This window comes from Microbacterium sp. NPDC060117 (genome assembly GCF_042729315.1).
Classification (GTDB): domain Bacteria; phylum Actinomycetota; class Actinomycetes; order Actinomycetales; family Microbacteriaceae; genus Microbacterium.
The window spans coordinates 228,070-284,463 of the sequence record NZ_JBHWXR010000001.1; the positions used below are offsets into that span (position 1 = coordinate 228,070).

The window sequence follows — 56,394 nt, forward strand, 5'->3', positions numbered from 1 at the left end:
GGCCAGGTAGGAGCCGGGACGCCACTCCGGGTTCAGCTTGATGAGCTTGCCCTCGTCGACGAGCTCGTGCAGCAGGGCGTCGTTCTCCGCGGCGGATCCGTCGATCCAGTGCACGCGGTCGGGCTGGGTCAGGGCACGGATCTCCTCGACCCACGCCGACAGCTCGGCGAAGGCCGGTGTGTCGTACTCGGGAGCAGCACCGTACTCGCGCACGGGGGCGAGGGGGGAGATCCGCGGGGTGGACGTCTCGGCGATAGCCATGGTCTGCTCCTTAGAAGAGTGGGGCGTTGGATCCAGTTTGACGACCAATCGACGGTGTTTTGCGTCATTTGCGATCGCAAGAACACAAATTCTTTCGCTATGCTCAAGGAATGGCCTCCGGACTCGAGCTCACCACCCTCGGACATCGCATCCGACACCACCGCACGCGCAGCGGCATGACCCTGGACGAGCTGGGCGCCGCCGTCGGCGTCGCCGGATCGCAACTGAGTCTCATCGAGAACGGCAAACGGGAGCCGAAGCTCTCCCTGCTGCAGGCGATCGCCGATGCGACCGGCACCGAGGTGAGCGACCTCATCTCGGGCGAGCCGCCGAACCGGCGCGCCGCATTGGAGATCGAGCTCGATCGCGCGCAGTCCAGCTCCGTGTTCCGCCAGCTCGGCATCGCCCCGGTGCGGGTGAGCAAGGGCATGCCGGACGAGACGATCGAGTCGATCCTGGGCCTGCACCGCGAACTGCATCGCCGCGAGCGCGAGGCGATCGCCACGCCGGAGGAGGCACGGCGGGCCAACACCGAGCTGCGCCTGAAGATGCGCGCGCTCGACAACCATCTGCCCGAGATCGAGGCACTCGCGGAGAAGCAGCTGAAGGCGGCGGGGCACTCCTCGGGCGCCCTCACCCACCGCACCGTGAGCATCATGGCCGAGCAGCTCGGCTTCGAGTTGCTGTACGTCGACGACCTGCCGCACTCGACGCGCTCGGTCACCGATCTGGAGCACGGGCGGATCTACCTCCCGCCGGCGTCGATCCCCGGCGGCCACGGCCTGCGCTCGATGGCCCTGCAGGCGATGGCGCATCGGATGCTCGGACACACTCCTCCCACCGACTACGCCGACTTCCTGCAGCAGCGACTCGAGATCAACTACTTCGCCGCATGCTGCCTGATCCCGGAGACGGCGGGGGTCGCCTTCCTGCAGCAGGCGAAGAAGGACCGCAACCTGGCCGTCGAGGACTTCCGCGACGCGTTCGGCGTGACCCACGAGGCCGCCGGCATGCGGATGACCAACCTCATGACGAAGCACCTGGACATGCGGCTGCACTTCCTGCGCGTCGACGAGTCGGGCGCGCTCACCCGCGTGTACGAGAACGACGACCTGCCGCTGCCGATGGATGTGACCGGATCCGTCGAGGGTCTCACCGTGTGTCGCAAGTTCTCGGCGCGGGCGGCCTTCAGCCAGCGCAACCGCACCACCGAGCACTACCAGTACACGGACACTCCGTCGGGAACGTTCTGGTGCTCCACCCAGACCGGATCCACCGACGGCGGCGGCTTCTCGATCACGGTCGGCGTGCCGTTCGACGACGCCCGGTGGTGGCGCGGTCGGGAGACCACGGATCGCGCACAGTCCACCTGCCCCGACGAGGCGTGCTGCCGCCGCCCGCCGGCGGGGATCGCGGAGCGCTGGAACGACAAGGCCTGGCCGAGCGCCCGTGTGCACACGCACATGTTCTCGCCGCTCCCCCGCGGCGCGTTCCCGGGCGTCGACGACAACGAGGTGTACTCCTTCCTGGATCGGCACGCGGCCCAGTAGGGCGGTCCGGCCAGGGGGCTCGTGCGGACGGCCGGGGGCGCGTGCGGACGTGCGGCGTGCGGACGGGCGGCGGGTGTGGCGTGCCGGCGCGCGACACCTGCAGGATCGTGCCACGGCTGCAGGACGGATCCGCCGTTTCCGTCCTGCAGCCGTCGTGCGATCCTGCATCCGTGTCGGGAGCACCGGTGCGGGATCCTCGGCTAGCTTCGGAGCATGCCCCTTGCCCTCGTCACCGGCGCCGCGCGCGCCGACAGCATCGCGGCGGGGATCGTGCCGCGCCTGGAACGCAGCGGGTGGACCGTCGTCACCAGCGACCTCGACGACGCCCGCTTCCCGGCCGACCTGTCGACCGCGGACGGCCCTGACGCCCTCATCGCCGCGGTGATGCGCGAGCACGGGACGATTTCGGCCCTGGTGCTGAGCCATGCCCACGACGTGGAGTCGGGGATCCTCGACACGACCGCGGACAGCTTCGATCGACACGTCGCGGTCAACGCGCGTGCGACGCTCCTGCTGATCGCGGCGTTCGCGCGGCAGGCCGCGCCTGAGGGCGGGGCCATCGTCGCGCTCACGAGCGACCACGTGACCGGGAACCTGCCCTACGGCGCGTCCAAGGGCGCGCTCGACCGCATCGTCATCTCCGCGGCGCGCGAGCTCGGACCTCGCGGGATCTCCGCGAACGTGCTGAATCCGGGTCCGATCGACACCGGATGGATGGATGACGCGACCCGCGCGCACCTGACCGGCCTGACCCCGCAGGGGCGCCTCGGCCGACCGGCCGATGTCGCGGCCCTCGTCGACTTCCTCGTCTCGCCCGAAGGGCGCTGGGTATCCGGCCAACTGCTCAAGTCCGACGGCGCCTTCTCCGCCGAGTTCTGAGTCGGCCCCCGGCGCAGGGCCGGGGCAGGAACCGGGCGGCGGCAGGTGCAGGATGGTGGCCGGGGCGGCGGCAGGTGCAGGGGATGGCGGCTGGCGTGTGAGGGACGGGCGGCGTTCTGGGCGGCCGGCGCGCGACACCTGCCCGATCCTGCGACGGATGCACGACGGATCCGCCGTTCTCGTCGTGCATCCGTCGCGTGATCGTGCATTCGTCGCACGACCCGACCGACCCCGGCCGACGCCCGACGACGCGGATCGGTCGGTACTCGTCCGCCGATCCGTGGGCTCAGTGCACCGAGACGAAGTCGGCGTAGCGGCGCAAGGCTGCGGTGACGGCGGCCGGCTCCGGCGCCGACTCCCCCTCGAAGAGCTCTGGGATCGGATGGTCGCGGTGCCGGCCGACGGCGGCGGAATGCGACCAGGCGCCGGCGATGCGTCCGCCGGCGAGCAGGCTCGCGCGCACCATGCCGTTCTTGCCGGGGCCGATCGACGCCATGCTCCGCGCCGATGCCACGGGCGAGCGATCGGCGTACGAGATGTAGTACTCGTCGAACATCGGCAGGGCGAGGGCCCCGGCATCGTCCGCCCCCGCGGCGCGCCGCGGGCGGGCCGCACCGAGGAACACGCCCTCCGCCTGCTCCGTCACGCGGGGGCGCCCCCGCTCCGCCGCCTCGCGCGCCACGGTGATCGGCAGTCCCGACCACCATGCGAAGTCATCGACCGTCGCGGGACCGTGTCCTTCGACGTAGCGCACGAAGAGCTCCGCGAGCGGATCGGCGGGCGGCGTCGTCTCGGGGATCCATTCCTCCGCCAGCATGAACAGCTGCTCACGGGAGACCGCGTCGTCGCGGTGAACCACGGGCCCCTGCACCAGGATGCCGCGCACGTTGAGCGCGTAGATGAGGTGCACGCCGCGCTGACCCGCCGGATCGATGCCGATCTCCGCGAGGTCGTCGAACAGCTGCGCCCTGGTGCGCCCGCCGTCGGCCAGGCGCTCGCGGAACGCCGCCTCGACGCGGGCGATGAGGGCGTCGTCGATGCCGAGCTGGCGCTGGCGGGTCGCGTCCTGGCGGAGCTGGCGATCGCCGGTCACCGACAGCACCCAGCGCAGGTCTTCGGCGGGGATCACGTGCAGTGTGCCCCGCATGGTGTGGGTGCGCACGAGCTCGCCACGGTCGAACGCGGCGTCGACGGCGGCGAGTGTCGGCGCACCGGACGATCGGATGCCGAGCGCCCAGCGGCCGGCGATGAATTCCTGGCCCTGCACGGCGAGCATGTGCCGGGCGGCGGCGACCGGGGTGCGCGCAGGGGCGGTGAGCCGGTGCGAACGGAGCCGTTCGCTCAGAAGAGCCGTCATGGACCCATCATGCCGTGCGGTCCCGACATCGGCCGGGTGCCGCGGACAGCGCCGCGCACGCGGTGCGGACACCGCGGCGCGGGCGCGGATCCGTTCGGATCCGATGAGTTCCCTATGACGATGCTCAAGACGACCGATTCTTGGGCTTCTCTGTCAAACCCGCGCCGACGATGGTGCCATGGCAACGCTCACCACCCTCAGCCCGGTCCCGCGACGTGTCGCCGCGCCGGCCCGCCGGCTGCGCCCGGCGCTCTGGCGGATGGCCGCGGTGACGCTGATCTGGGCGACGAGCCTGTTCGTGCTCGCGCTCTGGGTGAGTGGCGCCGGGGTCCAGTCCCTGCTGGCTGTCGACGGCGACACGCTCACGACGCTGGGCCGCCTGACCGGCCTCGTGTCGGCGAACCTGCTGCTGTACCAGGTGCTGCTGATGGCCCGCGTACCCGTGTTCGAGCGCGGCTTCGGCCGAGACGGCATCACTCGGCTGCACCGCCTCGTCGGGTTCTGGTCGTTCTGGCTGCTGCTGGCGCACCTGGTGCTCATCACCGCCGGGTACGCGATCACGTCGCACACCAACGTGTTCGTGCAGGCCTGGGACTTCGTCTGGGACTACCCCGGCATGCTGCTCGCGACAGCCGGCACGGGACTGCTGATCCTCGTCGTTGTCACATCGATCCGCCGGGCGCGCCGTCGGCTGCGCTACGAGTCCTGGCATCTGCTGCACCTGTACGGCTACCTCGGCGTGGGCCTCGCGATCCCGCACATGCTCTGGACCGGCGCCGACTTCACCGCCTCCGCCGGTGCGACGTTCTACTGGTGGGCCCTCTGGGCGTGCACGGCGGCGTGCGTGCTGTGGTTCCGGGTCGCGGTGCCGCTGATCCGCAGCGCCCGGCACGGCCTCCGTGTGGCCTCCGTGTCCCCCGACGGTCAGGACGGGGTGTCGGTCCGCGTGGCCGGTCGCGACGTGCGTCGTCTCGGCGCCCGCGCCGGGCAGTTCTTCATCTGGCGTTTCGTGGACGGACCCGGCTGGACCCGCGGCCACCCGTTCTCCCTCGCGGCGGATCCCGCCGGTGACGAGCTGGTCATCTCGGCCCGTCGCGTCGGCGACGGGACCGATCGGCTGGCCGAGCTGCGTCCGGGCACGCGGGTCATGGTGGAAGGCCCCTACGGCCACATGACCGGCGAGCGCCGGAGCGGCTCGCGCCTGCTCATGCTCGGCGCCGGGGCGGGCGTCGCACCTCTCGTCGCGCTGCTCGAGTCGGAGCCGTACGCTCCAGGAGAGGCGATCCTCGTCACCCGCGACCACTCCGCCTCTCACGGACTGCGCCGCGCGGAGATCGACCGGCTCGCGGTCTCCCGAGGGCTCGTGCACTACACGCTGCACGGGCGCCGTGCCGAGACGGGCACGAGCTGGGTGCCCGCCACGCACGCCGAGTGGGACGGTGCGCAGCTGCTGCAGCGCATCGCCGGAGACCTGTCCCTGTACGACGTGTACCTGTGCGGGCCCGTCCCGTGGATGCAGAGCATCCGCCGCGACCTGCGCGCCGCCGGCGTCCCCGCCGAACGCATCCACAGTGAGGCCTTCGCCGTCTGAGCGGCGGATGACGGATCCGAGAGCGAGAGAACCATGAAGAAGATCGTCTACGCCGTCCTCGCCACGCTGACCGGGCTGGTCCTGCTGTTCAGCTACCGCACCTCCCTGGAGGCGGTCGCCCCGGCCGCGAGCGGCACCGCCGGCACGGCGAAGAGCACGACCGGATCCGCCACCGGGACGACCTCGGGCAGCACGTCCTCCGGGGCGTCGTCCGGCTCGTCGACGTCGGCGTCCGGCAGCTCCTCCGGATCGTCCTCCACGACCTCGGGATCCGGATCCGCCACGACCCCGACCGGTCTCAAGGACGGCACGTTCACCGGCCAGGCCGCCGATACCCGTTACGGCGCCGTGCAGGTCGCGATCACGGTGTCCGGAGGGCAGATCACCGACGTGTCGGTGCCGCAGTACCCGAACACCGAGCGCCGTGACGAGGAGATCAACGCGCAGGCGATCCCGATCCTCGTCTCGGAGACCAAGAGCGCCCAGTCGGCGCAGGTCGACATGGTCTCGGGCGCCACGTTCACCTCGGACGGCTACACCCAGTCGCTGCAGAGCGCGATCGACCAGGCGAAGGCATGAGCACCGTGGCACAGCCCGTGCAGCCGCCGTCTTCCGAGCACGCGCGCGCGGCCGGACCTCGGCGCCACGTCGTCACCGCGGAGCTCATGGGTACCGTCGCGAGCGCGCATGTGCTCACCGCCTCCTCTTCCCCCGCCCCGGACGTCGTCGCACGGATCGCCGCCGCGCAGTCGGCGGCGATGGACGAGCTGCACGAGATCGACGCGCTGTTCTCCCCGTTCCGCGCGGACTCGCAGATCTCGCTGCTGCGCGCGGGGTCGTTGCGTCCCGAGGATGCGGATCCGCGGATCCTCGAGGTGTCGGAGGCCTGCGTCCGCCTCACGTCGGCCAGCGGAGGGCGGTTCGACGCGAACCGGCACGGCTGGTTCGACCCGACCGGGTACGTCAAGGGCTGGGCCGTCGAGCGAGCGGCCTTCCGGCACCTCGCCCCGCTGCTGGCCGAGGACGGCGTCCTCGCGGCGGGGCTCTCCGCGGGCGGCGACATGCAGCTGGTCACGGCGCCCGGTGCGGACTGGGTCTGGACCGTCGGCATCGCGGATCCGCTCCGCGCCGGCGCCGTGCGGGCACAGGTGCCGTTGCGGGAGGGCGCCGTCGCGACCTCCGGGCCGGCCGAGCGCGGGGCGCACATCGTCGATCCCCGCACGGGACACGCCGTGCGCGATGCCCCCACGGCGACCGTGATCGCCGCGCACCTGAGCGACGCCGACGCCTGGGCGACGGTCGCCGTGGTCGCGGGCTTCGACGACCTCACCTGGCTGCGCGCCGCCCCCGACTGCTCCGGGATGCTGATCGCGGCGGACGGTCGCATCCGCCGCTGGGCGCACGGGTTGGAGGTCGCCGCGGTCGCCACGGAGCCCGCCCTCCTCCGCTGAGCACGGGGCGACCGTTTCCTCGCTCAGCGACCGGTGGCGAGGGGAAGTCGCAGCAGGAACGTGGTGCCGGCGTCCGACGTCTCCTCGATCGCGACCGACCCGCCGTAGCGCGTCGCCACGTCGCGCACCAGTGCGAGACCGAGCCCGAATCCGCGGCGCCTTCCGGTCTCGGGGCCGCGGGCGAACCGCGTGAAGATCCGCTCCCGATCCTCGACCCCGACGCCGGGGCCGCGGTCGGCGACCCGGAATTCCGCGAAGCCGCGCCCCGGGCCGCTGCCGGGTCGCGCCGAGATCACCACCGACGAAGCCCGCGGCGCGTGCTGCACGGCGTTGTCGAGCAGGGCCGTGCACAGACGGGTCAGGGTGACGTCGGGCACGGCGACGGTCAGGCCGGACGCGACCTCCGTCTGCAGCACCACGTCCGCGCTCTCGGCGATCGGCAGAATCAGGTCGACCGCGCCGTTCACCGCGGCCGAGGCGTCCGACACCGCCGTCGGGACAGGCCCCTGGTCCGCCTGCGCGGCGAGCAGGAGCTCGGTGAGGATGTCGTCCATGGCTGCGGTGTCGCCGCGCAGACGAGCGAGGGCATCGCCGATGTCGTCGCCGCGCGCGACCCTCCGCTGCAGGATCTGCACCCGGCTGGACAGGGCCGTGAGCGGGGTGCGCAGTTCATGGCTCGCGTCGGCCACGAAGTCGCGCTGCGCCTGCAGCGCGACCTCCAGCGGGGCGACCGCGCGCCGAGCGGCGAACCAGGCGATCAGCCCGAGCAGCGCCACCCCCACGATTCCCAGCACGATCACCCACGGCAGCACCCGGTCCACGTCCACGACCACGTGATCGGGATTGTCGACGGGCAGGCCGCCGGGCCGGGGTCCCGCCGTGACGCGGTCGTCGCCCTGGGGACGTGAGGTCGCGAGGATCACCGCGACGAGTATCCCGACCCCGGCCGCGATCACGATGGCCGAGGCGACCCCCGTCCACACTCCGATCTGCCGGGCCGAGCGACGCACCCGGTCCCGGTCGGCGGATCCGCTCACGACGTCGTCCCCCGTCGGCGGGTGCCGCGGATCATCCCGGATCCCCCGCCCGATAGCCGCGCCCGCGCACGGTGTCGATCATCTCGGGCGTGGTCTTGCGCCGGATGTAGTGCACATAGGTGTCGACGGTTCCGACGCCGTCCGCCGAGGAGAAGACTCCCCGCAGGATCTCCTCGCGGCTGAACACGCGCTCGGGGCTCGCGGACAGGAACTCCAGGAATGCGGCCTCCGTGGCCGTCAGCGACACCCGAGCGCCGGTGGGCGAATGCAGCACCCAGGAGTCGGGGATGAACGTCCACTCGCCGATGGCCCGACGACGGCCCTCCGCCTGGAAGCCGCGGCGCAGCGCGCGGAGTCGTGCCAGCAGCTCGTCGAAGTCGAAGGGCTTGGTGAGGTAGTCGTTGGCGCCCGCGTCCAGCCCCTCGACGCGATCCGGAACGGCGCCCAGCGCCGTCAGCATGAGCACGGGCGTGGTGATCCGCGCGGTGCGGACCGCCTCGACGAGGCGCGCCCCGTCCATTCCCGGCAGGCGGCGATCGACCAGCATCACGTCGTAGCGCTCGTCGAGCGCGCGGCGCAGAGCGACATCGCCATCGGACACGTGATCGACGGCGTACGTGTCGCCGAGCACCTCGAGGGTCATCTCGGCGATGTCCGCGTCGTCCTCCACGTAGAGGAGTCTCGGCCGGGCGTCGATCATGCAGGCCTCCTGTCCTCAGGATTGCACCACACGCGTTCCAAGACGAGGCTCAGGAAACGCCCGGTTCGGGGCGCCCTCCACGCAATCGGGGCGCGTCCCACCGGGAAGATCCGGCGGGACGCGCCCCAGAGTGTGAGGACGGGCCCCACACAGCGGGGAGCCGCCCGATGCGAGCGCTCAGCCCTGCAGCGTGACCTCGCGGCGCACCGGGAGCACGACCGGGTGGGATCCGGCCATGACCTCGAGCACGCGGATGACCTGGCTGGAGTAGCCGAACTCGTTGTCGTACCAGACGTAGAGGATCACGTCGGTGCCGTTCGCGATGGTCGCGAGACCGTCGACGATGCCGGCGCGATGCGAGCCGACGAAGTCGGTGGAGACGACCTCGGGCGATTCCACGTAGTCGATCTGCTGGCGCAGCTTCGAGTGCAGCGACACGCGACGCAGGTAGTCGTTGATCTCGGCCTTCTCGGCGGGGCGCTCCAGCGTCAGGTGCAGCACGGCGAGCGACACGTCCGGGGTGGGCACACGGATCGCGGACCCGGTGAGCTTGCCGGCGAGCTCGGGAAGCGCGCGGGCGACGGCCTTCGCGGCGCCGGTCTCGGTGATGACCATGTTCAGCACGGCGGAGCGGCCACGGCGGTCGCCGGAGTGGAAGTTGTCGATGAGGTTCTGGTCGTTCGTGAACGAGTGCACCGTCTCGACGTGACCGCGCACGATCCCGTACGCCTCATCGACCGCCTTCAGCACCGGCGTGATCGCGTTCGTCGTGCAGGATGCGGCGGAGAGGATCCGGTCGGCGTCCTCGATGGTGTCGTGGTTGATGCCGTGCACGATGTTCTTCAGCTCGCCCTTGCCCGGCGCGGTGAGCAGCACGCGTGCCACGCCGGTCGACTCCAGGTGACGGCTGAGGCCGGCCTCGTCGCGCCAGCGGCCGGTGTTGTCGACGACGATCGCGTCGTGGATGCCGTAGGCGGTGTAGTCGATCGTCGCCGGGTCGTTGGAGTAGATGACCTGGATCCGGGTGCCGTTCGCGATGAGCTGCGAGTTCTCCTCGTCGACGTCGACGGAGCCCTCGAAGCGGCCGTGCACGGAGTCGCGCAGCAGCAGCGACGCGCGCTTGACGAGGTCGTTCTCGGCGCCCTTGCGCACGACGATCGCACGCAGGCGCAGCCCGCTGCCGCCGCCCGTGTGCGCGATGAGGATGCGGGCGAGCAGACGCCCGATGCGGCCGAAGCCGTAGAGCACGACGTCGGTGGGCTCGGCGGCGCCGGAGGACTCCCCGAGCGCCGGGGCGAGCTCGGCGCGCAGCCGCTCGAGAAGGGCCGCGTCATCGCCCTCCACCTTCTCGACCAGCCGGCCGACGTCGAGCGATGCGGCCGAAGGCGCCAGCTCGCGCAGCGCCTCGAGCACGGCGAGGGTGTCCTCCAGGGCGAGCTCGCCGTGGCCGAGGGCGGCGACGCGCTCGTGCACCTCGAGGATCTCCGTGGTGGACAGGCCCAGCAGACGGTGCCCGTGCAGCGACGTCACCACGTCACGATCGCGGTTCAGCCCGCCGATCAGCGGGATCATCCGCTCTGCGAGTTCTTCTCTGGCCTTCCAGTCGTCGCGGCGCGCGGCGAAGTCGTTCATCAGCGTCCTTGCAAGCAGATGCGCCAGGGGTCGGTGGCGCGGAATCGGGAGGGGCGGATCCGCCCTCTTCCAGGGTAGGCGTCGGCGAAGCCGCGACTCGGCCGATCCGGAGCGCAAGAACAGCCGTTCTTTGCTCTGGACGCAAGCGCTCGATGCGCTTCACGCGTTTCGGGGAGCAATGTTCGCCGTCCTGACGCCCGGGACGCGACGAACATCGCTCCTCGAAACCCGAGGGTCCTTTCGTCTACACTGGTGGAATAATGACTGGAACTCCCCTCGGCGACGACGCCGACCTTCTCCTGCACGGCGGACGGATCCGCACCTTCGATGCGCGCGGATCCGTCGTCGATGCGCTCGCGATCCGCGACGGACGCGTCATCGCCGTCGGGGCGGACGCCCGTGCACTCCGCGCGGCCCAGACCCTGGACCTCGACGGTCGCACCGCCATCCCCGGCGTGAACGACGCGCACCTGCATGCCGCCTGGCTCGGCGCGCGCTGGCCGCACCTGTTCTTCTCCGACGGCCCGGCGCACGAGCAGCCGTCCGGCCGGCTGGTGCGCACCGACGCCGACCGTCGGGACGCCCTGCGCAACGCGTGGCGCCTGCTCGCCGAGCTCGGCATCACGAGCTACACCGAGCCCGGGATCGGGCCGGGCGAGGACGCGGGCGAGACGGGATGCTTCGGCACCGCGATGATGGACGCCTATCTCGACCTGCACCGCGCAGGCGCCCAGACCACGCGTGTCACGCTGCTGCGCCTGTTCGGAGAGCTCGACGGCACGGCCGACCTCGCCGCTTTCGAACACGGGATCCGCGCACCGAAGCCGGACACCGACCCGCGCTGGCTCGCCGTCACCGGCGTGAAGATCTTCGCCGACGGGATCCCCCCGATGAGCACCGCCTGGGTCAGCGAGCCGTATCCCGACGGCACGTCGGGCGAGCTGCTGCCCCAGGGCGCCGCGGGGGCGCTGCACGCCTACCGACGCATGATCACCCTCGCCATCGAGCAGGGCGAGCAGGTCGCGGTGCACGCCACGGGCGACCGGTCGATCGAGGAGTTCCTTCGGGTGCTCGAGGCGCACCCCCGGTCCGCCATCGCGCCGCACTACGTCGTGCACGCCGACCTCGCGACGCCCGCGCAGATCGAGCGCATGCGTGTCGTCGGCGCCGGGTTCGCCGTGCAGCCGCTGATCGCCGAGCACACCCGCGCGTGGGCGGGGATGCAGCTGGGACCGGAGCGCGCCGATGCCGCCTGGCCGCTGCACGCGATGATCGCCTCGGGCGCCCTCACCACGATCACCAGCGACGCTCCGATCGCGACCCCGGACTGGCGCATCGGGCTCGATGCGTCGCTCGTCCTGCTCGGCCGCGACGACACGGAGAGCCGTGCGGCTCTGCTGCGCAGGATCACCGTCGACCCGGCACGTCAGGACGGGGCATCTGCCTGGAAGGGCTCTCTCGAGGTCGGCAAGGTCGCCGACATCACGGTGCTGGACGAGGATCCGGCCGAACCCGGACGCGCGTTCGCCGGCATCGGCATCGCCCGCACGATCGTCGACGGCCGGACGGTGTTCGCGCGGGGCTGATCCCCGGCTCCGCGCCGCGCCGTGACGCGTCGAATGCACCGTATCCTGCCGAACGCACGGCTTCGTCATGCGCACGAGCCGTGCACTCGGCGGCTTCCCGTGCACTCGGCGCCCCTCTCCAGTCTCTCGCGGCTCGGCGCGCCTCACGACGTCCCGCGGCGCCAATCCCCCGCGCGGGAAAGGGGCGGGCGACGTGTCCGCTCGTCGCCCGCCCGAGGATCCGGCCCCGTCCGCGAGAGCCGGATCCTGCTGCGCCGCCTCGCCGCGCACAGGAGCCGGGGCGAGGCGGCGCCGCTCTCACACCGCCGTGGCGATGAGCACCCGCGGGCTCGCCGGGAGGGCGATCTTCTCGCGCACCTCCCAGCCCGCGTCTTCGAGCCAGCCGCGCACCTGCGCCTCGGGGTAGACGATGGTGCCGTCGATCACGAGGTACTCCCCCGCGTGCAGGGCATCGATCGCGCGCTGAGACGCATCGTCGTCGAGGAAGAAGTCGAGCACGGTCAGGGTGGCGCCCGGAACCGCCGCGGCCCGGAGGTTGCGGAAGATCTGGGCGTTCTCCTCGGCGGAGAAGCGGTGGATCACGTGATTCGCGAGCACCGCGTCGTAAGCGCCCTGCGGCTGCGTGGTCGCCGTGTCGCCGATCTCGACCGCGGTGCGGTCCGCCACACCCGCCGCCTCGACCGCCTCCGCGACGCCGCCCTCGAACCCGGGGGCGTAGAGGAAGGTGGTGCGCAGGCCCGGGTTGCGCCGCATCGCCTCGAGCGCGAAGCCCGCCGACAGGCCGCCGAAGTCCAGCGCGTTCGTCGCGGCGGAGAGGTCGACGAGGCGGCCGAACTCCTGCGCGTGCAGGGCGTTGTACGTCATGACGCCGGCCATGAACGTTCCCCAGCGGGCGTCGTCCATCTGCAGGTCGCCGGGCTCGGTCGTGTCGACGGTGTGTGCGAACTGCAGCCAGTGCGGGTAGCTGATCTCGCCGAGGAAGGTGAGGAACGGCGCGAGGTCGAGGGCCGAGGCGTCACCGGCCAGGTAGGCGGCGGCGTCCGGCTCGAGCGCGTAGCGGCCCGCGGTGCGGGTCAACAGGCCCTTGCCCGCCATCGCGTCGGCCAGGATGCGCGCGATGCGGTCGCTCACGCCGGTGCGCTCGGCGATGGCCGGGACCGTGTCGGCGCCGTCCGCGATCGCCGCGAACAGGCCGATCCGGCTCGCCTCGAAGAGCTGCTTCGAAGCCATGTAGCCGGTCGCGATGTCCAGGATCCGCGCGGCGTCGGGGGTGGTCGTCATGTGTCATGCCTTTCGTGTTTCTACGATTGTAGGAATTAACAGGTAGGGGTGTCCAGGGGAATGTCAGGGAACCGCGTTTCGTCTCGGGCGCCTCCGGCGTCCTCGCTCAACGGCCCCGGCAGGGCACCCGGACTCAGGCCAGGAAGTCCGCCACCGCGGCGCGGAACTCCGGGGCGTGCAGGGCCGCGAGGTGATCCCCGGAGACGCGCCCGACACGGGAGTCCGGCACGGCCGCCGCGAGCACGTCGATGCCCTGCGCCATCGGATCCTCGGTCCCGCCGAGCAGCAGCACGGGCTGCGCGGGCGCTTCGGCGGCCGGGTCGAACGGCTCGGACGCGAGCCCCTCGATGAGATCGAGCAGCGCCTCGGGGCGGTTCCCGGGCAGCGTGGTCATCCCCAGGATCATGCCGGTGATCGGATCCGCCGGCGCCGGTCCTCCGGCGAGCGCGGTGCGCGCCGCGGGCAGGTCGACCATCGCGAACGGCTCCATCGGGCTGAGCCCGCCGAGCACGAGACGGCGCACCGCGACGGCGGGGTGCCCGGCGAGCGCCCAGGCCAGACGCGCGCCCAGCGAGTAGCCGACGACGTCGATCTCCTCCCCCGGTGCGGCCGTGGCGACGGCGTCCGCGAGCAGATCGACCACGCGCGAGGTGCTGAGCACTCCGGCCGCGGGGCTGTCCCCGTGCGCGGGCAGATCCACGAGCACGGCCGGGCGATCCGCAAGGACCGGCCCCCACTCCGCGGCGGGCCAGTCGAGCCGGGCGCGCGATGCGAAGCCGTGCAGGAACAGGACCGGCCGACCGGTCCCCTTCCGACGGACGACGGACAGGGCGATCTCGGGTGCGCCGGTCATCGGGCGCCCTCCTCTCGATGAAGCGTGGAGGCCGCCCGGAAGCCGGTCAGCGCAGCCGCGCGAGGAACTGGTCGATGTAGGCCTGATAGTCGGGGATGCGATCGCCCTCGGGATACATGAGGTTGATCACGGTCGCCCCCACCGCGACGGAGATGAACTCGTTCGCCATCGCGATGTAGTCCTGGTCGCGGATCGCGCCGGCATCCCGCGCGGCCTCCATCCGCTCCACGAGCATGGATCGCCAGCGCGCCAGGTGCACCTGGTAGAGCTCGGCGAGCGACTCGTTGGACATGGCGTACTCCCAGAGGGCGAGCAGGACACGCCCGCTGGCGATCTCGTCGCGTCCACTCGGAAGAGTGCCGACCAGCACCTGCCGCAGCATCTCCTCCGCATCGAGTTCGGCCGAGATCGACGCCTGCAGCCACAGATCGTGCTCGTGCAGCACGGTCTCGAACGTCGCCGCGACGATGCTCTCCTTGCCCGGGAAGTAGTGCTTCAGGGCGCCGTTCGCGAAGCCCGCCTCGGCGGCGATGCTGCGCATGGTCGCCGCTTCGAACCCGCCCTTGAGGATGATCCCCTTGGCGACCTCGACGATCTCCCGACGACGCTGATCGTGATCGATGATCTTCGGCATGGGTTCCTTCCGACGTGGCGTCCGGCGACGGCGCGCACCGGGGTGCGGACGTGCGGAATCGCTGCCTGCTACCGTACCGGGGCATCCGCGGCCTCGCGCAGCGCCAGCCATTCGGCACGGCGCGTCCTCTGCTTCACGGGGTCGGCGACGGGGGAGGCCAACCGCAGGCGCTCGGCATAGGGGTGCCGCGGCGAGCGGGTGATCTGCTCCCCCGCCCCGGTCTCGACGATCTCGCCGTGGTACATCACCGCGACGCGGTGGCACACCCGGCGCACGACGCCGAGGTCGTGCGAGACGAACAGGTAGGAGACGCCCGTGTCGCGCTGCAGCTCGATGAAGAGGTCCAGGATCGTCGCCTGCGTGGTGAGGTCCAGGGCGCTGACGGGCTCGTCGCACACGATCAGGCGGGGGCGGCGCACGAGAGCCCGGGCGATGGCGATGCGCTGACGCTGGCCGCCGGAGAACTCGCTCGGATAGCGGTCCATCGCGGTCTCGGGCAGGCGCACCCGGTCGAGCATCTCCCGTACGCGCGCCTGCGCCTCGGATCCGCCCAGTCCGCTGGTCAGCAGCGGCTCGGACAGGATGTCGCCGATGGTCATCGCCGGGTTCAGGGATCCGTAGGGGTCCTGGAACACGACCTGCACGTCGGCGGCGAGCGCGCGTCGTTCCGCGCGGCCGAGGGACGTGATGTCCCTGCCGTCGAAGCGGATGCTCCCGCCGGTCACGGGTGCGAGGCCGAGGATCGCCTTGCCGAGCGTGGACTTGCCGGATCCGGATTCGCCGACGAGACCCATGCACTCCCCGGGCGCGACGTCGATCGAGACACCGTGCAGCGCGCGGAACGCCGACCGGCCACGGCCGTACTTGACGACCAGGTCCTGCACTTCCAGCAGCGCCGTCATGCGCGCACCTCCGTCGTGTTCGTCGTGCCGGCGGGCTCGTGATCGGCCGCGTCGAGTCCTGCGCGCCCGCCGGCGTCGAGCTCCGCCCGCCCGGCCGCATCGTCGAGGGACGCCGCGATGAGCTCCCGCGTGTACGGCTGCTGCGGGTGGGCGAACAGCGGATCCACGTCGCCCTGCTCGACGATCTCGCCGCCGCGCATCACGATCACGCGGTCGCAGATGTCGGCGACGACGCCGAAGTTGTGCGTGACGATGAGCAGCGCCATGCCGTACTCCTGCTGCAGCTCGCGCAGCAGCTCGAGCACCTCCGCCTGCACGGTGACATCGAGCGCCGTGGTGGGCTCGTCGGCGATGAGGATCGACGGCCGGCCCGAGATCGCGCCGGCGATGAGCACGCGCTGCGCCATGCCGCCCGAGACCTGGTGCGGATAGCTGCGCAGGACCCGGTCCGGATCCGCCAGCCCCACCCGCAGCAGCACCTCGCGCGCCCTGGCCTTCGCATCGGCGGCGCTCATGCCGTGCACGCGGCGCAGCGGCTCGGTGAGCTGGTGGCCGATCGTGTACGACGGGTCGAGGTTGCTCATCGGCTCCTGCGGGACATAGCCGAGCTCGCGGCCGAGAAGGGCCTGGCGCTGCTTCGGCGTCGCCGTCGTGACGTCCTCACCGGCGATGCGGATGGCGTCGGCGGTGCTCGCGCCGCTCGCGGGCAGCAGGTCGAGCACGGAGAAGACGGTCTGCGACTTGCCGGAGCCGGACTCTCCGACGATCCCGACGACCTCGCCGGGGGCGACGTCGAGCGTCACGCCGTGCACGACCTCGACGACGCCGTTCGGCGTCGCGTGGCTCACCCGCAGGTTCTCCACGCGCAGCGCGGATCCCTCCACCGCGTGCCGCACGGTACCCGTCGCGGGAGTGGCGGCGGCCGCGGCGTCCATCGCCGTCGCGCGGCGGCGGCGCAGCCGCGGGGTGCGCACCTGGGCCAGTTCGGCGAGGGTGGAACCCATGATCGCGAGCACCGCGATCGTCAGGCCGAGCGCGACCGAGGGCCACAGCAGCATGAGCGGATAGGTGAGCATGAGGCGGAAGCCCTCGAGCATCATCGCGCCCCAGCTGGGCACGTTCGAGTCTCCGATGCCGAGGAACTGCAACCCGGCCTGCATGCCCATCGCCATGCCCGCGGTGAGCGCCGTCTGGATGATGACGGGCGGGTAGACCGCGGTGACGACGTGCCGGGAGATGATCCGCGCATCGGAGAGGCCCGACACCCGCGCCGCATCGATGTACGGCTCCTCGCGCACGGTCATCGTTTGCGACCGGGCGATGCGGAAGTAGCCCGGCACCATGAACACGCCGACCGTGACCATGAGCAGCTCGAAGTTGTTGCGGCTGCCCGCGGCGACCACGAGCAGGATGATCATGCCCGGGATCGACTGCAGCGCGTCGCTGACCCACATCGCGATCCGGTCGAACGCGCCACGGAAGTACCCCGCGGCGACGCCGGAGGGGACGCCGATCACGACCGCGGTCACGATCGTGATGAGCGCGCCCCAGATCGTGACGCGCGTCCCGTAGATGAGCCGGCTGAGGATGTCGCGCCCGGTCGAGTCGGCGCCGAGCAGGTGCGCGGCGGACGGCGGCGCCTTGGCGGCGGCGAGGTCGACGAAGTTCGGATCCATCGGGGCGAGCAGCGGGGCGAAGACGCCTACGAGCACGATGAGGACGAAGATTCCGAGCGGGATGTACCCGCCGGGGTGACGGAGGAACCGGCGGAACAGGCCGGAGCGGCGGCGCTGCCTGGCGCGGTCGAACGCGACGCGGATGTCGGTGGTGGTCATGCGACGCGCACCTTCGGGTTGATCCAGCCGAGCACGAGGTCGAGCAGGAGGTTGATGATCACGACGAAGACGATCGACACCACCGTGATGCCGAGGAGCATCGGGATGTCGCCGTTCTGAGAGGACTGGTTGGTCAGCATGCCGATGCCGGGGAGGCTGAAGATCTGCTCCACCACGATGGCGCCGCTGAGCAGGCCGACGAACATGAGGGCGATGACGGTGAGCGCAGCCGGCGAGGCGTTGCGGAGGATGTGCAGGTTCACCCTGGCCGGCGACAGACCGCGACTGCGCAGGGTGCGCACCCAGTCCTGACGGCTCTGCGCGATCACGGCGTTGCGCAGCTGCTCCGAGACGGCGACCACGCCGCCGAGCGCGAGCGAGATCGCGGGGAGCGTGAGCGAGCGGATCCATCCGTCGACGGACTGCGACGGCTGCACGTAGCCGACCGCGGGGAACCACTTCAGCTGCACCGCGAACCACATCACGAGGACGAGGCTCACCCAGAAGCCGGGGAGGGCGAACAGGACGACGGACACGCCCTTGAGGATCCGGTCGAACCAGGTCCCGGGGCGCAGACCCGTGATCATGCCGAAGGCGATGCCGAGCACCGCCGTGATGAGCGTCGCGAAGGTGACGACGGAGAGGGTCACCGGGACCTTGATGGCGAGCTGGGCGCCCACGGGCTGGAAGTTGCGCCAGGAGGATCCGAAGTCGCCGGTGACGAGGTGCGAGAACCAGTCCCAGAACTGCACCAGCAGCGGACGGTCGATGCCGATCTTCGTCGCCAGCGCGGCCTGCTGCGCGGGGCTCGCGGTGGTGCCCAGAAGCGCAGCGGTCGGATCCTTGATCGCCAGGTGCGCGAGGAAGAACGTCGCGACGGAGACGACCACGAGCAGCACGATGCCGGACAGCAGCCGCTTCGCGGTGAACAGGAGCATGAGGACCTCTCGGGGGGTGAGGAGGAACGGGGGCCCGACCTACGACGGGTCGGGCCCCCGGGGCGTCAGCCCTTGGTGATGTAGCGCAGCGTCGGGAACATCATGCCGATGACGGGCTGGACCTTGATGCCGGACACCGAGTAGTAGGTGTTGTCCGCCTGGTACCAGACCGACCACCAGGCCTGGTCGACCAGGGCCTTGTTCAGGTCCTTGATCGCCGCCGTCTGGTCGGCGCCCTTGGTCTCCTGGACCTTCTTCACGAGCGGCGCGAGGACCGCGTTGCTCGCGTAGTCGGGTGCCGGGTTGAACCACTGCTTGGAGGTGACCTGCCGGGCCACCGTCGCCACCTCGTTGCCGTCCATCGCGAGGAACGAGATGAACATCGGGTAGTTCGGCGCGTTCAGCTGGTAGTCGGGCATCTGCATGTTGTCCCAGGTGACCTTGACGCCGATCGCGGTCAGCGCCTGGTCCGCGGCGGGCTTCCACTGCTCGAACACCGGCGACATCGGCATCGAGATGTCGAACCCGTTCGGGTAGCCGGCCTCGGTGAGGAGCTGCTTCGCCTTGTCCACGTTGTACGCGTACTGCTTGTTGAGCGAAGGGTCGTTGATCGAGCCGCCGTCCGGGAACACCTGGTTCGTCGCGGCGCCGGCGCCGCTGCCGACGGCCTTGAGGATCGCGGCGCCGTCGAAGGCGTAGTTCAGCGCCTGACGGACCTTGAGGTCGCCGAGCGCCTTGTTCTTCGCGCCGGTGTGATCGGTGATGACGAGACCGGCCCAGCCGGAGACCCGCGAGACCGTGTTCCAGCCCTGCTGCTGGGCCGCGTCCTTGTTCGTGATGTCGCCGTACTGCACGTTGATCTGGCCGCTGAGCATGGCGTTCTGGCGCGCCGTGGCGTCCATGATCGGGAAGATCGCGAGGTTCTTGAACGAGTACGCCTTCGCGTCCCAGTAGCCGGGGACCTTCGTGAAGTGGTACTCGGATCCGGCGACGCTCTTCGCGCCGTCCAGCGTGTAGGGGCCGGAGCCGACCGGCTGCTTGCCGAGCGTGCCCGCGGCGATCGCCTTGGGCGACATCACGTAGCTGCGGCCGAGTCCCATGAAGTAGAGGATCGTGTCGTCGCGCTGCGTGAGGTTGATCTTGACCGTGTGGTCGTCCACCGCCTCGAAGGACGACACGTTCGTGTAGGCCTCGCCGGAACGGGCGCCCGCCTTGAGGTAGTCGAGGCTCTTCACGACCGCGTCGGCGTCGACCGGGGTGCCGTCGCTGAAGGTCCCGCCCTTGTGCAGGGTCAGGGTGATGCTGAGGTCGTCGGAGGCCACCTCCCACTTCTCCGCGAGGGCGGGGACCGGCTTGCCGTCCTTGTCGAGGGCGACCAGGGCGTCGTAGACCGCGGACAGGTACGGCCCGTCGAAGCCGATGTCGGCCAGGGCCGGATCCCAGGACGTGACGTCCAGGAAGTTGCCGATGTTGAGGTCGTCGGGGGCGTTCGCGGCAGCGGCGGCGTCGCTCGTCTGCGTCGTGGCGCCTCCGCCGCCGGAGCAGCTGGTGAGGGCGAGGACCGCGGCCACGGCCGCGGCGATCGCGAGGGGCACTCGTTTCATGGTTCCTTCTCTCGGTGCGGGTTGAGGTGAAGAAGGGTTCGAAGGGCCTTCGGCCGCGCTCCGGGGAGCCATACCGACGTCACTCCGATGTGTCGTTGCGTTTAGTCTACATGTGTGGAAAAAGAACGCAAGCGGTTCTTCTCACGGGACGGACCGGATCCATGACCCTGCGCGAATCACCCTTGTCCGAGCGCGCAGAGCTGTCGCTCGTGCGGCTCGGACGCAGGCGAATCGCGCTCAGTCCGCGACCCGCGCGACCTCGCGGTCGATCTCGCGCAGCTCCGTGACGTCGTGGGCCGAACGCGCGCCGGGCAGGTAGTGGACGGCGAGCTCGGGCCCGTCGAACCGGTAGCTGCGATGCTTCTCGTACAGCTCCCAATCGACGGGACCGCCGTAGTCGTATCCCACGCTGATCCCCGTGAAGGGTGCCATTCCCAGCAGCATCGGCACCGACGGGATCCGCAGGCCGGCCGCGCCGTCGACCTCGAGCTCGACGCTCCAGCGCAGATCGTCCTGCTCCGCCATCCTCAGCACGAGGCGATGCGCGCCCGGCGCGAGCGCCGCGCCGCGGGCGCGATGCATGCGCCCGTAGGCGTTGTAGGACACGAGCGGCGCGCCGTCGTCGATCGCGACGAGGTATCCACCGCCCTGGTCGCCGTGCGCGAGGAGCACGCCGGCGGAGTCGCCCGTGGTGCGCACGTCGATGCGCACCTCGAAGGACCTCAGCACCGTCAGGGCGGCCGAGCGGTAGCGCTCAAGCGGAGGCCGGTAGGGCGAGAGCGTGACGGGATCACCCAGCGGGCGCTCGGTCGCGGGCCGGATCCGGTGCAGGGATCCGTCGTCGTCGAGCGGGAAGACCGCGTTCGCCCACGCCTCCTCGCGCCAGCGCTCGGCGAGCAGTGCAGCGCGCTCCCCGTGCTCCGCCGCGAGGTCGCGCGTCTCGGTCGGGTCCTCCGCGAGGCGGTAGAGCTCCCAGGCCCCGCCGGCCGCGCCCTGCTCCCGGGTCGGCGGCGTCGTGGAGATCGCCTTCCAGCCGTCGTCGATCAGTGCGCGACTGCCGAAGCACTCGAAGTACTGGGCCGGTCTCCCCGGCGCCCTCGGGTCGCTCAGCAGGTCGACGACGCTGCGGCCGTCGCTCGGCACGGACTCCTTCCCGTGCCGGCGGTCCAGCCGCGGAGTCCCGGTCAGGTCGAGGATCGTCGGGGCGAGGTCCGACACGAAGACGAACTGGTCGCGCAGCCCCGCCGCCATCCGCGCCGGCGCGGCGGGCCAGGACAGGATGAGCGGGGCGTGCACCCCGCCCTCGTAGAGCGATCCCTTGAAGGAGCGGAACGGCGTGTTCGAGACACGCGCCCATCCGGCGGGATAGTGCGCGAACAGCCGCGGACCGCCGATCAGGTCGACCTCGCGCGGCTCGTCGGGCACCCACCCCTCCGGATCCGGCCCCATCCTCCCGAACTGGGCGAAGTAGCTGCGGGTCCCGCGCGGACCGCCCTCCGCGGTGCCGCCGTTGTCGCTCGCGACCACGACGATGGTGTTCTCGCGCTCACCGCGCTCCTCGAGGTGCGCGAGCAGCCGGCCCAGGCTCTGGTCGACCTCGTCCACGGCCGCGGCGTAGACCTCCATGTATCGCGCGAACAGCTCCCGCTCCGCGTCGTCGAGATCGTCCCAGCGCGGGATGCGCGCCTCGTCCGCGAGTGCACCCTGCGGCAGCGCCGCGTCGCCCGCGACGATGCCGCGTTCGCGCTGCCGGGCGAACCGCTCGTCGCGCAGCGCGTTCCACCCGGCCTCGTAGCGGCCGCGGTACTTCGCGATGTCGGCCTCCTTGGCCTGGATCGGCCCGTGCACGGCCGTATGCGCGAAGTAGAGGAAGAACGGTTTGGCCGCGTCGTTCGCGCGCAGGTCGTCGATCATCCCGATGGCGCGGTCGGTGAGGTCGTCGGTGAGGAAGTACCCGTCGGGGAACTCCGGCACGTCCACGACGGAGTTGTCCTGCACGAGTCGATGCGGGTGGTGCAGCGAGGTGAACCCGTCCATCGAACCGAAGTAGCGATCGAAGCCGCGCTGCAGCGGCCACGACGACCGATCCGCACCATCGTGCAGCCGGGAGTCGACGGTGAGATGCCACTTGCCGACCATGAACGTCGCGTATCCTCCGGCCCGCAGCGACTCAGCGAGGGTGGGGGCGTCCTCGGGCAGCGTGCACGAGAACCCCGGATAGCCCGGGTCCGTGTGGGCGACGAGGCCGAAGCCGGCCCGGTGCGGGTTCAGCCCGGTCAGCAGGGCGGCGCGTGCGGGTGAGCACAGCGGCGCGGTGCGGTAGTTCGTGAAGGTCCACCCCTCCTCGGCCAGCCGATCGATGTGCGGGGTGTCGATCTCGCCGCCGAACGGGCCGAGGTCGCTGAAGCCGAGATCGTCGATGAGGACCACGATCACATTCGGCGCCCCCGGTGCCGCGCTCGGCTGCGGCGGCCACCACGGCTCCGACTCCGACGTGAACTCCCCCACGCGTCCCCCGAACCCGCGGTAGGCGGAGGAGGGCGCCGTCTCGTCCTGAACATCCATGCCGCGTGCTCCTCGTCCCTCGGTCCCGTTCTCGTTCTCGTCCCGGTGGCGTGCGGAGTCCGCCACCGCGTTCACCATGCTCCGTCGTCGCGCACGTCGACGTCGGCCTGCAGCCCGGCAAGCGCCTCACGCACCTCGGCCCCGCGCTCGGCGACGAGCGCGAGCCCCGCGTGATTCTGCTCGAGCTGCGCGATCCGGGAGGCGCCGAACAGCACGTTCGCCGCCGCCGGATGGGTGAGGCAGAACGCGATGCCGAGTGCCGCGGGCGTCACCCCGAAGTCCTCGGCGATGCGGGCGACCTCAGAGTACAGCGCGAGGATGCGCTCGCGGATGCCGCCCACGTCGGCGCCGATCTTGCGCTGCGGCGCGAGGCCGGTCGCGAGGATTCCGCCCTCGAACACGTCCGAGGCCTGCAGCGCGAGCGTCCCGCCCGCGAGGAGCGGGCCGTAGGACGCACCCTCCGCCATCGCGCGCCGGGCGATGCCGTACTTGAGCTGGGCGAACGACGGCCCGACGAGTCCCGTGTCGGCCGCGGTGACCAGGGCCGCCCTCGTGTGCCCGATCCGCCAGTTGTTGATCCCCCAGCCTCCGACGAGGCCATCCGCGATGAGCTCGTTCACGTCGGCCACGATCCGCGCGACGTCGGGCGCGTCCAAGTAGTCGCCGACGACGAGGGTGTCGAAGCGGTCGAGGCCCGCGCGCTCCAGGCTCTCGACGAGCTGGGCGCGGAAAGACTGGTTCGGCCAGTCCCAGAGCCAGAGCTTGCCGCACAGCACGATCCGGCTCCGCTCGACCCCGCTCGCCCGCAGGGCCTCGCCGAACAGGATGTCGGTGCGGGAGTTCTCGGCGTGCGGACCCATGTTGTAGTACGCGACGTCGAAGAACCCGGCGTCGAGCTCGACGGCGCGGCGGATCATCGCCACGGCGTCGTCGGGATCCATCCGATCCCAGGTGTTCCAGGATCCCAGCGCGAGCGGTGGGACGGCGAGCCCGCCGAGGGCGCGGTGCGGAAGTGTCGACGCTGACATGAGTACTCCTTGCTCTGAGGGCGTTTCGTCTCGGGCGGCTTCGCCGTCCTCGCTCAACGACCAGGGGGATCCCGGGTTGCGTTTTTCTATGCTTGTAGAATATAACGGAGATGCCCCGTCAGAGAGGACGTGAGATGACCATCTCCCCCCGCCGCATTCTCGTCACCGGAGGAGCCTCCGGGCTCGGCCGCGGCATCGCCGCCGCCTTCCGCGAGGCCGGAGACGAGGTGATCATCGGCGACGTGAACGCCGACGCCGCGGCCGCGGTGGCCGCGGAGCTCGAGGCCACCGCACTCGCGCTCGACATCTCCGATCCCGCCTCGGTCGCCGCGGCGGGAGAGTCGCTCGGCACCATCGACGTGCTCGTCAACAACGCCGGCGTCGTGCTCGGCGGCGGCACCCAGCAACAGGTTCCCCTCGAGGTCTTCGACACCGCCGTGGCCGTGAACATCCGCGGCACGTTCCTCATGCTCCGCGAGTTCGCCCCGCGCCTGCCCGACGGCGGCGCGATCGTGAACACCTCGTCGATCGGCGGGCGCCAGCCCACGCCCGGCATGGGGCACTACGAGATGACCAAGGCCGCCGTCGACGCGATGACCCGCACCGCCGCGATCGAGCTCGCCGGGCGCCGGATCCGCGTGAACGCGGTCGCGCCCGGCCCGATCCTCACCCCGCTCACCGCCGGCTTCGCGACCGACCCCGAGGCGCGCGCCGCCTGGGAGGCGCGGATCCCGCTCGGCACGATCGCCGAGGTCGAGCAGGTCGCGCCGCTCGTCGTCTTCCTCGCGGGCGACGCCGCGAGTCACATCACCGGCGTCTCCGTCCCCGTCGACGGCGGCCAGCTGCTCGTCTGACCCCGCCCCGGCCCAGGGTCCGATCACCCCTTCAGATCCCGGAAGGATCCGCATGACCATCCCCACCACCACCCGCGCGGCCGTGCTCACGGAGCACGGTCAGCCCCTCACCCTGCAGGATCTGCCGCTCCCGGCCGAGGTCGCACCCGGCGCCGCGCTGGTGCGGATCGCGGTGTCGACGCTGTGCGGCACCGACATCGAGATCTGGGAGGGCAGGATGACCTTCCCCGGCATGCTGCCGATGGTGCTCGGCCACGAGATGGTCGGCGAGATCGTCGCCCTCGGCGACGGCACCGTCGACGCGCTCGGCCGGCCGCTGCACATCGGCGACCGGATCGGGTGGTCCGAGTCGACCTGCGGCGAATGCTACGGCTGCGTCGTGCTGCGCGAGCCCGTGCACTGCTCCCGGCGCGGCTACGGCTTCCTGCAGCGCTCCGACGTGCCGCCGTTCGCGACCGCGGGCCTCAGCGAGTACGCCTACGTCACGCCGGGGGCGGCGAAGCTGCTGCTGCCCGATGCGGTGAAGGACACCTGGGCCTCGATGGCCGGCTGCGCGGCGAAGACCGTGCTGCGTGCGTTCGAGCGCGGCGGGCGGATCCGCCCCGGATCCACCGTCGTGGTGCAGGGCGCCGGCGCCCTCGGCATCTTCGCGACTGCGGTGGCGAAGATCGCCGGCGCCGGGCGCGTGATCACGATCGGTGCCCCGGCGGCGCGGCTCGAGCTCGCCGCCCGGTTCGGCGCGGACGCGGTCGTGGACTACCGAGAAGGCCCCGTCGTGCCACAGGTGATGGAGCTCACCGACGGCCACGGCGCCGACCACGTGTTCGACTTCGCCGGCGCGCCGAGCGTGGGGCCGGACGCCGTCGGCATGGCCGCGCAGCGCGGCACCGTCGTGATCGTCGGATCCACCGGTCCCGTCGGAGACGCCTTCCCGGTGAGCGCCCTCATGGGCAAGGAGCTGACCATGGTCGGCTCACTCAACGGCGACATCGCCGACTACGCCCGCTCGATCGACTTCTTCCAGGCCTTCGCCGACCGCTACCCGTGGGACGAGCTGTTCAGCGCCCCCGTCGGACTCGCCCAGGCCTCCGAGAAGATCGCGAACATGCACCACCTCGATGAGGTCAAGGCCGTCATCGACCCCCGCCTGTGAAGGAGACCACGACGATGAACACAGAGACCCCGACGCTCCCCCGGCGCGAGATCGGCACGAGCGGCATCCGCGCATCGCTGTTCTCGCTCGGTTCCTGGCACACCTACGACCGCATGGACTTCGGCGACGCCACGGCCATGCTCCGCGAAGCCGTCGACCGCGGTGTGAACCTCTTCGACGTCGGCGTCTACACCGGACCCGGCATGCCACCCGCGTTCACCGACGTCATCTTCAGCGCCATGGTGCGGGCAGCGGGTCTGCGCCGCGACGAATGGCTGCTGTCGTCGAAGCTGTGGCTCGAGGCGTTCGGCGCGGACGGCTTCCGCCCGCAGCTCGAGAACGCCCTGTTCCGCGTCGGCGCGGAGCACGCGGATCTGGTGATCCTCGGCGACCTGCGCAGGGACGACCTGGAACTGCGCGACCTGGTGCTCGACCTCGCCCGTCTCGCCGACGACGGTCTGATCCGCGCCTGGGGCGTGAACAACTGGTCCGCCGGATCCATCCGACGGCTCATCGACATCGCGGCCGCCGAGGGCGTCCCCGGCCCGCAGATCGCGCAGCTGAAGTACAGCGTCTCGCGCCGCTCCATCCCCGACGGCGCGCCGTTCGCCTCCCTCTGGGAGCGGGGGCTGACTCTGCAGGCCTCGGACTGCCTGGAGGGCGGCGTGCTCGCCGGCACCGTGAACGGCGACCGGCAGATCGGCCGGGATCCGGGCGACATCCGCCAGCGCATCATCGACGACGTGCCCGCCTTCACGGCGCTCGCGGAGTCGCTCGACGTCACCCCGGCGCAGCTCGGGATCGCGTTCACCCTCACGCACCCCGCCCTCGTCACGACCCTCTTCGGCGCGTCGAGCATCGCGCAGCTGCGCGCGAACCTCGACGCCGCCGCGCTCGTCGACCGCGTCGGGGCCGCCGAGCTGCGCCGGCTCGTCGAGCCGTTCTGGGCCGATCGCGACGTCGTCGACCCCGAAGGTCCCTGACTCCCCGCCGCCCCCTCGGGCCAGAGCCTCCCGCACAACCTGAAAGGCAGCACCGCATGACCGTCACCGCCGCCGGCTATCCGACCGTGACCCCCGTCCCGTTCGACCCCGAGGTGCAGATCGTGCTCGACGCGATCGCGCAGAACCCGCAGCCCGCGCTGACCCGGGACACGCTCCCCCGCGAAGGCACGGACACGATGTTCCCCGACAACGACACGGTGATCGCCGGGCGTCCGATCGACTGGGAGGACCGCGTGATCCCGGGTCCTGCCGGGGCGCCCGACATCGAGATCACGATCTTCCGGCCCCGCGGCACGGCCGGATCGCTCCGCCCCGGGTTCGTCAACATCCACGGCGGCGGCCAGATCGTCGGGCACCGCAGCTGGGAGAGCGGCCGCGTGGTCGACATCGTGGCGGAGCACGGCGCGGTCGCGGTCAACGTCGAGTACAGGCTCGCACCGGAGCACCCCTCCCCGGCGGGGCTCGAGGACTGCTACGCCGCGCTGCTCTGGCTGCACGCCCACGCCGCGGAGCTCGGCGTCGACGCCGACCGGATCATCGTCGGTGGCGGCAGCGCGGGCGGCTGCCTCGCCGCCGGCGTCGCCCTGCTCGCCCGCGACCGGCAGGGGCCCGCACTGGCCGGGCAGCTCCTGCTGTGCCCGATGCTCGACAACACGAACACGACCGTGTCGAGCCTGCAGTACGACGGCATCGGCACCTGGCAGCGCGAGGCGAACCTGCTCGCCTGGTCGTGCCTGCTCGGTGACGACCTGGCGTTCAGCCCCGAGGCCTCCGGCTACGCCGCGCCGACCCACGCCGCCGACGTCTCGCGCCTCGCCCCGGCGTTCATCGAGGTCGGCGAGGCGGAGATGTTCCGCGATGAGGACACCCAGTACGCGCTGCGGATCTGGGCCACGGGCGGACAGGCCGAGCTGCATGTCTGGGGCGGCGGCGCGCACGGCTTCGACATGTACATGCCCGATGCCGAGATCTCCCGGGCCGCGCTGGCCGCGCGGGCCAGCTGGCTGCGCCGGATCTGGGACGCATGATGTCCGCGAGCGAGACCGCGATCGGATCCGTCGCCCCCGTGCCCTACGACCCCGAGCTCGTCGACGGGCTCGCGGCGTTCCTCGACCTCGTCGAGATCATCCCGCTGCGCGCCGACACGATCCTCGCCAACCGCGCGCACTTCGCGACGATCATCCCGCCGATCGCGGTGCAGGCCGAGGGCAGGGCCGTGACCTTCGAGGACCGGTCGATCCCCGGCCCTGCGGGCGCCCCCGACGTCGAGATCACGATCGTGTGCCCCGCGGCCCCCACCCCGGATCCGGCCCCCGCCGTGCTGTCCATCCACGGCGGCGGCATGGTGCTCGGCACCCGCTTCTTCGGCACGCCCGAGCTCATCGACCTCGCCGAGCGGCACGGCGTCGTGGGCGTCGCGGTCGAGTACCGCCTCGCCCCGGAGCATCCCGGTCCGGCACAGGCGGAGGACTGCTACGCGGCGCTGGAGTGGATGGCCGCGCACGCCGGCGAGCTCGGGATCGACCCGGCGCGCATCGTCGCCTCCGGGCAGAGCGCCGGCGGCGGCCTCTCCGCCGCGGTGGCCCTTCTCGCCCGCGACCGCAACGGCCCGCGGCTCGCCGGCCAGCTGCTGGGCTGCCCCATGCTCGACGACCGCAACGAGACCGTGTCCGCTCGGCAGTACGACGGCATCGGTGCCTGGGACCGCAACAACAACGACACCGCCTGGACCGCGATCGCCGGCGGGGACCGGTTCACCGACCTGGTGTCGCCGTACACGGCGCCGGCCCGCGCGACCGATCTCGCCGGCCTCCCCCCGGCGTACATCGAGGTCGGGGCGGCCGAGACGTTCCGCGATGAGGCCGTCGACTACGCCTCCCGGATCTGGGCCACCGGCGGGCAGGCCGAACTGCACGTCTGGGCCGGCGGCTACCACGGGTTCCACGGCTTCTCCCCCGACGCCGTGGTGTCGGTCGCCGCGAACGCGGCACGCGAGAGCTGGCTGCGCCGCGTGCTGCGGCTCGACGGATGAGCGGGGTGCTCGCCCGCCCCCGCATGAGCACGCTGCGCGCGATGCTCGTGCTCGGCCTGCTGGAGGCGTTCGGCCCGCTGTCGATGGACCTGTACCTGCCGCAGCTGCCGCAGCTCGCCACAGCACTCGGCACGAGCGACGCGCTGGCGCAGGCCACGATGTCGGCGTGCATGGTGGGCCTCGGACTCGGCCAGCTCGCCGCAGGGCCGCTCAGCGACCGCTTCGGCCGGCGCCGTCCGCTCCTGGTGGGCGTCTCGGCCTTCGCGGTGCTGTCGCTCGTGTGCGCGGTCGCTCCGGGGATCGAAGTGCTCCTGATCGCTCGCTTCCTGCAGGGACTCGCCGGATCCGCCGGCATCGTGATCTGCCTCGCCATCGCCCGCGACCAGTTCGCGGGCGCAGAGCTCAGCCGCATGCTGTCGCTGCTGTTCCTCGTCTCCGGGGCCGCCCCGGTGGTCGCGCCCGTCGTCGGCGGCCAGCTGGCAAGGATCATGGACTGGCGCGGGATCTTCGGCGTGCTCGCAGGGATCGGCGTCGCCCTCCTGCTGGTCGTGCTCCTCGCGCTCCCCGAGACGCTCGAACCCTCCGATCGTCACGCGGGCGGCGTTCGAGAGCTCGGCGCGCACACCGGCGCGGTCCTGCGGGATCGCCTGTTCCTCGCGGTGCTGTGCGCGGGGGCCGGCGGCGGTGTGGCGTTCTTCACCTACCTGTCGATGACCTCGTTCGTGCTGCAGGATGAGTTCGGGCTGGATCCGCAGGGGTTCAGCCTCGCCTTCGCACTCGGCGCGCTCGCGAACATCGCGGGCAGCCAGGCGAGCCGGCTGATCGTGCGCCGCACCGGCCCGCTGCGCGTCTACCTGCTGGGTGTCACCGCGACGGCGATCGCCACCGTCGTCCTCGCGACGCTCGCCCTGCTCGGTGCAGGTGTCTGGGGATTCGCCGCGGCGCTCGTCGGATTCATGCTCTGTGCGGGTCTGGGAGGTCCGAACTCGTCGGCCCTCGCGCTCGCGCATCACGGAGCCCGCGCCGGCACGGCCTCCGCCCTGCTCGGCATGTCGACGTTCCTGGTCGGGCCGCTGCTGTCACCGCTCGCCGTCGGCATCGGCGGTGCGAACGCGGTGACGATGGGCGTCACGATGGCTGCCGCCGCACTCGTGGCGGCGTTGATCGCGTGGTTCGCCGTGCGCCCGGCCGCGCGCCAGACGGTGGAGAGCACGCCGGCGCCTCCGGCGGGCTGATCCCTGGGGATTCAGCCGAGCGCGGCGATCGCGTCGCGGAGGATCCCGCCCGAGGCCGCCAGCGCCGGTGCGGCGACCTCCGCAGAGGCGCCCGTGAAGAGCATGAGCAGGGCGAGCTTGACGGATCCCCCGGCCTCGGTCAGCGCACGCACCGCGTCATCCTGCACCGCACCGCTGAGCTGGATAAGCGTGCGCACCGACCGGGCCCGCAGTTTCTCGTTCGTGGCCTGCAGGTCGACCATGACGCCGCGGTAGGTCTTGCCGAGGCGGATCATCGACAGCGTGGAGAGCATGTTCACCACGAGCTTCTGCGCCGTACCGGCCTTGAGCCGGGTGGATCCCGTCACGAACTCGGGACCCACGACGACCTCGATCGGCACGTCGGCGGCGGCGCCGATGGCGGATCCGGCGTTGGCGGCGATGGCGACGGTGAACGCACCCGCCTCTCGCGCGTAGGCGAGTCCGCCGAGCACGTAGGGGGTGCGCCCCGAGGCCGAGATCCCGACGACGGTGTCGTTCTCGCCCAGTCCGAGCGCGCGCAAGGACTCTGCCGCGGCGCGGTCGTCGTCCTCGGCGTTCTCCACGGCGTCGCGGATCGCCGTCTCACCGCCGGCGATGATGCCGACGACCATTCCCGGATCCGTGCCGAACGTGGGCGGGCACTCGGAGGCATCGAGCACTCCGACGCGACCCGCGGTTCCCGCGCCGATGTAGATCAGCCGTCCGCCGCGCCGGAAGCGCTCGGTGATGCCGTCGACGGCCTCGACGATCCGCTCGGCCTGAGCCGCGATCGCCTCCGGCACGCGCCGGTCCTCGGCGTTCATCGCCCGCACGAGGTCGAGCGTCGGCAGCAGGTCGAGATCGCCCCGGGAGGTGTCGGCCTGTTCGGTGGACAGGTGCGACAGCTCTCCGATCAGCGCCGCGAGGCGGGCGTCGTCGGTCGCGGCGGCAGTGGCCGGAACGGCCTCGTCGGGCAAGCTCTCATTCGGCACGGTGCACGAACCTTTCGTGGAGAGGGGCGCGCCCCTCGGCGATCATGGCGGCGCCGTCGAGTGCATCGCCACGGGCGGGGACAGCTTCGAGTCCGCGGGCTGCGAGCGCGGACGAGACGGCGGCGCGGAATCCGTCATGCCTGGTCAGCCCGCCGTGCAGTGCGACCAGGGAGGACCCACCGGACGCGGCGAGCGCGGTCTCCGCGAGCAGCCGGGCTGCTTCGTCGCGGATCCCGCAGGCGGCCGCATCGCCCTGGTCGGCGGCATCGAGCACGGCAGGGGCGAAGGTCGCCAGCAACCGGGCCGGTGCCGCAGCGCCGCCCACCCAGGCGATCGGCGACGTCCCGTCGCCGATGAGCAGGGTCAGCACATCCGTCAGCACGGTCTCCGGTGCCAGCCCGTCCCTGGCACGGAGCACGGCCCGCACGCCCTCGCGACCGAGCCAGGACCCGCTTCCGAGGTCCCCGAGATCCGGACCCCAGCCGTCCACGCTGCGATGCGCATCGGCCGTGACGCCGAGGCCGACCGCGCCCGTGCCTGCGATGAGCAGCACGCCCGCCTCCCCGCCGAGGGCGCCGACGTGCGCGGTGACCACGTCGGATGCGACGGCGACGGGCGCGCCGCGGTCCTCGGCGATCGCGCGCGCGAGCGCATCGGCCTCGGCCGCCGCGTACATCGCTCCGGCCGCGCCCACGCCGATCCGCGACGGGCGGACGTCGGCCAGCAGCGGCAGGATCGAGGCCAGAGCCAGCGCCACACCGTCGCGGGCCGCCAGTCCCGGCGCGCCCCCGCCGTCGCGGCGCATCCCGTCCCCGTCGTTCGTCAGCCGAGCGCGGCACAGCGATTTGCCCAGGTCGATCGCAGCCGTGCCGGAGAAGGTCATGCATCAGAATGTACGGGATCCGAACGATACGCGGGAAGCCGGGCTGCGAGGCGCCGCATGCACCTCAGATCACGAGCACCATCGCGCCCATCACGACCATGGACACCGCCATCGCCGCGCCCTCCGCCTCTAGCAGGATCCGCCCATTGAGCGCCCCGCTCCCCCGCGTCACCGCGTGACCGGAAGACGCGCCACCGGCGGCGACAGCCACGACGCGCGCCGTCGCGCGAGCACCGACCGCTGCGGCACGGCCGAGAACCGCGCGGTGCCGCACCCGCGCGACGAGCATGAGCCCGAGCAGCACGGCGATTCCGGCCGCCGCCACCACGGACAGCGGCACGATCCCGCCGTGACCGGCATGCCCCGGGCCCGCGGCCGCCGCCGCGGCGACGCCGCCGCTCGAGCCCGGATTCGCGCCCGTGACGACCTCGGTGCGCAGCATCGCCAGAGCGCATACCGCCATCACCACGCCGCCGAGCGCGCGGTGGAAGCAGGCGTCGGCGTGCGTCCGCCCGCGTGTTCCCGCCACGCCCAGCATCGCGGAGACGATCCCCGAGACCGCGACCAGCAGCGGGATGCGGGCGTCGTGGCCGCCCGCACACAAGGCGACCATGCCGAGGGCCATCACCACGGCGCTCTGCCGCGCCTGCCACGGCACCGCGCTGGGCACGACGCGCCCGGCACCGAGGCAGCACGCCGCCGCCGCGATCGCGGATCCGATCATCAGCACCGTCGCTGCCGTGTGGAGCATCCGAACAGTGTTATTGATCGAACGCTCAAAAACAATACCCCCGGGAGGCATCCGGATCTCGGCGACCGATCGGGGACCGGGGGCACCGGATCCCATCCGCGCGCCACCGGATGCGCGGACGGCCATCGCGGAATCTGCGCCAGGATGGACGCATGCCCAGAGTCGTCGATCACGATGCGCGCCGGCGCGACATCGCCGCGGCGCTGCTGGCCGTCGCCGCCCGCGACGGCCACGACGGGGTGAACTCGCGGGCCGTGGCGCGCGAGCTGGGCGTCGCCGTCGGGTCCCTGTGGCACTACTTCGACGGCTTCGACGACGTGATCCGCGCCGCAGCGGCCGAAGTCACCCGCCGTACCGAGGAGCGGATCCGCACGGCGACCGAAGGCCTGCGCGGGCTCGCACGCCTGGAGGCGATCATGCGCGAGGTGCTGCCGGTCGACGCCACCACGCGCACCGAAGCGCATGTCGTGGTGGGATTCTGGGGGCGCCTCGCCTCGATCACACCCACCGCCGAGGCGTCCGCTCCGACGATCCCGCTCTGGCGCACGGAGACCTCCGAAGCACTCGAACAGGCCGTCGCCGACGGCGAACTGCGGGCGGACACTCCACTCGACGACGTGCTGGCGCTCCTGCGCGCGATCACGTACGGGCAGCAGATCGTCGAGGTCGCCGAGCCGGCGGACGCTGCCGCGCACCTGCGCGTGCTCGCCGCGATCCTGCACCCCTGGCGCACCTGAGGGCCCACAGCCGCCCCACGCCGTGTCACGATCGGCGCACTCCGCCACGATCAGCACAGGAATGGCGCCGATCCGTGTGCTGATCGCCACACGCTGCGCCGATCGTCACACGCTGCACCCCGTGACGGCGCGCGGATCCGCCCGTTGCGCCCGCACCCCTGCGCGGCCTATCATCGAGCCAACCCGTTTCTTGAGCAATCGCTCAACTAAACCGCAGAGGTCGACGATGCCCCACCACGCCCCGCAGCCGATCACGCTCGACGCCATCCCGACGCCGCATCCGCTGGATCCCCTCACCGGGCCCGAGATCGCCGCCGCCCGCGCGATCCTCGCATCAGCGGGCCTGCTCGGCGACACCGTGCGCGTGCCGATGCTGCTGCCGGACGAGCCGACGCGGGCCGAGCTCGCCGCCTGGGCACCCGGCGCCCCGATCGACCGCCGCATCGACGCCACCCTGCTCGAGACCACGACCGGCGTCGCGACCGAGGTCGTGGTCTCGATCACCCGCGGCGAGGTGCTGCGCGCCGAACGCGTGCCGAACGACGCCCCGCCCTACGGTCAGCCGCAGTACCTCTTCGAGGAGTACGAGCGCGCCGAGTCCATCGCCAAGGCCTCCCCGGAATGGCGCGCCGCGATGGAGCGCCGTGGACTCGCCGAGCACATCGACCTCGCCTTCTGCGGGCCGCTCGCCCCGGGCTACACGGGCCGCGCCGACGAGGTCGGGCGCCGGGTGATCCGATCTCTCACATTCCTGCGCTACGACGAGAACGACTCGCCCTGGGCGCACCCGGTCGAGGGGCTCATCGTGCACATCGACCTCACGTCGAACAGCGTGATCCGCGTCGAGAACATCGGCGACGTCCCCGTGCCCGCCGGACACGGCAACTACTACCCCGAGGTGCAGGGCGAGGCGCGCACGTCCCTCAAGCCGATCGAGATCGTCCAGCCCGAGGGGCCGAGCTTCTCCGTGACCGGATCCCTCGTCGAGTGGGAGAACTGGTCGATGCGGGTGAGCTTCAACGCCCGCGAGGGCCTCGTGCTGCACGACGTGACGTTCGACGGCCGGCCGGTGCTGAACCGTGCGAGCGTGCCGGAGATGGTCGTCCCCTACGGCGACACCGCACCGGGTCGCTTCTGGATCAGCTACTTCGACGCCGGCGAATACCTGCTCGGCAAGAACGCGAACCACCTCGAGCTCGGCTGCGACTGCCTCGGCGTGATCCGCTACCTGGACGGCTATGTCGCCGACGACCAGGGGCACCCGGTGCGGATCCCGAACGTCATCTGCATGCACGAGGAGGACACCGGGATCCTCTGGAAGCATACGAATCTCGAGGGCCGCTCCGATGTGCGCCGGGCGCGCCGCTTCGTCGTCTCGTACTTCTCCACGATCGGCAACTACGACTACGGCTTCTACTGGAACTTCGGCCTGGACGGCACGATCGAGGTGATCGCGAAGGCCACGGGCATCGTGTTCGTGGGCGCCGGCGAACCCGGTGTCCCGCAGCGTCACGCCACCGAGCTCGCCCCCGGCGTGTTCGCCCCCGTGCACCAGCACCTGTTCTGCGCGCGGCTGGACGTCGCGGTCGACGGATCCGACAACCGTCTCGTCGAGGTCGACGCCGCGCGCGTCCCGATGGGGCCGGAGAACCCGTTCGGGAACGCGTTCAGCTGGACCGAGACCGCCCTCGGATCCGAGTCCGCCGCGCAGCGCGACGCCGACACCTCGGTCGCCCGGGTCTGGGAGGTGCAGAGCGCCTCGCACACGAACGCCGTGGGCCGCGCCACCGCCTACCAGCTCGTACCGCAGCCGACCGCGCTGCTCATGGCGGACCCGGCCTCCTCGGTCGCGGCGCGCGCGGCCTTCGCGACCAAGCACCTCTGGGCCACCGCGCACCGCGAAGGCGAGCTGTGGCCCGCCGGCCGCTACCCGAACGCGCACCAGGGCGGATCCGGGCTGCCTGAGTACTCCGCAGGCGACGCGCCCCTGGACGGCCCCGACGGCGCCGACCTCGTGCTCTGGCACACGTTCGGGCTCACGCACTTCCCGCGCCCCGAGGACTGGCCGATCATGCCCGTCGACACCGCGGGCTTCGCGTTCCGCCCGTACGGCTTCCTCGACCAGAACCCGGGCATGGACGTGCCCGAGTCTTCGCAGGCGCACGCCGTCAGCGGCGAGTCCGCCGGATCCTGCTGCGGCGGGGGCGCTGCCTGCACCTGCGGTCACTGAACGCCTTCCGAGGTCGTTGAGCGAGCACCGAGCGCAGCGAGGAGCGAGACGAAACGCGGTGCACGGAGGACCGGGTTTCGTCTCGCTCGCCTTCGGCGTCCTCGCTCAACGACCGACCGTCGTCAGTCCGCCCGGGAGACGAAGCCGCCGGATCCGACGAGCGCGTCCGCGGTGGCGATGATCGTGTCGCGGAGCGCCGCGGCGGCGCGCGTCGGCGCCATGTCGGCCCGGTGCGCCAGGCTCACCGTGCGCGTGAGCTTGGGCGAGGCCAAAGGCACCGCGCGCAGCCCCGGCCGGTCGAGCGCGACCATGGCCGGGACGACGGCGACGCCCACCCCGCGCTCCACGAAGCGCAGCACGGTGTCCATCTCCGGCCCCTCCACGACCACCTCCGCGGTCAGTCCCGATCCGGCGAACGCCGCGTCGGTCGCGGCGCGCAGTTCATAGCTGCGCGGGAAGGCGATGAGCGGCAGATCCGCGACCGCGGCGAGCGCGATCGCCCGGCCGTGGCTCACCGGCGACTGCGCGGCCGACGAGATCACCACGAGGTCCTCGTCCAGCAAGGCCGTGCGCGTGAGGCTCACCGGCGAGGCCGCCGCCGCATCCGACGAGGCCAGCAGCGCGAGATCGAGCATGCCCTCGGCGAGCGCCGCGACGAGCCCCCGCGAGCCGCGCTCGGTGATCTCCAGCTCGATCCCGGGGTGCGCGGCACGGAAGGCGCCGACGACCTCCGGCACGATGCTCGCGCACAACGACGGCGGCGCGCCCAGACGCACCCGCCCGCGACGCAGCCCCGCGATCTCGGCCATCTCGCGACGCACCGAGGCGGCATCGGCGAGCATGCGGCGGGCATAGGGCAGCAGCACCTCGCCCGCAGCGGTGAGCGAGATGTGCCCCCTCGCACGATGGAACAGCTCGGATCCGAGCTCCCGTTCCAGGGTCGAGATCTGCCGACTCAGGGAGGGCTGCGCGAGATGCAGCTCCTCCGCGGCACGGGTGAAGTTGCCGAGCCGGGCGATCTCGACGAATCCGCGGAGCTGCTCGAGGTTCATGACCATAGCCTAGAGGCATTCAGACCAGCAGAATTATGCATTGGAGTAATGGTCGGGAGATTCCTAGCGTGGACGTCATGACTGAGAACTCCCCCCGCGAACGCCTCGTCGCAACGACCGTGCTCGTAATCGGCACCGGCGGATCCGGCCTGCGTGCGGCCATCGAGGTCGCCGAGCAGGGCGTCGACGTGCTGGCCGTCGGCAAGCGCCCGCGCCACGACGCGCACACATCCCTCGCCGCCGGCGGCATCAATGCCGCCCTCGGCACCATGGACCCGCAGGACAGCTGGCAGCAGCACGCCGCGGACACCATCAAGGAGAGCTACCTCCTCGCCGACCCGCGCACGGTCGAGATCGTCACGCGAGGAGCCGAGGAGGGCATCCGCGACCTCGAGCGCTACGGCATGGGCTTCGCCCGCGAGGACGACGGCCGCATCTCGCAGCGGTTCTTCGGCGCGCACACGTTCCGGCGCACCGCCTTCGCCGGCGACTACACGGGCCTGGAGATCCAGCGCGCCCTCACAGGCCGCGCCGAGCAGCTCGAGATCCCGATCCTCGACACCGTCTACATCACGCGCCTGCTCGTCGAGGACGTCGCCGGACCCGACGGCGGCACCATCCCGCGGATCTTCGGCGCCTACGGCTTCGACCTCGTCGACGGGACCCGCTACCTCATCCACGCCGACGCCGTGATCCTCGCCGCGGGCGGGCACAACCGCATCTGGCGGCGCACGTCGTCTCGCCGCGACGAGAACACCGGCGACTCCTTCCGCCTCGCCGTCGAGGCGGGCGGGCGGATCCGCGACCCCGAGCTCGTGCAGTTCCACCCCTCGGGGATCATCGAGCCGGAGAGCGAGGCGGGCACGCTCGTGTCGGAGGCCGCGCGCGGCGAGGGCGGCGTCCTGCGCAATGCGCTCGGAGAGCGGTTCATGCAGAAGTACGATCCGGAGCGGATGGAGCTGTCCACCCGCGACCGCGTGGCGCTGGCGGCCTACACCGAGATCGCCGAGGGCCGCGGCACCCCGAACGGCGGCGTGTGGCTCGACGTCTCCCATCTGCCCCGCGAGACGATCATGACCCGCCTGCCGCGCGTGTATCAGACGATGCTCGAGCTGCAGATGCTCGACATCACGAAGGACCCGATCGAGATCGCGCCGACCGCGCACTACTCGATGGGCGGCGTCTGGGTGCGCCCGGAGGATCACCGCACCGATGTGGACGGGCTCTACGCGATCGGCGAGGCGTCGTCCGGCCTGCACGGCGCGAACCGGCTGGGAGGCAACTCGCTCATCGAGCTGCTCGTGTTCGGCCGGATCACGGGCCGCGCCGCGGTCGCGCACGCCTACGGCCTCGACGCCCAGCACCGCTCGACCGATGCCGTGCGTCGCGCCAGGGCCGAGATCGACGACCTGCTGGCCGCCGACGGCCCGGAGAACGTGCGCGCCCTGCAGCGTGCGATCCGCGACACCATGACCGCGCACGCCGGCGTGGTCCGGGACGAGGAGGGTCTGCGCGCCGGCCTCGCCGAGCTCGATGCGATCGAGGAGCGGATGACGCGGATCGGGATCCACCCCGACATCGCCGGGTTCCAGGACCTCGCGCATGCCTTCGACCTGCGCTCCTCGGCGCTCGCGGCGCGGGCGACCGTCGAGGCGGCCCTCGAGCGCCGCGAGACCCGCGGCTGTCACAACCGCAGCGACTACCCCGACATGGATCCGGCTCTGCAGGTGAACCTGGTGTGGTCGCCGTCCACGGGCGTGGTGCGCGAGGAGATCCCGCCGATCCCTGCAGAGATCGACGCTCTGATCCGCGAGGTCGACACGGCGGGCAAACTCGTCGAGTAGGCCCCGCGACCGGCTCCGCGGCCCCGGGTGCACCGCCTGCTACGGGCGGACGCCCGGGGGCGCCTCGTCTCCGGTGGTGGTAGAGTGCCTCAACGGATCGTATACAAAGTCGTCGATCCACCCTTCATCTTCCCGAGGTGATCAGTCGTGGCCGCCATTCCCGTCGCTCCCGCAGAGTCCGTCTCGACGCTCGTCGCGCGCAACATCAGCGAGTTCCGCTCCGCCGTGTCCGACTCGTTCGTCCCCCTGCAGGTGAGCGGCGAGGGATCCGCGCCGTTCCGCGGCCTGATCCGCGGCGCTGCCGTCGACGAGGTGCACGTCACCGACCTGCGCGCCTCGCGCCACGTCGTGGAGCGCACTCCCGAGCTCATCGCCCGCGGCGACCGCTCGTACTTCAAGGTGAGCCTGATGCTGGCCGGGACCGGCCTGCTCATCCAGGACGACCGGGAGGCCGTGCTCACCCCCGGCGACCTCGCCGTCTACGACACCGACCGGCCGTACTCGCTCGTGTTCGACGAGGACTTCCGCACCATGGTCGTGATGTTCCCGAAGCATCTGCTGAGCCTGCCGCCGGAGATGATCGGGCAGCTCACCGCCGTGCGCATCTCGGGCCAGGAGGGCTTGGGCGGCATGGTCGTGCCCTATCTGCGTCAGCTCGCGACCAACCTCGACCAGTTGGCCGGCGCGACCGGTGCGCGCCTCGCGCACAGCGCCCTCGACCTCGTCTCCACGGTGTTCACCCGCGAGCTCGGCCTCGACGAGGCGGCGGCCGATCCGCACCGCGCGCTCATGCAGCGCATCCGCGGCCACATCGACCGCAACCTCGCCTCGACCGATCTGGGACCCACCTCCATCGCGGCCGCGCATTTCATCTCCACCCGGCACCTGCACGGCCTGTTCCAGGAGCAGGGCACGACCGTGTCGACCTGGATCCGCACCCGTCGGCTCGAGCAGTGCCGCCGCGATCTGCTGGATCCGATCCTCGCCGACCGCCCCGTCGCGGCGATCGCCGCCCGCTGGGGTTTCGTCGACGCCGCACACTTCAGCCGCGCGTTCAAGACCGCCTACGCCGTCTCCCCGAGCGAGTACCGCGCCACGCACTGAGACCGCTGCCCCTCCCGTGCACGGCATCCCCTCTCAGGCCGGCACGTAGCGCAGCTCGAGGACGCCGCTCGGGTACGGCGTGCTCTGCACGAGCCGCAGCCGCACAGGCGCAGCCTGGTCCGGGAACAGGGCCGTTCCCGCCCCGGCCGCCGCGGGAAGCACCCAGAGCCGGTACTCGTCCACGACGCCGGCGGCGATCAGCGCGCGCTGGAACGAGTCGCCCGCGATCGCGAAGAGGTCCTTGCCGGGCTCGGCCTTGAGCCGCGTGATCTCCTCCGCGAGGTCGCCCGAGGCGATGCTCGCCTCGCCCCACTCATCGACCGAGGTGAGCGTGTGCGAGAAGACCACCTTCGGGATCGCGTTCATCGGAGCGGCGGAGGGATGCTCGGCCACCGGCCAGAACCCCTTCATCGCGTCATACGACGCCCGGCCCATGAGGAAGGCGCCGGCCTCCCACAGCTGCCGGACGTACTCGTCCTCCTGCGCAACGTCGTCGATCGACTCCATCACGCCGCGCATCCCGTTCGCCGCATCGACGCTCTTGCCGTCGATCGACACGTAGTAGCTCAGGATCAGCTTCCGCCCGCTCACCGTCATGGATGCAGTCTGATCCTGTCACTTGTTTTTTGCAAGTAGATTTTCGAGGTCACCGTCTTGCCCCTGGGGGCACGCCGGTTGACTCTCGGCGCGGGATCGGATCCTGATCGTTGAGGCCGATCGGACACGGGAACAGCATGGTTCCACCCCCGCAGTCCGGCGGGGTCAGGGTCGAAGGAGTCCCAGAGTGTCCGATGATGTGACGATTGCCGATCCGCTCTCCGCGACCGAGGAGGGGCTCGACGAGTGGCGCACCTATGACGAGTTCGCGGCCGGGATCGACACGTACCGACTGCCGAACACCGACCTGGCCGGCACGTCGCTGACCCTCGCGCTCGACGGTGGCGAGACGCTCTCGCTCGAGTTCGGCGCCGACGCCGTCACCTGGTCCGGTCTCGGCGCCTCCGGCACCGACCCGTACGATGCGGTATCCGTGCGCGACGATGTCGTGTTCGTGAACCTGCCGCTCGCCTCGCGCGAGCGTGAGGCGCTCACCGTCGTCTACTCGACGACGACGCACCGCGCCACCGTGGTCCGCTCGCGCATCGCCGCCGAGGCGGTCGAGGGCACCCCGCAGGTCGGCCAGGAGTTCTGGGCCGCGACGACCGACGGCGGCGAGCCCACGGGCGAGGTCCCCGGTCCCAGCCGCGATCTCATCGGCAAGCGCAACGTCTACCGCTACAGCCCGCACCACCTGTACGAGCACGTCTACGTCTCCAGCCAGCGCTACGCCTGGCAGTGCCTCGAGGGGGTGCAGCGCGGCCACGGCGACATGGACCTCTCCACGGTGTGGAAGTTCGCCGACGGCCTCTACCTGTTCTGCTTCCGTGAATTCCGGATCGCTGTCGCGAGTGTGTGGCTGCACGACCTCGGCTACCAGCTGATGACGACCGGTGTCTTCCTGGGCCTCAACGGCGAGGGCGCCTCGGAGCACTCCCGCGGCGGCGGCCACATCTACCCGCTCGGCTCGGTCTCCTACCCCGACGCCCAGCCCGTCTGACTCCGCCGATCCCCGTGAGCAGCCTCCCGCACGGCCGCCTCACGGCATCCGCCGACCCCGCGACCCCTGAGGAGCAACCTGCCATGACCAACGCCGACATCATCCGCGCCCACTACGACGCCAGCGACCGCGGCGACGTCGACGGCATGCTCGCGCCGTTGCGTGACGACGTGCGCTGGACGGAGGCGGCGGGATTCCCGTACGCCGGCACATATGTGGGCCCGGATGCCGTGGCCGAGAACGTCTTCTCCCGCCTTCAGGACGACTGGGACGACTACACGCTCGCCGTGGACGAGGTCGTCGATGGCGGCGACACCGTGATCGGCATCGGCACCTACTCCGGCACCTACAAGCGCACCGGACGCTTCTTCGCGGCCCGCGTCGCGCACGTGTGGCGGTTCGAGGACGGCGAGGTCGTGGCCTTCGAGCAGTTCACCGACACCGAGATGGTCTCCCGCGCGATCCGCGACTGAACGCTCACCGCACCATCGCGTCCGCGCACAGCCGCACACCACGCACAGCATCAGGCATCACCGCACCGACCTGCACCACACCGCGGGGTCCGTCCCGCACCCGAGAAGACAGGAATCACATGAACAAGCGCATCACCGCCGCAGCAGCGCTGCTCGCCGCGGGCATGCTGGCTCTGGCCGGCTGTTCCGGCGACGGCGGATCCGGATCCGGCTCGTCCGACCCGATCGTCGTCGGATCCGTGAACACGATCTCCGGGCCCGCCACGTTCCCCGAGGCGTCCCAGGCGGCGAAGGCCGTGTTCGACAAGTTCAACGCCGACGGCGGCCTGAACGGCCGCAAGATCGATTACAAGGCCCTCGACGACAAGGGCGACCCCGCCACCGCCACCGCGAACGCCCGCGAGATCGTCGGCTCGGACAACGCGGTCGCGATGGTCGGTTCCGCGAGCCTCATCGAGTGCGATCTGAACAAGAAGTACTACGAGCAGGAGGGGATCCTCTCGATCCCCGGCATCGGCGTCGACACGGGCTGCTTCGACAGCAAGAACATCTCGCCGGCCAACGTCGGCCCGTACAACGACATGACCCTGACCCTGCTGTACGGATCGGAGCAGCTCAAGCTCGACAACATCTGCGTGCTGCTCGAGATCGCCGGATCCACCCGCCCGACCTACCAGGCCGCGATCGACAGCTGGACCAAGATCACCGGCAAGAAGCCCCTCTACGTCGACGACACCGTGCCGTACGGCGCGAGCGACTACACGCCCTACATCGTCAAGGCCAAGCAGGCAGGCTGCAAGGCGCTGGCGATCAACCCGGTCGAACCCGACGCGATCGGGCAGGTCAAGGCCGCCAACGCACAGGGCTGGAACGACGTCACCTGGCTCTACCTGACCAGCGTCTACAGCGAGAACTTCGCCAAGGCGATCGACAACGCCGGCGCCGGCATCTACGTCCCTGCGGAGTTCTACCCGTTCACCGAGGAGAACGACGTGAACAAGGACTGGCGCGACCTGATGACGAAGAACAACATCCCGTTGACCTCCTTCAGCCAGGGCGGCTATCTCGCCGCGACCTACTTCATCCAGGCGCTGAAGTCGGTCAAGGGCGACATCACCCGCGAGTCGGTCTCGGAGGCGATCAAGAACATGCCCGCCGTCGACAACAAGATGATCGGCGACCCGTACAAGTTCGGCACGATCCCGACCGCCGGCTGGCCGATCGAGCTCAAGAGCGGCACCCACGCGTGGGAGAAGGTCGCCGACGACTGGTACCGGATCCCGAAGAAGTAGTCATCCCGGGGTCGTTGAGCGAGCACCGGCGGAGCCGGGGCGAGACGAAACGCGGTCTCTCGCGGAGTCGCCGCGTTTCGTCTCGGTCGCCTGCGGCGTCCTCGCTCAACGACCACCCGAAAGGAAGTGGCATCATGCTCGAAGGAGCCCTGGCGGGGCTCGCGGCCGGCGGCCTGTACGCCGTGCTCGGAGTCTGCCTCACCCTCATGGCCCGGCTGGTCCGGGTCGTCAACTTCGCCCAGGCGGCGACCGGCATGTTCGGCGGCTTCTGCGCCGTGTGGCTCGTCACCAAGGCGGGCATGCCGGTGTGGATCGGATCCGTTCTCGGCGTGCTGATCGGCGGCGTGCTCGCCGCTGCGATCGGCTGGATCGCCGCCACGTGGCTCTCCGAGGCTTCCACGACCACCCGCTCGGCGATGACGGTGGGGCCGCTGCTGCTGCTGATCTCGCTCTCGTTCATCCTCTTCGGCAACAAGCCGCAGCCGTTCACGCCGATCATCGCCGGCCCGGCGTTCTCGGTCGGCGGCGTCGTGATCAGCCAGGTGACCGTGTGGACGGTGGGCATGGCTGTCGTCGTCGCGGTCGGGGTGCACTTCCTGCTCACCCGCACCCGGATCGGCACCCAGCTGCGCGCGCTGTCCGAGCGCCCGACCACGGCCGAGCTGCTCGGGATCCGCTCCCGCCCCCTGTCGATCGCGGTCTGGTTCGTGACCGGCGTCATCAGCGCGATCGCGATTGTGATCGTGGCTCCCTCGCAGTCCAACGACGCCACCAGCCTGTCGCTGCTGATCATCCCCGCGGCGGCTGCCGCCCTGCTCGGCGGCTTCAAGCGCCTCGACCTCACCGTGGTCGGCGGACTCGTGCTGGGCGTGCTCGGCGGACTCGTCGCACAGATCAACGAGATCTCGCTCGTGCGCAACTTCCTCCCGTTCCTGTTCATCGTGGTCCTGCTGCTGTGGACCCAGCGCAAGGAGGTGTGGGATGCCGCACGCTGAGCCGCTCTCGCCCACCCGTCCGTCCGTTCCGCTCCTGCAGCGGCCGGTCGTCCGCATCGTCTGGCCCTTCGTCGTGGGAGCCCTGGCGATCCTCGTCGGGCTCCTGCTCTCCAACGCCCTGCCCGGCTACTTCGTCTACCTCGCGATCAGCGCGGTGATCGCCGCCATCGCGATCATGGGCCTCGGGGTCGTCACCGGCTCCGCCGGCATGATCGCGCTGTGCCAGCTGACGTTCGCCGCGATCGGCGCCTGGATCGTGGCGCTCATGAACATCTGGCACGCGCCGGGCGGCTTCATCGTCTGGCTCGTGCTGGGAGCCCTCGTCGCGGGCGTCGCCGGCATCCTGGTCGGTCTGCCCGCACTGCGCCTGCGCGGCGTCAACCTCGCGGTCGTCACTCTGGGGTTCGCCGCCGCGGCGGACGTCACGCTCGTGCAGATCCAGTTCCCGGGATCCGCCGAAGCCATCTCGATCGACCGCCCTGCGATGTTCTCGAACGACAAGAAGTTCTTCTTCCTGTCGATCATCGTGCTCGTCGTATGCGCCCTGATCGTGTTCTTCCTGCAGCGCAGCCGCTGGGGGGCGAGCTGGAAGGCCGTCGCGTTCTCCGAGCGCGGCACGGCCGCCGCGGGACAGAGCGTGCAAGTCGCCAAGCTCACCGCGTTCGCGGTGTCGGCCGCTCTCGGCGGTGTGGCCGGAGGCCTGCTGGCGGGCCAGGTGCAGCTGCCGTTCGCGGCGAGCTTCACGCCCCTGCAGTCGCTCGCGCTCTACGTGCTCGCGATCATGAGCGGCGCGCACCTCATCGACATGGCCGTGTTCGGCGGCATCCTGTGGGTGCTGGTGCCGGAGCTGCTCAAGCGCTGGCACATCCCGCAGGACTGGGGCTTCGTGATCTTCGGCGTCCTCGGCGTGCAGGCACTGACGAGCGGTACCAGCCTGGGCCAAGGCATCCGCAACCTCGTCTGGAAGCGGCAGGACCGCCGCACGGCGAACGCGGCGCTCACCGCGCTGCCGCCGGACGCGGCCGACGATGCCGAGCAGATCCGCACCACGACCACGGCCACCCTCGACCCTGCGCTGCTGAGCGGCGAGCCTGTCCTGACCGTGGAGCACCTGACCGTGGAGTTCGGCGCCCTGAAGGCGCTCGACGACGTGTCGTTCTCCGTGCCCGAGGCCTCGATCATGGGCCTCATCGGTCCGAACGGCGCGGGCAAGTCGACCTTCGTCGACGCGATCAGCGGATTCCTGCCCAAGCACGGCGGACGGGTACTGCTCGGCGGGCGCGACCTCGCCGGCCTCTCCCCCACGCGCCGCGCACGGCTCGGCCTGCGCCGCACGTTCCAGCAGGATCGGGTTCCCCCGCTGCTCACGGTGGGCGGGTACGTGCGCTTCGTCGCCCGGCGCCGACTGTCCGCGGCGGACATCGAAGAGACCCTGGCGTTCTTCGGCTGCCCGCCGGCGCGCGCGCGGCTGTCCAGCGTCGATGTCGGCACCCGGCGGCTGGTCGAGGTGGCCGCGGCCCTGCTCTCGAGTCCGCGGCTGCTGATCCTCGACGAACCCGCCGCCGGGCTCTCGCACGACGAGCACCTCGCGCTGGCCGCGCGCCTGAGGGAGCTGCCGCAGCGGTTCGGTGTGGCGCTCATCATCATCGAGCACGATCTCGACCTGGTCCGCTCGGTGTGCCCGATGCTCACCGTGCTGAACTTCGGCAAGGTGCTCGCCACCGGTCCGCAGGACGAGGTGCTCGCCGACCCCGACGTCGTCAAGGCCTACATGGGAGAGACGGAGCTGCTGTCATGAGCGAACTGGTGCTGGACGGCGTCACGGTCAGCCGCGGCGCGGGGCCGGTGATCTCCGACGTGTCGCTCACCGTGCGCGGCGGCGAGGTGCTCGCCCTGGTCGGTCCCAACGGCGCGGGCAAGACGAGTCTCATCGAGTCGATCTCCGGCGTGGTCGGCCATTCCGCCGGCTCGCTCAGCCTCGACGGCGAACGCATCGACAAGCTCTCCCGGGTGTCGCGGGCACGCAAGGGCATCGTGCACATCGAGCAGGGCCGGGCGGTGTTCCCGTCGCTGACGGTGCGCGAGAACCTGTCGCTCACCGCGCGCACGCCCGCCGAGCTCGAGGCGGCGCTCGCGCCCTTCCCGGAGCTCGAGAAGCGCATCGACTCCGCGACGGCCCTGCTCTCGGGCGGCGAGCAGCAGATGGTGGTGCTCGCCCGCGCCTTCGCAGCGAAGCCCAAGATCCTGCTCATCGACGAGATGTCGCTCGGTCTCGCGCCCGTCGTGTTCATGCGGCTGGTACCGATCGTGCAGTCGATCGCGGAGTCCGGAGTGGGAGTGCTGCTCGTGGAGCAGTTCACCCAGCTCGCGCTCGGCATCGCCCGCGAGGCGGTTGTCGTCGCCGGCGGGCACGTGTCGTTCCAGGGCACCGCGGAGGATCTGCAGGCGGATCCGCAGCTGCTGCACCGGGCGTATCTGGGCGGCTAGACGGAGCCGCAGCTGCCGCACCAGGCGTGTCCGGGCGGCTAGACGGAGCCGCAGCTGCTGCACCAGGCGTGTCCGGGCGGCTAGACGGAGCCGCCCGGATGCCGATCAGGACGCGGCCGGATCCAGCGAGAAGGTCATCGCACGATGCCAGCTCCCGTTGGCCGTCTCGGCGAGCAGCGCCACCTGCGTCGCGGTTCCTTCGATCGGCAGCTCGGCTCGAAGCCGACCAAGGACGGTCGATGCGGGAGCCTCGATCACCAGTGCTGTCCGGGCCATCCGACGATGCTAGATGACCCCGCCGTCGGCTCCCCTTCTCCGCCTCGAGTTTCGTGATCTGTTTGTGATCTTTTCCGCGCCTGATCTGGTTCTTTCGGGGTCTGGAATGTCGGTGGCCCCGGGTTGAATGGGGGTATGACGAGCTCGACCGACACAGTGGTGGATCCCGGCGTGGACCCGGTGGATCCGGTCGTCGTGCTCGCCGCGCTCGTGGACGGGTTAGGGACCACAGAAGCCACGATCATCCGGTTGCAGGCGCTGAAGGAAGCGCATCTCGCCGTCGCCCAGCGCCTCGCCGAGAACCTTGCCGCGGCCGACGGGCCCGTGCGCGGCGAGTCGGCCGATCTCGCGTCTCGCAGTGTCGCGGCAGAACTGGCGGGGGTGCTGCACGTGTCGGACCGGGTCATGCAGGCACGGATGGCCCGCGCCGCAGAACTCGTCAACCGGTACCCGGCGACGATGCAGGCGTTCACCGACGCGCGGATCGGGCCGGCGCATGTGCGGCAGATCCAAGACGCCGGAGCACGCCTGGACGACACGGCGCGGGGAGAGTTCGAGCAGGTTGCGGTCGCCGCCTCGATCGGGGAGACCCCGCACCGGGCGAAGCGGGTGATCGAGCGGGTCGCGGAACGGCTCGCCCCGCGCAGCCTGACCGAGCGGCACCGGGAGGCGCAAGAACAGCGTCGGGTGTGGCGGGAGGACCTCCCGGATGGGCAGAAGATGCTCGGGTTGATCCACGCGGCCGCGGTGATCGACGGGATCTACGACCGTCTCAGCCAGCAGGCCCGGACGGTGCAGGTCGCGAACGCCCAGGGGCGGAAGGATGCCGCTGCCGGGTCGGGTTCTGATCCTGACGGTGTCGGTGATGCCGCCGATGACCGTGTGATCGATCAGCTGCGCGCGGACCTGTGCGCCGACACCCTGCTCACCGGCGCGCCGTCCGGGCACGACACCGCGGACGGACTGCTATCGGCGATCCAGGCACGGGTCGAGATCACCGTGCCCGTACTCACCCTGATGAAGACTGACGGCGACGCGACCCGAACGGCGGCGGGCGCGATCGGATCACTGACGGGCGCGAGCGGTTCACCGGCAGGCGGCAGCCCCGCGTTCGGCATCCGCGCCGAGCAGCCCGGGGAACTCGCCGGCGGGCAGCCCATCGACACCCACACCGCCCGCGTCCTCGCCGGCGCAGCCACCGCCTGGGAACGGGTACTCACGCACCCGGCCACGGGGGCGATCCTCGCCGTCGACCACTACCGGCCCAACACCGACCTGCGACGACTCCTGCATGCGAGGGATTCCCGATGCCGATTCCCGACCTGCGGACTCCCACCCACAGCACACGACCTCGACCACACGATTGACGCCGCCCACGGCGGACCCACCGAGGAAGGCAACCTCGGCGGACTCTGCCGCCGACACCACGTGCTGAAGCACCAGACCGCCTGGAAAGTGAAACAACGCGGCGCCGGGATCCTCGAATGGACCAGCCCGGCCGGATCCACCTACATCGACAAGCCGCCCGCGCCCGTCACCTTCACCATCGACGAACCCGCACCCGAACCCGACTCACCACCCGCCGCAGATGCACCATTCTGAACGACGACGACCCCTGTTCTGGCCAGCGCCGTCACGGAGACGACTCGTTCCCGGCGACCCGCGCACAAAAGCCACAAAGATCAGGCCACGCAGCAGCAAGGTCTCAGAGAGCCACCCGCTGCATCTCAGGAGTGCACAGCCCCTCAGGAGAAGGTGCGCCCGTTCCAGCGAAGCCATCCGCTCTGGTGCTGCCCCGACGGATCATGGTGCGTCCAGTGCACCGTCCCGCCTTTGTCGCTCCACTCGTAGTCGCCGAGGAAGTCGACGCGGTCGCCCTTCGACAGCCCGTCGAGACGCGGGGCGATGTCGATGTTGTGGGCGATGAGGATCGAGACGCCTCCGGGCGTGGTGAGGATGAACTTCTGATGCCGCGACCCGTCGAGGTCATCCGCCAAGATGCGGGAGACGACGCCGGTGCCCTGCACCTCCACCCCACTGCGATGCTCGTCGAACAGAGCGCGGACGGGATCGTCAGCCGATCCGCCCTCGGATCCGGAGGCCGCCGGTCCCGCGGTCGCGGACGGAGACGTCGCCACGGCTGCGGGCAGGGTGCCGGGTATCCCTCCCCGTCCGATCACCATCACCGCGAGCGCCACCAGTGCCACCACGACGACGACCGTCGTCCACCGCGCCCTCCGAGTCACGGCGCCCAGCCTAGACCGCGAGCTCGACGCGGGACGACGGTGGAACGACCGCGAAACGACCGCGAGCTCGACGCGGAACGACCGCGCGCCCGCTGCCGCGCCCGCCGGGCGTACGATGCGCGCATGACGTTGGAGCGCTGGCGGCGGATCACCGAGTGGCCGCTCATCGTCGCGTCCCTGCTCTTCCTCGTCACCTACTCGATCCAGGTGATCGTGGATCCCCGAGGAGACGTCGGCGCCCTGCTCGAAGACCTGCTCTGGGTCTCGTGGGGCACCTTCCTCATCGACTACATCGTAAGCCTCGTGATCGCGCCGCGGCGCTGGCACTGGTTCCTCACGCACCTGTTCAACCTGGCGACCGTCGTGCTGCCGATGCTCCGCCCGCTCCGGGTGCTGCGCGTGGTCACCCTGCTCGCTGTGCTGCAGCGCACCGCAGGCCGTGCCGTACGCGGGCAGATCGTCATCTACGTGACAGGCGCGACGCTGCTCGTCGTCTACGTCGCATCCCTCGCGGTGCTCGACGCGGAGCGCGCCGGCGGTGGCAGCATCTCCACGTTCCCCGACGCGCTCTGGTGGGCGTTCACGACCATCACGACCGTCGGCTACGGCGACCTCGCGCCCATCACCCTCGAGGGCCGGGTGATCGCCGTCGGGCTCATGCTCAGCGGCATCGCCCTGCTCGGTGTCGTCTCGGCGACCTTCGCCTCGTGGATCGTCGAGCAGGTGTCGGCCGAGAACACCAGCCGCCAGGCGGCCACGGTCGCACACGTCGATGCGCTCCGCGCCGAGATCGCCGAGCTGCGCACGGTGCTCGCCCGGATGGATCCGACCCTGCGGTCGACCGACGCCAGAGCATCGACCGCCGCCGACCCGGACGGTCCTGATCCCCTCGCGCCGAAGGGCTGAGCGAGCGGACGCCGAATCCGCGTCCGGGCCCTCGCCTCCGGCGCGCTCCTACATGCCGGCGTGCTCGAACGCGGTCGTGGGCAGATCGACGATGTGCGCACCGCCGTCGACGACCAGCACGGATCCGGTCATGTACGACGACTCGCTGGATCCGAGGAAGCGCACCACGGCCGCGATCTCGGCGGGCTGCGCCGGGCGGTGCAACGGTACGTCGGCCGTGACGGTGGCGTACGCCTCCTCGCGCGATGCGAGCCCGGCGTGCTCGGCGAACTCGTCCATCTCCTCGTCCGCCATCGGCGTCTGCACCCACCCCGGGCAGACCGCGTTCACCCGCACCCCGTGCTTGCCATAGTCGCGGGCGAGCGTGCGGGTGAGACCGATCAGCGCGTGCTTGCCGACCGTGTACCCCGCGACCGAAGGGCCAGCGAAGAGTCCGGCGAGCGAGGAGATCACGACGATCTGCCCCTTCGCCTCGATGAGCGCCGGCAGCGCCTCGCGGGCCATCACGAACGCCGTGGTGAGATTCGCGCGGATCGCGCCCTCCCAGCCGGCGTCGTCCGTCTCCCCCACCGGAGCGAAGCCGTGTCCGCCCGCGTTGGCGATGAGCACGTCGATGCGTCCGAACGTCGCGAGCACCTCCCCGACGGCTCGCTTCGCGTCCTCGGTCGATGCGGCATCGGCGATCACGGGATGCGCACCCACGGCGCGCTCGACCTCGCGCAGCGGCGCCTCACGGCGGCCGACCACGACGACGTGCGCGCCCTCCGCGGCGTAGCGGGCGGCGATCGCGGCGCCGATGCCGGTGCCGCCACCGGTGATGACGACGACGCGTCCGGTGGATCCGTTGGTGGTCATGGGGTCTCCTGTCGTGGAAAGCGGTAGGTCGCGAAAGGGGGAAGTCGAGAAGCAGGGATCGCAGGCGAGGTCAGGCCGGGAACCCGGAGCGGGCGCTGTAGCCGAAGTCGCTGAGGATGCCGGACCCGTTCACCGCGCGGGCGCGCGGAGAGGCGAGGTACACGACGTGCGCGGCGATCTCCTCGGCGGTCTGCACGGGGAAGGCAGGGGCGGCGAACGCCTCGTCGCCGAGGTCGCCGCGGCTCATCGGGGTGTCCACGATCGACGGCGACACTGTCGTCACCCGCACGTCATCGCCTGCGAGATCGACGCTGAGCGCCCGCCCGAACTGGACGAGGGCGGCCTTCGACGCGCAGTACGGCGCCATGCCGGGCGATGCCACGAAGGCGGAGTCGCTCGCCACCAGCACGACCGAGGCGGCGGGTGCCGCACGCAGCGCGGGCAACGCGGCCCGCAGCACGAGGAACGCACCGGTCACGTTGACGGCGAAGACGGCCTGCCACTCGGCGAGGGAGGTCTCGTCGATGCCGGACCCGACGGGGCCCGAGATCCCGGCACAGCACACCACCGTGTGCAGCACCCCGAACACCGAGACGGCTTCGGCGACGGCCGCGCCGACTGCGACCTCGTCCGTGACGTCGGCGATGAGGGGCACGGAGCCGGAACAGGACGCCGCGGTCTCCGCGAGTCCGGCGGCGGAGCGGTCCAGCAGCGCGACCCGCACGCCCTCGGCGGCGAGCGCCTGAGCGACCGCACGCCCGATCCCTCCGGCGGCACCGGTGACCAGCGCGGCCCTCCCCTGCAGCTGCAGCTCCATCGCCGCTCCCTCCGTGGTGCGGAGCCGGCCAGACCGACCGGCTCCGTTCCGCCATCCTGCTCCGTCGACGAAGCCGGATCGAGGGGGCGTGCGACGGCTGTGCACGCTGACACCATCGTCCTTCACTCATGGGCAAGCCCGCCGCGCCGGGGAGGGGCAGACTCGGCAGAGTCCGATAATGCCCGTCTTCCCGCAGCACAACGTCCGCGCTGCGCCCGCCCGCCCAGGCCGGAAGAACGCGCCGTCACCGAGCGAAGGAGCCGACGTGACCGCTGAACAAACCCAACAGACCCACACCGCCTTGCGGCAGGGAGCCCTCGGTGTCGCCGGGATCGTCTTCCTGGTCCTCGCCGCCGTCGCCCCGCTCACGGGCATCGTCGTCGTCGCGTCCCTCGCGATCGCGCTGGGCAACGGCGGCGGCGCGCCGATGTCCTTCTTCCTCGTCGCCGCGATCCTGCTGCTGTTCGCCGTCGGATACGCGCAGATGTCCAAGCAGCTCGTGAACGCCGGCGGCTTCTACGCCTTCGTCGTGAAGGGCCTCGGCCGCACCGGCGGGCTGATCGCCGGCCTCATCGCCACCCTCGGCTACAACTTCTTCGTGGTCGGGACGATCGGCACCAGCGGCTTCTTCATGCAGTCGATCATCAAGGAGCTCACGGGCTTCGACATGAGCTGGATCCTCTGGGGCCTGCTCTCGATCGCCGTGTGCTTCGTGCTCGCGCGCATCGGCGTCGACTTCTCCTCCAAGGTGCTCGGCGTCTGCCTCGTGCTCGAGACGACGATGCTGCTCGTCTTCGACGTGTCGGTGTTCGTGCAGAAGGGGTTCTCCTTCGCCGCATTCAGCCCGGAATGGGTGTTCTCCGGCTCGCTCCCGATCGGCATGCTGCTCGCGGCGACCGGCTTCCTCGGCTTCGAGGCGACGGCGCTGTTCAGCGAGGAGGCCAAGCAGCCGCTGCGCACGATCCCGCGCGCCACCTACACCGCGATCATCGCGATCGGCGTCATCCTCGGCGTCACGACCTGGGCGGTCGTCAGCGCGATCGGCGTGCCGGACGCGCAGGCCGTCGCGGTCAAGCACCTGCCCACGGGCGACCTGATCTTCATGCTGGCGCAGCAGTACCTCGGCGGCCCGCTCACCACGGTCATGATGATCCTGCTGCTGGTCAGCCTGTTCGCCGCGATGCTCGCCTTCCACAACTCCGCGAGCCGATACCTGTACGCGCTCGGCCGCGCCCGCATCCTGCCCCGTGCGCTCGCCCGCACCCGGGCCGGAGGGTCGCCGGCGATCGCCGGCATCGTGCAGGCAGGCTTCTCGGCGATCGTCGCCGTGATCTTCTTCGTCGCCGGTGCGGATCCGATCGTGCAGGTCGTGCCGGCCATGCTCGGCTTCGGCACGCTCAGCGTGCTGATCCTTCAGGGCCTCGCCGCCCTGTCGATCGTCGTGTACTTCCGTCGACAGCACGACACCCGCTGGTGGAGCACCTTCATCGCTCCGGGGATCGGCTTCCTCGGCATCGCGGCGATCTCGGTCCTCGCGATCTTCAACTTCAACATCGTCGCCGGATCCGAGGAGCTCTGGATCAACCTGCTGCCGCTGCTGCTGGTGCTCGCCGTGATCGGGGGCATCGTCTACGCGCAGTACCTGAAGCGCAGCAGGCCCGCCGTCTACGACGGCCTTGCCGCCGACCTCGAGCAGTTCAGCACGCGCTGATCGCCACCGGACCCGCCTCACACCACCCACCAAGGAGCATCATGACCACCATGAACCCCGCCGACACCTCGACCTGGCTGCCGCTGGACGGCCTGGCCCCCGGATTCGACGCCAACAAGGCGCCGCACACCACCGCCCTGTCCGGCCGCCAGATCGACCTCACCGCCCCCAACGGCACGCGCATCGCGCACCGCTTCGCCGACGACGAGGTCACCTGGGCCTACACCCCCGGCGAGGGCGACCCTACGGCGGCCGCCACCGACACCGACGCGTACGAGGCGATCGAGGTCGACGAGGATCTGTTCTACGTGCAGTTCCATCACCGCTACCTGCCGAACGAGGCGGTCTCCCTCGTGATCGACCTGCGCGCAGGGCGCGTGCTGTCGATCATCAGCGAGATCCTGCCGGCGCTCGAGCCCGGGCGCACCCGTGTGGTGCACCACTTCGGCACCGCGACGATCGACGGCGCCGAGCCGACCGGAGCGGAGCCGCACCCGACGACCGCGCTGATCGGGCGCCGTGTGGAATGGGTGTACAGCACCGAGCACGCCTACGAGCACGTGTACCTGTCCGAGCGCTGGTACAGCTGGCAGTGCCTGGCCGGCCCGGAGCGCGGGCTCGCCGACACCGACGAGAACAGCGTGTGGGAGGTCCGCCCCGGCATCTACGTGTTCGCCTGGCGGGAGAAGGTCATCCCGTGCGCGTCGGTCACGATCGCCGACCACCGCGACGTCACCAAGATCCGCTCGTACGGCGTGCTGTTCGGTCTCGACGAGACCGGCGAGGTGCCCACGCACTTCACGTTCGGCGCCTGGGGCCGCCTCATCTCGGTGACCCACCACGCGCCCGAGCTCGAGCCGGCGAACTTCGGCGCACAGGACGCCGCCGAGAAGGCGACGGCCTGACATGACGACCGCCCCCGCCGAACTCATCGTCGTCGCCGACGTCATCCGCACCCTCGACGCTGCGCATCCGGCCGCCGAAGCCTTCGCCGTGCGCGACGGCCGCATCGCCGCGATCGGCACGCGTGCCGAGGTCGACGCCTTGCGCGGCGACGGCACCAGGGTGCTCGAGCTCGGCGGGGCCGCGGTCTACCCCGGCTTCGCCGACGTGCACAACCACCACGCTCTCGCCGGGCGCACCGAGCTGTTCGAGCTCACCCTGCCGCCATCCCTCACGCTGGACGAGATCCTCGACCGGGTGCGCGAGAAGGCCGCCACGCTGCCGGAGGACGCGTGGATCATCGGCGGCGTCGTCGCCTCGACCCTGCTGCCGTCGCTGCAGAGCACGGCCGTGCGCCTGCGTCTGGACCAGGCGGCGGGCGGACGCCCCGTCGTCATCGCGGAGGACTCCCGGCACAACCGCTGGGCGAGCTCGCGTGCCCTCGAACTCGCCGGCATCGGGCCCGGATCGGTCCCGGCCGGCGGCGTCACGATCCTCGACGCCGAGGACGGCACCCCCACGGGCGTGCTTCTCGAAGCGGCCGGCATCCCGGTGCAGGAGGCGTACGACCGCTCCGGTGGGCTGAGCGCCGCCCAGCACCGCGCCGCGTCCGCGCACGGTGTGCATCTCGCGAACAGCTACGGCATCACCGCCTTCCAGGACGCCGGCGTCTCCACCGACATCCTCGGCGCCCTCGCCGACCTCGACGGCGACGGGGAGCTGAACGCCTGGGTGGTGTCGTCCCTGCTCGTCAACGACGAGATCTTCGGTTTCGACCCCGTCGGATCCGCCCTCATCGCACGCGGCGAGGAGTTCCGCACCGCGCACCACCGCCCCGATTTCGTGAAGATCTTCCTCGACGGGGTGCCGCCCGCACGCACCGCCTCGTTCCTGGAGCCGTATGTCGCCGACGCCGTGCACGGCGCGCACTTCCACGGCGAGACCACGATGACGTTCGACGAGCTCCACGGCTGGCTGCGGCAGGTCGCCGAGCGCGGCCTCGGCGCCAAGGTGCACTGCACCGGAGACGGATCCGCCCGACTCGTACTGGACGTCGCCGAACGGCTGCGCGCCGAAGGCTTCACCACGCCGATCCAGATCGCGCACGGGCAGTTCCTCGCCGACACGGACATCCCCCGTCTCGCGGCGCTCGATGTCGTGGCGGACATCTCGCCGTTCATCTGGTTCCCCGGCGTCATCCCGCAGATGCTGTCCGAGGTGCTCGGCGAGCGCGCGGAGCACTCTCAGCCGAACCGTGCCCTCATCGACGCCGGTGCGCTGGTCGCCGGCGGATCCGACTGGCCCGTGAGCGAGTCGCCGAACCCGCTCGAGGGGATCCAGGGTCTCGTCACCCGGGCGGATCCGCTGCGCCGCGCGCCCGGCACCCTCTGGCCCGAGCAGGCGATCACCGCGGAGGAGGCGCTGCAGGTCTTCACCCGCAACGCCGCCGTCGCGATGGGCCTCGGCGCAGAGACCGGATCCCTGGAGGTGGGCAAGTCCGCCGACTTCGTGGTGCTGGACCGTGACGCGATCGCCGGGCCCGCCGACGCCATCATCGACGCCCGCGTGCTCGCGACGTGGTTCGCGGGGCGCGAGGTGTACGCGGCCGGCTGAGCCGACGCCGTCGCGTCCGCCCCGCCGGGACCGTTCCCGGCGGGGCGGACGCGTTCCCGGTCCCGCTCGGCAGGGCGTAGAATGGTATACCAATTGCGCGCCCTGTCCGGATCGCGCCCGCCCGCGCACGATCAGGAGACCGGATGGCCATCGAGGAGCGCCCCGACGCCCGCCCGAACCGGCTCGCCGCCGCGTTGCTCCGCCCGTTCTCTTCTCTGCACGGCAACCGCGAGTTCTCGGCGCTCCTGCTCTCGAACGTCACCTTCTTCGGAGGGATGTGGACGCTCACCTTCATCCTCGGCTGGATGGTGTTCGAGCAGACCGGATCCGAGATCCTCGTTGCCGCGTTCACCACGGTGCGCCTGCTTCCCCTGCTGCTCGGCCCCCTCTCCGGCGCGATCTCGGACCGGATGGATCGCCGGCGGCTGCTCATGATCGCCTGCGGCGTCGCCATCGTCGCGGCCGTCGGCCTCGCGGCGCTCACCACGGCGGGGCTCGGGTCGTTCGGCGTGCTCACCGCGGGCGGCCTGCTGCTCGGACTCGCGCACTCCCCCTCTCAACCTGCGCGAGCCGCGTTGGTCGCCGGCAAGGTCCCGGCGGAACAGCTCAGCAACGCGAACGCGCTGAA

Annotated in this window: 51 protein-coding genes (2 of these 51 cut by a window edge); 28 read left to right on the forward strand and 23 right to left on the reverse strand. The window is 71.2% G+C overall.

The window, feature by feature from the left end:
* Positions 1-261, reverse strand: partial view of a phosphoenolpyruvate carboxykinase (GTP) gene (locus ACFWCK_RS01005; RefSeq protein ID WP_378804130.1) — the start only. 1,608 nt of this gene lie to the left of the window's left edge; only the first 261 of its 1,869 coding nucleotides appear in the window; its start codon is at positions 259-261; its stop codon lies off the left edge, out of view.
* Between the two features lie 110 nt (positions 262-371).
* On the opposite strand from ACFWCK_RS01005, the gene ACFWCK_RS01010 reads away from it, so the two are divergent.
* Both ACFWCK_RS01010 and ACFWCK_RS01015 read left to right on the forward strand, forming a co-directional pair.
* Positions 372-1,811 carry a helix-turn-helix domain-containing protein gene (locus tag ACFWCK_RS01010; RefSeq protein ID WP_233312607.1) on the forward strand — a complete coding sequence of 480 codons (1,440 nt, stop codon included), beginning with the start codon at positions 372-374 and terminating at the stop codon, positions 1,809-1,811.
* A 213-nt stretch (positions 1,812-2,024) separates the two neighbouring features.
* Complete coding sequence (locus ACFWCK_RS01015; protein ID WP_378804131.1) at positions 2,025-2,690, forward strand: SDR family oxidoreductase; 666 nt, start codon at positions 2,025-2,027, stop codon at positions 2,688-2,690.
* Positions 2,691-2,976: 286 nt separating this feature from the next.
* Here ACFWCK_RS01015 and ACFWCK_RS01020 read toward each other — a convergent pair whose 3' ends face one another.
* Entirely contained in the window at positions 2,977-4,047 is a 1,071-nt protein-coding gene (locus ACFWCK_RS01020; protein ID WP_378804132.1) for a winged helix DNA-binding domain-containing protein, read from the reverse strand.
* A gap of 178 nt (positions 4,048-4,225) precedes the next feature.
* Here ACFWCK_RS01020 and ACFWCK_RS01025 point away from each other — a divergent pair, with 178 nt between their 5' ends.
* From ACFWCK_RS01025 to ACFWCK_RS01035, 3 genes are read left to right on the forward strand one after another with little or no spacing between them, the layout of a single operon-like run.
* Positions 4,226-5,638, forward strand: coding sequence for a ferric reductase-like transmembrane domain-containing protein (locus ACFWCK_RS01025; RefSeq protein WP_378804133.1), 1,413 nt, complete (start codon positions 4,226-4,228; stop codon positions 5,636-5,638).
* A 33-nt stretch (positions 5,639-5,671) separates the two neighbouring features.
* Positions 5,672-6,217, forward strand: coding sequence for an FMN-binding protein (locus ACFWCK_RS01030; protein ID WP_378804134.1), 546 nt, complete (start codon positions 5,672-5,674; stop codon positions 6,215-6,217).
* The gene (locus tag ACFWCK_RS01035; protein ID WP_378804135.1) at positions 6,214-7,089 is read left to right on the forward strand and encodes an FAD:protein FMN transferase; all 876 of its coding nucleotides are present in this window, start codon (positions 6,214-6,216) and stop codon (positions 7,087-7,089) included. The genes ACFWCK_RS01030 and ACFWCK_RS01035 overlap by 4 nt, the downstream gene beginning before the upstream one ends.
* A gap of 23 nt (positions 7,090-7,112) precedes the next feature.
* Here ACFWCK_RS01035 and ACFWCK_RS01040 read toward each other — a convergent pair whose 3' ends face one another.
* The 3 genes from ACFWCK_RS01040 to ACFWCK_RS01050 form a co-directional block, all read right to left on the reverse strand.
* Positions 7,113-8,126, reverse strand: a complete 1,014-nt coding sequence (locus ACFWCK_RS01040) for a sensor histidine kinase (protein WP_378804136.1) — start codon at positions 8,124-8,126, stop codon at positions 7,113-7,115.
* A gap of 31 nt (positions 8,127-8,157) precedes the next feature.
* Positions 8,158-8,826, reverse strand: a complete 669-nt coding sequence (locus tag ACFWCK_RS01045) for a response regulator transcription factor (protein ID WP_378804137.1) — start codon at positions 8,824-8,826, stop codon at positions 8,158-8,160.
* Positions 8,827-9,003: 177 nt separating this feature from the next.
* Complete coding sequence (locus tag ACFWCK_RS01050) at positions 9,004-10,458, reverse strand: glyceraldehyde-3-phosphate dehydrogenase (RefSeq protein WP_378804138.1); 1,455 nt, start codon at positions 10,456-10,458, stop codon at positions 9,004-9,006.
* 260 nt (positions 10,459-10,718) lie between these two features.
* Between ACFWCK_RS01050 and ACFWCK_RS01055 the strand changes: the two genes are divergently transcribed.
* On the forward strand, positions 10,719-12,044 hold the full coding sequence (locus ACFWCK_RS01055) for an amidohydrolase (protein ID WP_378804139.1): 1,326 nt from the start codon (positions 10,719-10,721) through the stop codon (positions 12,042-12,044).
* A gap of 297 nt (positions 12,045-12,341) precedes the next feature.
* Here the strand turns inward: ACFWCK_RS01055 and ACFWCK_RS01060 are convergent, their stop codons facing one another.
* From ACFWCK_RS01060 to ACFWCK_RS01100, 9 genes are all read right to left on the reverse strand, one after another.
* Entirely contained in the window at positions 12,342-13,325 is a 984-nt protein-coding gene (locus ACFWCK_RS01060) for a methyltransferase dimerization domain-containing protein (RefSeq protein WP_378804140.1), read from the reverse strand.
* Between the two features lie 133 nt (positions 13,326-13,458).
* Positions 13,459-14,178, reverse strand: coding sequence for an alpha/beta fold hydrolase (locus tag ACFWCK_RS01065; RefSeq protein WP_378804141.1), 720 nt, complete (start codon positions 14,176-14,178; stop codon positions 13,459-13,461).
* Positions 14,179-14,224: 46 nt separating this feature from the next.
* A complete protein-coding gene (locus ACFWCK_RS01070; RefSeq protein WP_233312595.1) occupies positions 14,225-14,812 on the reverse strand; it encodes a TetR/AcrR family transcriptional regulator in 588 nt (195 codons plus the stop codon).
* 68 nt (positions 14,813-14,880) lie between these two features.
* On the reverse strand, positions 14,881-15,714 hold the full coding sequence (locus ACFWCK_RS01075) for an ATP-binding cassette domain-containing protein (protein WP_378804142.1): 834 nt from the start codon (positions 15,712-15,714) through the stop codon (positions 14,881-14,883).
* Positions 15,711-17,549 (reverse strand): dipeptide/oligopeptide/nickel ABC transporter permease/ATP-binding protein, encoded by a 1,839-nt coding sequence (locus tag ACFWCK_RS01080; RefSeq protein WP_378804143.1) that lies wholly within the window; start codon positions 17,547-17,549, stop codon positions 15,711-15,713. Before ACFWCK_RS01080 ends, ACFWCK_RS01075 begins: the two co-directional genes overlap by 4 nt.
* Positions 17,546-18,487, reverse strand: a complete 942-nt coding sequence (locus ACFWCK_RS01085; protein ID WP_233312592.1) for an ABC transporter permease — start codon at positions 18,485-18,487, stop codon at positions 17,546-17,548. The genes ACFWCK_RS01080 and ACFWCK_RS01085 overlap by 4 nt, the downstream gene beginning before the upstream one ends.
* A gap of 65 nt (positions 18,488-18,552) precedes the next feature.
* A complete protein-coding gene (locus tag ACFWCK_RS01090; protein WP_378804144.1) occupies positions 18,553-20,091 on the reverse strand; it encodes an ABC transporter substrate-binding protein in 1,539 nt (512 codons plus the stop codon).
* Positions 20,092-20,328: 237 nt separating this feature from the next.
* Complete coding sequence (locus ACFWCK_RS01095) at positions 20,329-22,656, reverse strand: arylsulfatase (RefSeq protein ID WP_378804145.1); 2,328 nt, start codon at positions 22,654-22,656, stop codon at positions 20,329-20,331.
* A gap of 71 nt (positions 22,657-22,727) precedes the next feature.
* The gene (locus ACFWCK_RS01100; RefSeq protein ID WP_378804146.1) at positions 22,728-23,684 is read right to left on the reverse strand and encodes an aldo/keto reductase; all 957 of its coding nucleotides are present in this window, start codon (positions 23,682-23,684) and stop codon (positions 22,728-22,730) included.
* A 134-nt stretch (positions 23,685-23,818) separates the two neighbouring features.
* Between ACFWCK_RS01100 and ACFWCK_RS01105 the strand changes: the two genes are divergently transcribed.
* Genes ACFWCK_RS01105 through ACFWCK_RS01130 form a run of 6 tightly spaced genes read left to right on the forward strand, consistent with a single transcriptional unit; the run spans position 23,819 to position 29,962 of the window.
* The gene (locus ACFWCK_RS01105; RefSeq protein WP_378804147.1) at positions 23,819-24,538 is read left to right on the forward strand and encodes an SDR family NAD(P)-dependent oxidoreductase; all 720 of its coding nucleotides are present in this window, start codon (positions 23,819-23,821) and stop codon (positions 24,536-24,538) included.
* A gap of 52 nt (positions 24,539-24,590) precedes the next feature.
* Entirely contained in the window at positions 24,591-25,691 is a 1,101-nt protein-coding gene (locus ACFWCK_RS01110) for a zinc-binding dehydrogenase (protein WP_378804148.1), read from the forward strand.
* Between the two features lie 14 nt (positions 25,692-25,705).
* Complete coding sequence (locus ACFWCK_RS01115) at positions 25,706-26,674, forward strand: aldo/keto reductase (RefSeq protein ID WP_378804149.1); 969 nt, start codon at positions 25,706-25,708, stop codon at positions 26,672-26,674.
* Between the two features lie 56 nt (positions 26,675-26,730).
* On the forward strand, positions 26,731-27,723 hold the full coding sequence (locus ACFWCK_RS01120) for an alpha/beta hydrolase (protein WP_378804150.1): 993 nt from the start codon (positions 26,731-26,733) through the stop codon (positions 27,721-27,723).
* A complete protein-coding gene (locus ACFWCK_RS01125) occupies positions 27,723-28,727 on the forward strand; it encodes an alpha/beta hydrolase (protein WP_378804151.1) in 1,005 nt (334 codons plus the stop codon). The genes ACFWCK_RS01120 and ACFWCK_RS01125 overlap by 1 nt, the downstream gene beginning before the upstream one ends.
* Positions 28,724-29,962 carry a multidrug effflux MFS transporter gene (locus tag ACFWCK_RS01130; RefSeq protein ID WP_378804152.1) on the forward strand — a complete coding sequence of 413 codons (1,239 nt, stop codon included), beginning with the start codon at positions 28,724-28,726 and terminating at the stop codon, positions 29,960-29,962. Before ACFWCK_RS01125 ends, ACFWCK_RS01130 begins: the two co-directional genes overlap by 4 nt.
* Before the next feature lie 11 nt (positions 29,963-29,973).
* Here the strand turns inward: ACFWCK_RS01130 and murQ are convergent, their stop codons facing one another.
* The 3 genes from murQ to ACFWCK_RS01145 form a co-directional block, all read right to left on the reverse strand.
* Positions 29,974-30,954: an N-acetylmuramic acid 6-phosphate etherase gene (gene murQ / locus ACFWCK_RS01135; protein WP_378804153.1), complete on the reverse strand. Its 981-nt coding sequence runs from the start codon at positions 30,952-30,954 to the stop codon at positions 29,974-29,976.
* Positions 30,944-31,837 (reverse strand): N-acetylglucosamine kinase, encoded by an 894-nt coding sequence (locus ACFWCK_RS01140; protein ID WP_378804154.1) that lies wholly within the window; start codon positions 31,835-31,837, stop codon positions 30,944-30,946. Before ACFWCK_RS01140 ends, murQ begins: the two co-directional genes overlap by 11 nt.
* A gap of 64 nt (positions 31,838-31,901) precedes the next feature.
* Positions 31,902-32,588 carry a hypothetical protein gene (locus ACFWCK_RS01145; protein WP_378804155.1) on the reverse strand — a complete coding sequence of 229 codons (687 nt, stop codon included), beginning with the start codon at positions 32,586-32,588 and terminating at the stop codon, positions 31,902-31,904.
* A gap of 152 nt (positions 32,589-32,740) precedes the next feature.
* Between ACFWCK_RS01145 and ACFWCK_RS01150 the strand changes: the two genes are divergently transcribed.
* Complete coding sequence (locus ACFWCK_RS01150) at positions 32,741-33,325, forward strand: TetR/AcrR family transcriptional regulator (RefSeq protein ID WP_378804156.1); 585 nt, start codon at positions 32,741-32,743, stop codon at positions 33,323-33,325.
* A gap of 226 nt (positions 33,326-33,551) precedes the next feature.
* Positions 33,552-35,555 carry a primary-amine oxidase gene (locus ACFWCK_RS01155; RefSeq protein WP_378804157.1) on the forward strand — a complete coding sequence of 668 codons (2,004 nt, stop codon included), beginning with the start codon at positions 33,552-33,554 and terminating at the stop codon, positions 35,553-35,555.
* 122 nt (positions 35,556-35,677) lie between these two features.
* On the opposite strand, the gene ACFWCK_RS01160 is transcribed toward ACFWCK_RS01155, so the two are convergent.
* On the reverse strand, positions 35,678-36,607 hold the full coding sequence (locus ACFWCK_RS01160; protein WP_378804158.1) for a LysR family transcriptional regulator: 930 nt from the start codon (positions 36,605-36,607) through the stop codon (positions 35,678-35,680).
* Positions 36,608-36,684: 77 nt separating this feature from the next.
* On the opposite strand from ACFWCK_RS01160, the gene ACFWCK_RS01165 reads away from it, so the two are divergent.
* Positions 36,685-38,451 (forward strand): L-aspartate oxidase, encoded by a 1,767-nt coding sequence (locus tag ACFWCK_RS01165; protein ID WP_378804159.1) that lies wholly within the window; start codon positions 36,685-36,687, stop codon positions 38,449-38,451.
* A gap of 147 nt (positions 38,452-38,598) precedes the next feature.
* Positions 38,599-39,555: a helix-turn-helix domain-containing protein gene (locus ACFWCK_RS01170; protein ID WP_233312572.1), complete on the forward strand. Its 957-nt coding sequence runs from the start codon at positions 38,599-38,601 to the stop codon at positions 39,553-39,555.
* Positions 39,556-39,588: 33 nt separating this feature from the next.
* Here the strand turns inward: ACFWCK_RS01170 and ACFWCK_RS01175 are convergent, their stop codons facing one another.
* Positions 39,589-40,152 carry a dihydrofolate reductase family protein gene (locus ACFWCK_RS01175; protein WP_378804160.1) on the reverse strand — a complete coding sequence of 188 codons (564 nt, stop codon included), beginning with the start codon at positions 40,150-40,152 and terminating at the stop codon, positions 39,589-39,591.
* A 187-nt stretch (positions 40,153-40,339) separates the two neighbouring features.
* Here ACFWCK_RS01175 and ACFWCK_RS01180 point away from each other — a divergent pair, with 187 nt between their 5' ends.
* The 6 genes from ACFWCK_RS01180 (at position 40,340) to ACFWCK_RS01205 (ending at position 46,399) form a co-directional block, all read left to right on the forward strand.
* Entirely contained in the window at positions 40,340-41,152 is an 813-nt protein-coding gene (locus ACFWCK_RS01180) for a MoaF C-terminal domain-containing protein (RefSeq protein WP_378804161.1), read from the forward strand.
* 83 nt (positions 41,153-41,235) lie between these two features.
* A complete protein-coding gene (locus ACFWCK_RS01185; protein WP_378804162.1) occupies positions 41,236-41,625 on the forward strand; it encodes a nuclear transport factor 2 family protein in 390 nt (129 codons plus the stop codon).
* A gap of 119 nt (positions 41,626-41,744) precedes the next feature.
* Positions 41,745-42,917, forward strand: coding sequence for an ABC transporter substrate-binding protein (locus ACFWCK_RS01190; protein WP_233312568.1), 1,173 nt, complete (start codon positions 41,745-41,747; stop codon positions 42,915-42,917).
* 134 nt (positions 42,918-43,051) lie between these two features.
* Positions 43,052-43,912 carry a branched-chain amino acid ABC transporter permease gene (locus ACFWCK_RS01195; protein ID WP_378804163.1) on the forward strand — a complete coding sequence of 287 codons (861 nt, stop codon included), beginning with the start codon at positions 43,052-43,054 and terminating at the stop codon, positions 43,910-43,912.
* Positions 43,899-45,710, forward strand: coding sequence for an ATP-binding cassette domain-containing protein (locus ACFWCK_RS01200; RefSeq protein ID WP_378804164.1), 1,812 nt, complete (start codon positions 43,899-43,901; stop codon positions 45,708-45,710). The genes ACFWCK_RS01195 and ACFWCK_RS01200 overlap by 14 nt, the downstream gene beginning before the upstream one ends.
* Positions 45,707-46,399, forward strand: coding sequence for an ABC transporter ATP-binding protein (locus tag ACFWCK_RS01205; protein ID WP_378804165.1), 693 nt, complete (start codon positions 45,707-45,709; stop codon positions 46,397-46,399). Before ACFWCK_RS01200 ends, ACFWCK_RS01205 begins: the two co-directional genes overlap by 4 nt.
* 105 nt (positions 46,400-46,504) lie before the next feature.
* Here ACFWCK_RS01205 and ACFWCK_RS01210 read toward each other — a convergent pair whose 3' ends face one another.
* The gene (locus tag ACFWCK_RS01210; protein ID WP_378804166.1) at positions 46,505-46,675 is read right to left on the reverse strand and encodes a hypothetical protein; all 171 of its coding nucleotides are present in this window, start codon (positions 46,673-46,675) and stop codon (positions 46,505-46,507) included.
* Between the two features lie 135 nt (positions 46,676-46,810).
* Between ACFWCK_RS01210 and ACFWCK_RS01215 the strand changes: the two genes are divergently transcribed.
* Entirely contained in the window at positions 46,811-48,277 is a 1,467-nt protein-coding gene (locus tag ACFWCK_RS01215; RefSeq protein ID WP_378804167.1) for a DUF222 domain-containing protein, read from the forward strand.
* 143 nt (positions 48,278-48,420) lie between these two features.
* Here the strand turns inward: ACFWCK_RS01215 and ACFWCK_RS01220 are convergent, their stop codons facing one another.
* Positions 48,421-48,921 (reverse strand): DUF3465 domain-containing protein, encoded by a 501-nt coding sequence (locus ACFWCK_RS01220; protein ID WP_378804168.1) that lies wholly within the window; start codon positions 48,919-48,921, stop codon positions 48,421-48,423.
* 123 nt (positions 48,922-49,044) lie between these two features.
* On the opposite strand from ACFWCK_RS01220, the gene ACFWCK_RS01225 reads away from it, so the two are divergent.
* Positions 49,045-49,827: a potassium channel family protein gene (locus tag ACFWCK_RS01225; RefSeq protein ID WP_378804169.1), complete on the forward strand. Its 783-nt coding sequence runs from the start codon at positions 49,045-49,047 to the stop codon at positions 49,825-49,827.
* A 48-nt stretch (positions 49,828-49,875) separates the two neighbouring features.
* On the opposite strand, the gene ACFWCK_RS01230 is transcribed toward ACFWCK_RS01225, so the two are convergent.
* Together ACFWCK_RS01230 and ACFWCK_RS01235 are read right to left on the reverse strand one after the other, a co-directional pair.
* A complete protein-coding gene (locus tag ACFWCK_RS01230) occupies positions 49,876-50,682 on the reverse strand; it encodes an SDR family NAD(P)-dependent oxidoreductase (protein ID WP_378804170.1) in 807 nt (268 codons plus the stop codon).
* Between the two features lie 70 nt (positions 50,683-50,752).
* Positions 50,753-51,499 carry an SDR family NAD(P)-dependent oxidoreductase gene (locus ACFWCK_RS01235; protein WP_378804171.1) on the reverse strand — a complete coding sequence of 249 codons (747 nt, stop codon included), beginning with the start codon at positions 51,497-51,499 and terminating at the stop codon, positions 50,753-50,755.
* A gap of 265 nt (positions 51,500-51,764) precedes the next feature.
* Here ACFWCK_RS01235 and ACFWCK_RS01240 point away from each other — a divergent pair, with 265 nt between their 5' ends.
* From ACFWCK_RS01240 to ACFWCK_RS01255, 4 genes are all read left to right on the forward strand, one after another.
* The gene (locus ACFWCK_RS01240; protein ID WP_233312558.1) at positions 51,765-53,210 is read left to right on the forward strand and encodes an APC family permease; all 1,446 of its coding nucleotides are present in this window, start codon (positions 51,765-51,767) and stop codon (positions 53,208-53,210) included.
* 41 nt (positions 53,211-53,251) lie between these two features.
* On the forward strand, positions 53,252-54,115 hold the full coding sequence (locus tag ACFWCK_RS01245) for a MoaF C-terminal domain-containing protein (protein ID WP_378804172.1): 864 nt from the start codon (positions 53,252-53,254) through the stop codon (positions 54,113-54,115).
* A 1-nt stretch (position 54,116) separates the two neighbouring features.
* Positions 54,117-55,766, forward strand: a complete 1,650-nt coding sequence (locus ACFWCK_RS01250) for an amidohydrolase (RefSeq protein ID WP_378804173.1) — start codon at positions 54,117-54,119, stop codon at positions 55,764-55,766.
* Positions 55,767-55,909: 143 nt separating this feature from the next.
* Positions 55,910-56,394, forward strand: the 5' portion of a protein-coding gene (locus ACFWCK_RS01255; RefSeq protein ID WP_378804174.1) for an MFS transporter. Its footprint extends 787 nt past the window's final position; only the first 485 of its 1,272 coding nucleotides appear in the window; the start codon lies at positions 55,910-55,912; the stop codon falls past the right edge of the window.

Excerpts from the sequence above, each read along its gene's own strand:
- ACFWCK_RS01010 (WP_233312607.1), top strand. The coding sequence starts at position 372 with ATGGCCTCCGGACTCGAGCTCACCACCCTCGGACATCGCATCCGACAC.
- ACFWCK_RS01015 (WP_378804131.1), top strand. The coding sequence starts at position 2,025 with ATGCCCCTTGCCCTCGTCACCGGCGCCGCGCGCGCCGACAGCATCGCG.
- ACFWCK_RS01020 (WP_378804132.1), bottom strand. The coding sequence starts at position 4,047 with ATGACGGCTCTTCTGAGCGAACGGCTCCGTTCGCACCGGCTCACCGCC.
- ACFWCK_RS01025 (WP_378804133.1), top strand. The coding sequence starts at position 4,226 with ATGGCAACGCTCACCACCCTCAGCCCGGTCCCGCGACGTGTCGCCGCG.
- ACFWCK_RS01030 (WP_378804134.1), top strand. The coding sequence starts at position 5,672 with ATGAAGAAGATCGTCTACGCCGTCCTCGCCACGCTGACCGGGCTGGTC.
- ACFWCK_RS01035 (WP_378804135.1), top strand. The coding sequence starts at position 6,214 with ATGAGCACCGTGGCACAGCCCGTGCAGCCGCCGTCTTCCGAGCACGCG.
- ACFWCK_RS01045 (WP_378804137.1), bottom strand. The coding sequence starts at position 8,826 with ATGATCGACGCCCGGCCGAGACTCCTCTACGTGGAGGACGACGCGGAC.
- ACFWCK_RS01050 (WP_378804138.1), bottom strand. The coding sequence starts at position 10,458 with ATGAACGACTTCGCCGCGCGCCGCGACGACTGGAAGGCCAGAGAAGAA.
- ACFWCK_RS01055 (WP_378804139.1), top strand. The coding sequence starts at position 10,719 with ATGACTGGAACTCCCCTCGGCGACGACGCCGACCTTCTCCTGCACGGC.
- ACFWCK_RS01060 (WP_378804140.1), bottom strand. The coding sequence starts at position 13,325 with ATGACGACCACCCCCGACGCCGCGCGGATCCTGGACATCGCGACCGGC.
- ACFWCK_RS01065 (WP_378804141.1), bottom strand. The coding sequence starts at position 14,178 with ATGACCGGCGCACCCGAGATCGCCCTGTCCGTCGTCCGTCGGAAGGGG.
- ACFWCK_RS01070 (WP_233312595.1), bottom strand. The coding sequence starts at position 14,812 with ATGCCGAAGATCATCGATCACGATCAGCGTCGTCGGGAGATCGTCGAG.
- ACFWCK_RS01075 (WP_378804142.1), bottom strand. The coding sequence starts at position 15,714 with ATGACGGCGCTGCTGGAAGTGCAGGACCTGGTCGTCAAGTACGGCCGT.
- ACFWCK_RS01080 (WP_378804143.1), bottom strand. The coding sequence starts at position 17,549 with ATGACCACCACCGACATCCGCGTCGCGTTCGACCGCGCCAGGCAGCGC.
- ACFWCK_RS01085 (WP_233312592.1), bottom strand. The coding sequence starts at position 18,487 with ATGCTCCTGTTCACCGCGAAGCGGCTGCTGTCCGGCATCGTGCTGCTC.
- ACFWCK_RS01090 (WP_378804144.1), bottom strand. The coding sequence starts at position 20,091 with ATGAAACGAGTGCCCCTCGCGATCGCCGCGGCCGTGGCCGCGGTCCTC.
- ACFWCK_RS01095 (WP_378804145.1), bottom strand. The coding sequence starts at position 22,656 with ATGGATGTTCAGGACGAGACGGCGCCCTCCTCCGCCTACCGCGGGTTC.
- ACFWCK_RS01100 (WP_378804146.1), bottom strand. The coding sequence starts at position 23,684 with ATGTCAGCGTCGACACTTCCGCACCGCGCCCTCGGCGGGCTCGCCGTC.
- ACFWCK_RS01105 (WP_378804147.1), top strand. The coding sequence starts at position 23,819 with ATGACCATCTCCCCCCGCCGCATTCTCGTCACCGGAGGAGCCTCCGGG.
- ACFWCK_RS01110 (WP_378804148.1), top strand. The coding sequence starts at position 24,591 with ATGACCATCCCCACCACCACCCGCGCGGCCGTGCTCACGGAGCACGGT.
- ACFWCK_RS01115 (WP_378804149.1), top strand. The coding sequence starts at position 25,706 with ATGAACACAGAGACCCCGACGCTCCCCCGGCGCGAGATCGGCACGAGC.
- ACFWCK_RS01120 (WP_378804150.1), top strand. The coding sequence starts at position 26,731 with ATGACCGTCACCGCCGCCGGCTATCCGACCGTGACCCCCGTCCCGTTC.
- ACFWCK_RS01125 (WP_378804151.1), top strand. The coding sequence starts at position 27,723 with ATGTCCGCGAGCGAGACCGCGATCGGATCCGTCGCCCCCGTGCCCTAC.
- ACFWCK_RS01130 (WP_378804152.1), top strand. The coding sequence starts at position 28,724 with ATGAGCGGGGTGCTCGCCCGCCCCCGCATGAGCACGCTGCGCGCGATG.
- ACFWCK_RS01140 (WP_378804154.1), bottom strand. The coding sequence starts at position 31,837 with ATGACCTTCTCCGGCACGGCTGCGATCGACCTGGGCAAATCGCTGTGC.
- ACFWCK_RS01145 (WP_378804155.1), bottom strand. The coding sequence starts at position 32,588 with ATGCTCCACACGGCAGCGACGGTGCTGATGATCGGATCCGCGATCGCG.
- ACFWCK_RS01150 (WP_378804156.1), top strand. The coding sequence starts at position 32,741 with ATGCCCAGAGTCGTCGATCACGATGCGCGCCGGCGCGACATCGCCGCG.
- ACFWCK_RS01155 (WP_378804157.1), top strand. The coding sequence starts at position 33,552 with ATGCCCCACCACGCCCCGCAGCCGATCACGCTCGACGCCATCCCGACG.
- ACFWCK_RS01160 (WP_378804158.1), bottom strand. The coding sequence starts at position 36,607 with ATGAACCTCGAGCAGCTCCGCGGATTCGTCGAGATCGCCCGGCTCGGC.
- ACFWCK_RS01165 (WP_378804159.1), top strand. The coding sequence starts at position 36,685 with ATGACTGAGAACTCCCCCCGCGAACGCCTCGTCGCAACGACCGTGCTC.
- ACFWCK_RS01175 (WP_378804160.1), bottom strand. The coding sequence starts at position 40,152 with ATGACGGTGAGCGGGCGGAAGCTGATCCTGAGCTACTACGTGTCGATC.
- ACFWCK_RS01185 (WP_378804162.1), top strand. The coding sequence starts at position 41,236 with ATGACCAACGCCGACATCATCCGCGCCCACTACGACGCCAGCGACCGC.
- ACFWCK_RS01190 (WP_233312568.1), top strand. The coding sequence starts at position 41,745 with ATGAACAAGCGCATCACCGCCGCAGCAGCGCTGCTCGCCGCGGGCATG.
- ACFWCK_RS01195 (WP_378804163.1), top strand. The coding sequence starts at position 43,052 with ATGCTCGAAGGAGCCCTGGCGGGGCTCGCGGCCGGCGGCCTGTACGCC.
- ACFWCK_RS01200 (WP_378804164.1), top strand. The coding sequence starts at position 43,899 with ATGCCGCACGCTGAGCCGCTCTCGCCCACCCGTCCGTCCGTTCCGCTC.
- ACFWCK_RS01205 (WP_378804165.1), top strand. The coding sequence starts at position 45,707 with ATGAGCGAACTGGTGCTGGACGGCGTCACGGTCAGCCGCGGCGCGGGG.
- ACFWCK_RS01210 (WP_378804166.1), bottom strand. The coding sequence starts at position 46,675 with ATGGCCCGGACAGCACTGGTGATCGAGGCTCCCGCATCGACCGTCCTT.
- ACFWCK_RS01215 (WP_378804167.1), top strand. The coding sequence starts at position 46,811 with ATGACGAGCTCGACCGACACAGTGGTGGATCCCGGCGTGGACCCGGTG.
- ACFWCK_RS01225 (WP_378804169.1), top strand. The coding sequence starts at position 49,045 with ATGACGTTGGAGCGCTGGCGGCGGATCACCGAGTGGCCGCTCATCGTC.
- ACFWCK_RS01230 (WP_378804170.1), bottom strand. The coding sequence starts at position 50,682 with ATGACCACCAACGGATCCACCGGACGCGTCGTCGTCATCACCGGTGGC.
- ACFWCK_RS01235 (WP_378804171.1), bottom strand. The coding sequence starts at position 51,499 with ATGGAGCTGCAGCTGCAGGGGAGGGCCGCGCTGGTCACCGGTGCCGCC.
- ACFWCK_RS01245 (WP_378804172.1), top strand. The coding sequence starts at position 53,252 with ATGACCACCATGAACCCCGCCGACACCTCGACCTGGCTGCCGCTGGAC.
- ACFWCK_RS01250 (WP_378804173.1), top strand. The coding sequence starts at position 54,117 with ATGACGACCGCCCCCGCCGAACTCATCGTCGTCGCCGACGTCATCCGC.